This window comes from Nocardia elegans NBRC 108235 (assembly GCF_001612845.1).
In the GTDB taxonomy this organism is placed as follows: domain Bacteria; phylum Actinomycetota; class Actinomycetes; order Mycobacteriales; family Mycobacteriaceae; genus Nocardia; species Nocardia nova.
On the sequence record NZ_BDBF01000005.1, the window covers coordinates 57,672 to 109,492 of the forward strand.

At 66.0% G+C, this 51,821-nt stretch carries 53 protein-coding genes and 1 tRNA gene (1 of these 54 only partly in view); 28 read left to right on the plus strand and 26 right to left on the minus strand.

What is annotated here, in order from left to right:
* Positions 1-862, minus strand: the 5' portion of a protein-coding gene (locus NE2_RS04615) for a helix-turn-helix domain-containing protein (RefSeq protein WP_063024239.1). 29 nt of this gene lie to the left of the window's left edge; 862 of the gene's 891 nt are visible here — the first part of the coding sequence; its start codon is at positions 860-862; its stop codon lies off the left edge, out of view.
* A 351-nt stretch (positions 863-1,213) separates the two neighbouring features.
* Between NE2_RS04615 and NE2_RS04620 the strand changes: the two genes are divergently transcribed.
* The 3 genes from NE2_RS04620 to NE2_RS04630 all read left to right on the plus strand — a co-directional run bounded on the left by NE2_RS04620 (position 1,214) and on the right by NE2_RS04630 (position 2,672).
* Entirely contained in the window at positions 1,214-1,399 is a 186-nt protein-coding gene (locus NE2_RS04620) for a hypothetical protein (protein ID WP_063011028.1), read from the plus strand.
* 2 nt (positions 1,400-1,401) lie between these two features.
* Positions 1,402-1,683 (plus strand): hypothetical protein, encoded by a 282-nt coding sequence (locus tag NE2_RS04625; RefSeq protein ID WP_063024147.1) that lies wholly within the window; start codon positions 1,402-1,404, stop codon positions 1,681-1,683.
* Positions 1,684-2,105: 422 nt separating this feature from the next.
* Complete coding sequence (locus NE2_RS04630) at positions 2,106-2,672, plus strand: Uma2 family endonuclease (protein WP_063024149.1); 567 nt, start codon at positions 2,106-2,108, stop codon at positions 2,670-2,672.
* Positions 2,673-2,738: 66 nt separating this feature from the next.
* Here the strand turns inward: NE2_RS04630 and NE2_RS04635 are convergent, their stop codons facing one another.
* A complete protein-coding gene (locus tag NE2_RS04635) occupies positions 2,739-4,355 on the minus strand; it encodes a GMC family oxidoreductase (protein WP_063024151.1) in 1,617 nt (538 codons plus the stop codon).
* Positions 4,356-4,682: 327 nt separating this feature from the next.
* Here NE2_RS04635 and NE2_RS04645 point away from each other — a divergent pair, with 327 nt between their 5' ends.
* Positions 4,683-5,174 carry a glutathione peroxidase gene (locus NE2_RS04645; RefSeq protein WP_063024155.1) on the plus strand — a complete coding sequence of 164 codons (492 nt, stop codon included), beginning with the start codon at positions 4,683-4,685 and terminating at the stop codon, positions 5,172-5,174.
* A gap of 28 nt (positions 5,175-5,202) precedes the next feature.
* Here NE2_RS04645 and NE2_RS04650 read toward each other — a convergent pair whose 3' ends face one another.
* Positions 5,203-5,769, minus strand: a complete 567-nt coding sequence (locus NE2_RS04650; protein ID WP_030516462.1) for a TetR/AcrR family transcriptional regulator — start codon at positions 5,767-5,769, stop codon at positions 5,203-5,205.
* 169 nt (positions 5,770-5,938) lie between these two features.
* Between NE2_RS04650 and NE2_RS04655 the strand changes: the two genes are divergently transcribed.
* Positions 5,939-6,625, plus strand: coding sequence for a class I SAM-dependent methyltransferase (locus tag NE2_RS04655; RefSeq protein WP_063024157.1), 687 nt, complete (start codon positions 5,939-5,941; stop codon positions 6,623-6,625).
* A 36-nt stretch (positions 6,626-6,661) separates the two neighbouring features.
* Here NE2_RS04655 and NE2_RS04660 read toward each other — a convergent pair whose 3' ends face one another.
* Genes NE2_RS04660 through NE2_RS04690 form a run of 7 tightly spaced genes read right to left on the minus strand, consistent with a single transcriptional unit; the run spans position 6,662 to position 13,485 of the window.
* Positions 6,662-7,735, minus strand: coding sequence for a prenyltransferase (locus tag NE2_RS04660; RefSeq protein WP_063024159.1), 1,074 nt, complete (start codon positions 7,733-7,735; stop codon positions 6,662-6,664).
* Positions 7,722-8,453, minus strand: a complete 732-nt coding sequence (locus NE2_RS04665) for a class I SAM-dependent methyltransferase (protein WP_063024161.1) — start codon at positions 8,451-8,453, stop codon at positions 7,722-7,724. The genes NE2_RS04660 and NE2_RS04665 overlap by 14 nt, the downstream gene beginning before the upstream one ends.
* Entirely contained in the window at positions 8,447-9,706 is a 1,260-nt protein-coding gene (locus NE2_RS04670; protein ID WP_063024163.1) for a glycosyltransferase family 4 protein, read from the minus strand. Before NE2_RS04670 ends, NE2_RS04665 begins: the two co-directional genes overlap by 7 nt.
* A gap of 45 nt (positions 9,707-9,751) precedes the next feature.
* Positions 9,752-10,612, minus strand: coding sequence for an LLM class F420-dependent oxidoreductase (locus tag NE2_RS04675; protein ID WP_063024165.1), 861 nt, complete (start codon positions 10,610-10,612; stop codon positions 9,752-9,754).
* Positions 10,613-10,638: 26 nt separating this feature from the next.
* Complete coding sequence (locus tag NE2_RS04680; protein WP_063011044.1) at positions 10,639-12,123, minus strand: FAD-dependent oxidoreductase; 1,485 nt, start codon at positions 12,121-12,123, stop codon at positions 10,639-10,641.
* A gap of 14 nt (positions 12,124-12,137) precedes the next feature.
* Positions 12,138-12,566 carry a carboxymuconolactone decarboxylase family protein gene (locus NE2_RS04685; RefSeq protein ID WP_030516455.1) on the minus strand — a complete coding sequence of 143 codons (429 nt, stop codon included), beginning with the start codon at positions 12,564-12,566 and terminating at the stop codon, positions 12,138-12,140.
* Positions 12,556-13,485 (minus strand): NAD(P)-dependent oxidoreductase, encoded by a 930-nt coding sequence (locus NE2_RS04690; RefSeq protein WP_063024167.1) that lies wholly within the window; start codon positions 13,483-13,485, stop codon positions 12,556-12,558. The genes NE2_RS04685 and NE2_RS04690 overlap by 11 nt, the downstream gene beginning before the upstream one ends.
* A gap of 399 nt (positions 13,486-13,884) precedes the next feature.
* Between NE2_RS04690 and NE2_RS04695 the strand changes: the two genes are divergently transcribed.
* The 5 genes from NE2_RS04695 to NE2_RS04715 all read left to right on the plus strand — a co-directional run bounded on the left by NE2_RS04695 (position 13,885) and on the right by NE2_RS04715 (position 18,921).
* Positions 13,885-14,433 carry a nuclear transport factor 2-like protein gene (locus NE2_RS04695; protein ID WP_030516453.1) on the plus strand — a complete coding sequence of 183 codons (549 nt, stop codon included), beginning with the start codon at positions 13,885-13,887 and terminating at the stop codon, positions 14,431-14,433.
* A 5-nt stretch (positions 14,434-14,438) separates the two neighbouring features.
* Positions 14,439-15,680 carry a hypothetical protein gene (locus tag NE2_RS04700; RefSeq protein ID WP_106958356.1) on the plus strand — a complete coding sequence of 414 codons (1,242 nt, stop codon included), beginning with the start codon at positions 14,439-14,441 and terminating at the stop codon, positions 15,678-15,680.
* Between the two features lie 45 nt (positions 15,681-15,725).
* Positions 15,726-17,339 (plus strand): acyl-CoA synthetase, encoded by a 1,614-nt coding sequence (locus NE2_RS04705; protein WP_063024171.1) that lies wholly within the window; start codon positions 15,726-15,728, stop codon positions 17,337-17,339.
* Positions 17,340-17,470: 131 nt separating this feature from the next.
* Positions 17,471-18,157, plus strand: coding sequence for an acetoacetate decarboxylase family protein (locus tag NE2_RS04710; protein ID WP_063024173.1), 687 nt, complete (start codon positions 17,471-17,473; stop codon positions 18,155-18,157).
* Positions 18,154-18,921: an SDR family NAD(P)-dependent oxidoreductase gene (locus NE2_RS04715; RefSeq protein ID WP_063024175.1), complete on the plus strand. Its 768-nt coding sequence runs from the start codon at positions 18,154-18,156 to the stop codon at positions 18,919-18,921. The genes NE2_RS04710 and NE2_RS04715 overlap by 4 nt, the downstream gene beginning before the upstream one ends.
* Before the next feature lie 34 nt (positions 18,922-18,955).
* Here the strand turns inward: NE2_RS04715 and NE2_RS04720 are convergent, their stop codons facing one another.
* Complete coding sequence (locus NE2_RS04720; RefSeq protein ID WP_036525233.1) at positions 18,956-19,777, minus strand: crotonase/enoyl-CoA hydratase family protein; 822 nt, start codon at positions 19,775-19,777, stop codon at positions 18,956-18,958.
* A 136-nt stretch (positions 19,778-19,913) separates the two neighbouring features.
* Between NE2_RS04720 and NE2_RS04725 the strand changes: the two genes are divergently transcribed.
* Positions 19,914-21,536: a succinic semialdehyde dehydrogenase gene (locus NE2_RS04725; protein ID WP_063024241.1), complete on the plus strand. Its 1,623-nt coding sequence runs from the start codon at positions 19,914-19,916 to the stop codon at positions 21,534-21,536.
* A gap of 106 nt (positions 21,537-21,642) precedes the next feature.
* On the opposite strand, the gene NE2_RS04730 is transcribed toward NE2_RS04725, so the two are convergent.
* The gene (locus NE2_RS04730) at positions 21,643-23,043 is read right to left on the minus strand and encodes a lipase family protein (protein ID WP_373862220.1); all 1,401 of its coding nucleotides are present in this window, start codon (positions 23,041-23,043) and stop codon (positions 21,643-21,645) included.
* Positions 23,044-23,182: 139 nt separating this feature from the next.
* Positions 23,183-24,289, minus strand: a complete 1,107-nt coding sequence (gene nicT / locus NE2_RS04735; RefSeq protein ID WP_063024177.1) for a Nickel transporter NicT — start codon at positions 24,287-24,289, stop codon at positions 23,183-23,185.
* Positions 24,290-24,653: 364 nt separating this feature from the next.
* Between nicT and NE2_RS04740 the strand changes: the two genes are divergently transcribed.
* Entirely contained in the window at positions 24,654-24,956 is a 303-nt protein-coding gene (locus NE2_RS04740; protein ID WP_218018555.1) for a class I SAM-dependent methyltransferase, read from the plus strand.
* Here NE2_RS04740 and NE2_RS04745 read toward each other — a convergent pair.
* A complete protein-coding gene (locus NE2_RS04745) occupies positions 24,925-25,929 on the minus strand; it encodes an isopenicillin N synthase family dioxygenase (protein WP_063024181.1) in 1,005 nt (334 codons plus the stop codon). The two genes, NE2_RS04740 and NE2_RS04745, sit on opposite strands and share 32 nt — an antisense overlap.
* 242 nt (positions 25,930-26,171) lie before the next feature.
* Between NE2_RS04745 and NE2_RS04750 the strand changes: the two genes are divergently transcribed.
* Positions 26,172-27,215 (plus strand): ABC transporter substrate-binding protein, encoded by a 1,044-nt coding sequence (locus NE2_RS04750; protein ID WP_063024183.1) that lies wholly within the window; start codon positions 26,172-26,174, stop codon positions 27,213-27,215.
* Between the two features lie 75 nt (positions 27,216-27,290).
* Positions 27,291-28,559 (plus strand): low temperature requirement protein A, encoded by a 1,269-nt coding sequence (locus NE2_RS04755; RefSeq protein WP_063024185.1) that lies wholly within the window; start codon positions 27,291-27,293, stop codon positions 28,557-28,559.
* A 22-nt stretch (positions 28,560-28,581) separates the two neighbouring features.
* Here NE2_RS04755 and NE2_RS04760 read toward each other — a convergent pair whose 3' ends face one another.
* Together NE2_RS04760 and NE2_RS35460 are read right to left on the minus strand one after the other, a co-directional pair.
* Positions 28,582-28,872, minus strand: coding sequence for a hypothetical protein (locus NE2_RS04760; protein ID WP_063024187.1), 291 nt, complete (start codon positions 28,870-28,872; stop codon positions 28,582-28,584).
* Positions 28,873-29,417: 545 nt separating this feature from the next.
* Positions 29,418-30,713, minus strand: coding sequence for a hypothetical protein (locus NE2_RS35460; protein WP_146165140.1), 1,296 nt, complete (start codon positions 30,711-30,713; stop codon positions 29,418-29,420).
* A 118-nt stretch (positions 30,714-30,831) separates the two neighbouring features.
* Between NE2_RS35460 and NE2_RS04775 the strand changes: the two genes are divergently transcribed.
* Both NE2_RS04775 and NE2_RS04780 read left to right on the plus strand, forming a co-directional pair.
* The gene (locus NE2_RS04775; RefSeq protein WP_063024192.1) at positions 30,832-31,707 is read left to right on the plus strand and encodes a hypothetical protein; all 876 of its coding nucleotides are present in this window, start codon (positions 30,832-30,834) and stop codon (positions 31,705-31,707) included.
* 90 nt (positions 31,708-31,797) lie between these two features.
* A complete protein-coding gene (locus tag NE2_RS04780) occupies positions 31,798-32,931 on the plus strand; it encodes a hypothetical protein (RefSeq protein WP_063024193.1) in 1,134 nt (377 codons plus the stop codon).
* 450 nt (positions 32,932-33,381) lie between these two features.
* On the opposite strand, the gene NE2_RS04785 is transcribed toward NE2_RS04780, so the two are convergent.
* Both NE2_RS04785 and NE2_RS04790 read right to left on the minus strand, forming a co-directional pair.
* Positions 33,382-34,203, minus strand: coding sequence for a hypothetical protein (locus NE2_RS04785; protein WP_063024194.1), 822 nt, complete (start codon positions 34,201-34,203; stop codon positions 33,382-33,384).
* The gene (locus tag NE2_RS04790; protein ID WP_063909272.1) at positions 34,197-35,033 is read right to left on the minus strand and encodes a sigma-70 family RNA polymerase sigma factor; all 837 of its coding nucleotides are present in this window, start codon (positions 35,031-35,033) and stop codon (positions 34,197-34,199) included. The genes NE2_RS04785 and NE2_RS04790 overlap by 7 nt, the downstream gene beginning before the upstream one ends.
* Positions 35,034-35,259: 226 nt before the next feature.
* Here NE2_RS04790 and NE2_RS04795 point away from each other — a divergent pair, with 226 nt between their 5' ends.
* The 6 genes from NE2_RS04795 to NE2_RS04815 all read left to right on the plus strand — a co-directional run bounded on the left by NE2_RS04795 (position 35,260) and on the right by NE2_RS04815 (position 39,271).
* On the plus strand, positions 35,260-36,105 hold the full coding sequence (locus NE2_RS04795; protein WP_146165141.1) for a hypothetical protein: 846 nt from the start codon (positions 35,260-35,262) through the stop codon (positions 36,103-36,105).
* Positions 36,106-36,143: 38 nt separating this feature from the next.
* Positions 36,144-36,461, plus strand: coding sequence for a hypothetical protein (locus tag NE2_RS04800; RefSeq protein ID WP_063024206.1), 318 nt, complete (start codon positions 36,144-36,146; stop codon positions 36,459-36,461).
* On the plus strand, positions 36,461-36,769 hold the full coding sequence (locus NE2_RS04805) for a hypothetical protein (protein ID WP_106958345.1): 309 nt from the start codon (positions 36,461-36,463) through the stop codon (positions 36,767-36,769). Before NE2_RS04800 ends, NE2_RS04805 begins: the two co-directional genes overlap by 1 nt.
* Positions 36,750-37,571, plus strand: a complete 822-nt coding sequence (locus tag NE2_RS04810; protein ID WP_063024210.1) for a hypothetical protein — start codon at positions 36,750-36,752, stop codon at positions 37,569-37,571. The genes NE2_RS04805 and NE2_RS04810 overlap by 20 nt, the downstream gene beginning before the upstream one ends.
* Positions 37,572-37,805: 234 nt before the next feature.
* Entirely contained in the window at positions 37,806-38,006 is a 201-nt protein-coding gene (locus NE2_RS34720; RefSeq protein ID WP_084493799.1) for a helix-turn-helix transcriptional regulator, read from the plus strand.
* Entirely contained in the window at positions 38,006-39,271 is a 1,266-nt protein-coding gene (locus NE2_RS04815) for a tyrosine-type recombinase/integrase (RefSeq protein WP_063024212.1), read from the plus strand. The genes NE2_RS34720 and NE2_RS04815 overlap by 1 nt, the downstream gene beginning before the upstream one ends.
* Positions 39,272-39,338: 67 nt before the next feature.
* Here NE2_RS04815 and NE2_RS04820 read toward each other — a convergent pair.
* The 3 genes from NE2_RS04820 to NE2_RS04830 form a co-directional block, all read right to left on the minus strand.
* A tRNA-Pro gene (locus NE2_RS04820) sits at positions 39,339-39,412 on the minus strand.
* Between the two features lie 56 nt (positions 39,413-39,468).
* Positions 39,469-40,896 carry a DUF8017 domain-containing protein gene (locus tag NE2_RS37495; protein ID WP_146165142.1) on the minus strand — a complete coding sequence of 476 codons (1,428 nt, stop codon included), beginning with the start codon at positions 40,894-40,896 and terminating at the stop codon, positions 39,469-39,471.
* A gap of 39 nt (positions 40,897-40,935) precedes the next feature.
* Positions 40,936-41,922: a metallophosphoesterase gene (locus NE2_RS04830; RefSeq protein WP_063024216.1), complete on the minus strand. Its 987-nt coding sequence runs from the start codon at positions 41,920-41,922 to the stop codon at positions 40,936-40,938.
* A gap of 148 nt (positions 41,923-42,070) precedes the next feature.
* On the opposite strand from NE2_RS04830, the gene NE2_RS04835 reads away from it, so the two are divergent.
* The gene (locus NE2_RS04835) at positions 42,071-42,535 is read left to right on the plus strand and encodes a GatB/YqeY domain-containing protein (RefSeq protein WP_063019084.1); all 465 of its coding nucleotides are present in this window, start codon (positions 42,071-42,073) and stop codon (positions 42,533-42,535) included.
* A 63-nt stretch (positions 42,536-42,598) separates the two neighbouring features.
* On the opposite strand, the gene NE2_RS04840 is transcribed toward NE2_RS04835, so the two are convergent.
* Positions 42,599-44,962, minus strand: a complete 2,364-nt coding sequence (locus NE2_RS04840) for a penicillin-binding protein (protein WP_063024218.1) — start codon at positions 44,960-44,962, stop codon at positions 42,599-42,601.
* A 281-nt stretch (positions 44,963-45,243) separates the two neighbouring features.
* Between NE2_RS04840 and NE2_RS04845 the strand changes: the two genes are divergently transcribed.
* Positions 45,244-45,567, plus strand: a complete 324-nt coding sequence (locus NE2_RS04845; protein ID WP_030516437.1) for a WhiB family transcriptional regulator — start codon at positions 45,244-45,246, stop codon at positions 45,565-45,567.
* Between the two features lie 100 nt (positions 45,568-45,667).
* Here NE2_RS04845 and bagB read toward each other — a convergent pair whose 3' ends face one another.
* Both bagB and bagA read right to left on the minus strand, forming a co-directional pair.
* The gene (gene bagB, locus NE2_RS04850; protein ID WP_063024220.1) at positions 45,668-46,873 is read right to left on the minus strand and encodes an ATPase BagB; all 1,206 of its coding nucleotides are present in this window, start codon (positions 46,871-46,873) and stop codon (positions 45,668-45,670) included.
* On the minus strand, positions 46,873-47,910 hold the full coding sequence (bagA, locus tag NE2_RS04855) for an ATPase BagA (RefSeq protein ID WP_063024221.1): 1,038 nt from the start codon (positions 47,908-47,910) through the stop codon (positions 46,873-46,875). Before bagA ends, bagB begins: the two co-directional genes overlap by 1 nt.
* A 164-nt stretch (positions 47,911-48,074) precedes the next feature.
* Between bagA and sp36 the strand changes: the two genes are divergently transcribed.
* From sp36 to NE2_RS04865, 3 genes are read left to right on the plus strand one after another with little or no spacing between them, the layout of a single operon-like run.
* On the plus strand, positions 48,075-48,239 hold the full coding sequence (gene sp36, locus NE2_RS35465) for a Sp36 family protein (protein WP_085997207.1): 165 nt from the start codon (positions 48,075-48,077) through the stop codon (positions 48,237-48,239).
* The gene (locus NE2_RS04860; RefSeq protein ID WP_030516434.1) at positions 48,236-48,703 is read left to right on the plus strand and encodes a RidA family protein; all 468 of its coding nucleotides are present in this window, start codon (positions 48,236-48,238) and stop codon (positions 48,701-48,703) included. Before sp36 ends, NE2_RS04860 begins: the two co-directional genes overlap by 4 nt.
* Positions 48,704-48,712: 9 nt before the next feature.
* On the plus strand, positions 48,713-49,504 hold the full coding sequence (locus tag NE2_RS04865) for an MBL fold metallo-hydrolase (protein WP_030516433.1): 792 nt from the start codon (positions 48,713-48,715) through the stop codon (positions 49,502-49,504).
* A gap of 31 nt (positions 49,505-49,535) precedes the next feature.
* Here the strand turns inward: NE2_RS04865 and NE2_RS04870 are convergent, their stop codons facing one another.
* Together NE2_RS04870 and NE2_RS04875 are read right to left on the minus strand one after the other, a co-directional pair.
* Entirely contained in the window at positions 49,536-50,210 is a 675-nt protein-coding gene (locus NE2_RS04870; RefSeq protein ID WP_019044571.1) for a Crp/Fnr family transcriptional regulator, read from the minus strand.
* 269 nt (positions 50,211-50,479) lie between these two features.
* Positions 50,480-50,719 (minus strand): hypothetical protein, encoded by a 240-nt coding sequence (locus tag NE2_RS04875; RefSeq protein WP_030516432.1) that lies wholly within the window; start codon positions 50,717-50,719, stop codon positions 50,480-50,482.
* A gap of 262 nt (positions 50,720-50,981) precedes the next feature.
* Between NE2_RS04875 and nth the strand changes: the two genes are divergently transcribed.
* Positions 50,982-51,689: an endonuclease III gene (gene nth, locus NE2_RS04880; protein ID WP_063024245.1), complete on the plus strand. Its 708-nt coding sequence runs from the start codon at positions 50,982-50,984 to the stop codon at positions 51,687-51,689.
* The last annotated feature ends 132 nt before the right edge of the window (positions 51,690-51,821 follow it).

The following is a 51,821-nucleotide window of genomic DNA, read 5'->3' on the forward strand; positions in this document are numbered from 1 at the left end:
GCAGTCGGCGCTTGCTGTCTGCAACGTCGTGCGCCGCATCCCGAATGACGCTGTACGCCTGACGATACCTGGCGACGTCCTTTTCGCGCTCGAGATATAGATCGCCTGCAAAGGATTCGATGTACACGACTGTCGGAGACAGTTCGCGTCCCTTCGAGTCGGTGCCGAAGTCGAGGATGGCAAACGGACCTGTCGGGAGACCTGCGGGAAATCCCGTCTCGTAGGGCAGCACTCTCACCGTGACGTTAGCCGGAAGATTTGCTAGGTGATGGCATTGTGCCGCCATGATCTTTCCGCTGCCCACGACGGTGTGCAGTACCGATTCATGGATGACGAAATCGACCATGACCGGTTTGACCTTCCGAGTCAGCAACATCTGACGCTTGACGCGTAGCTGGATTCGCCGTTCCAGCTCCTGCTCGTTGATGTCGGAGTAGTAGCCCAGTTCAATTGCCCGAGCGTAGGCCGGTATTTGTAGGAGTCCTGCGACGATATGGGGTTGGAAGATCGACAGTTTCTCCGACGACGACTCCAATCCGACGTACAAATCGAAGTTTCCGGTGATCACATCATCGAATGCCTGCCACCAACTTTTCTCGGTGCTCTGCTTCGCCAGGCCGATGAGCCCCGCACACACCTCGGGATCGTCGATGTCGTAAATGCGGCACAGCGCCTCCACATCGAGCACGCGGATGCTGGGGGATTTCCCGGCCTCGAGCCGAGACAGTTTGCTCGCCGACCATTGCATCAGCGGCGCAACGTCTTCCAGCCGCAGGCCGACGCCGAGGCGGGCCTCCTTGAGATACCTCCCCAATTGCCGCCGGGGCAGAGTGGTCGAGCTGTCCTCACCGATGTTCGTCACGGATTCCTCGTTTGCATCGTGAGCGGTCGCCGTTTGCACGAGGAAAGAAATCGGCTACCCCCGTGCGAACCGCTCTGGGCCGTCGCAGAACCTTCGTTGCATATGCATGGCGCTATTGTCCCGCCGGCTCATTCGGTGGTCTTCTTGAGCCACCCCGATGGCCGGGAAACTCGAATCGGCAAGTCGCACAACCGTTGCCCCCGGATGCGACTACACCCGTGATGATACCGACGAGACATTACCGCGTAGCACCGACGCCGCAAGGTAATGGCCGAAAATGGCCCCGGCCATCGGGAGTACCACCAGTCGTATGTCCGCTGGTGCCCCGACGATGTCCGGAGGTGTTCTCCCGTGCACGGTTTGCGACCGATCATCCACAGCGCCCTGCCGACCATGACCACCACGCTCGCTCACCGCATCATGCAGGACCATCTCGACTGCCCGATCACGGTGTGCGCCAGGAAGTTACAGGCCAAACTCTGGCTCGTCGCGACGGGCGCCATGCACCCCGCCGACCGCCCGCACTTCGGGATCTGAGCATGACCAATCCGGTCTTCCACGGCCCGCTCGCCAACCCGATCTCCCCCGAACGGATGCATCGCGAGATCCACGCCGAACGCCACGCCGACTGCACCCCGCAGACCTGCGACATGCTCAGCAGCTGCCGCAACATCCTCACAACCCTCGGCCACGACCCCGAAGCCGCGACCACCGACCGATGCCCCGCCTGCCGCACCGGCGAAACGATGAAACCGTCCCGCTCGCAGGATGTTTCGACGCCACCATCCACACTCCCCACCGAGTGGCGCGAGCGGGCCTGAGGTGCCTGCTGGGTCCCCTCCCGACAAGGAGCGACGTATGACACCTTCTCTGCCGCAACGCATTCCACGAACACCCTCGGCACCGGCGATCCAAGGCGACCCACACTGGTACGCCGCAATCGCACAAGCCCTACGCGCCACCCCCGCCGCCCGCTTCCCCTGCCTGAACGACCTGATACCCCGCCGCCCGCCAACCCCTACCACAACCGACACCGCCAAGCTCTGGCCCTTCGCGCCGCGCTGACGCTGGCATGGTCGACGCAGTGACGAGCGATCGGCGGGGACGTTCTCTATCGCTGCAGCAACGCCTGCTACCTGCGCGTAGTAGCTTTCGGTATCCTGCAACTTGGCCTTGTGGTATCGGCATTTGTCTGCCGAATCCAGCGTGAACAGGCCCGGAGATGCCTGGGAGGAGCGGTGTCATGACTGTCGAGACCGTCACACCGGCGTGGATGCACCAGCAGATCACGGCAGCGGAATACGAATCCTGGTCCGAGGAGCAGTGTGCGGGCATCGAGATCGTGGACGGGATGGTCGTTGTGAGCCCCAGCGCGTCCAAGCGGCACAACCGGTTGGCACGGGTTCTGGCGAACGCGCTGGATGCCGCGTCGGGACCGGAATGGAACGCCGATACCGACTTCGATGTCCGTCTGCAGGATGTCCCGCTCACCAACCGCCGCCCGGATGTCGTGGTGTACCGAGCGGACACGATCGACGTCACCCCCACCCGCCCGGAACACGTGCTGCTGGTCGCGGAGGTCGTCTCGCCCGGATCCGAGACAACCGATCGGATCGTGAAGGTCGACCAATACGCCAAGGCGGGTATCGCCTTCTATTGGCGAGTCGAGCAGGCCGCGACCGGGGTCCCGCTGATCTACACCTACATCCTCGATCCCGCGACGAGGGCATATCGGACCGGCGAGATGTACACGGGCGTCATCAAGGCGGCGGTACCGTTCACCGTCGACATCGATCTCGGCGAAATCTGACGCCCCGCCGAGACGACGGCCTCGTCGCGATTTCGGATCGCGACGAGGCCGACAGAACGAGGCGAATTACGCCGAGGCGGTGATGAATTCGGCCGCCTTCTCACCGATCATGTAGCACGGCGCGTTGGTGTTGCCGCCGGTGATGCTCGGCATGATCGAGGCGTCGGCGACCCGCAGGCCCTCGATGCCGCGCACCCGCAGCTGCGGGTCGACGACCGCGCGCTCGTCCACGCCCATCCGGCAGGTGCCGACCGGGTGGTAGACCGAGTGGATCCGCATCGGCAGCTCTCGGCGCAGCGCGGTCTCGTCGGTGAACGCGGGGCCGGGGGAGAACTCCTCGGTGATGTCGCCGGCGATCGCCTTGTTCGCCGCGGCTTCGCGGATCATGCCGATGGCCTCGACCAGGAAGTCCATATCGGCCGGGTCCGAGAGGTAGCCCGGGTCGATCAGCGGCGAGGCCAGCGGGTCGGTGGAGGCCAGACGCAGTTCGCCGCGGCTCTTCGGGTAGATCAGGGTCGGGAAGATGGTCAGCGCCTCCCGCTTGTCCACCATGTGCAGCTTGTCCTCGTCCTGGTTGGGCGTCGGGTAGCTCCACGGCAGGGTGTGGATCTGCATATCCGGGATGTCCTTGGCGAACGAGGTCCGCACGAAGCCCACGGATTCGAAGACCGTGCGCCCGAACCAGGAGCTGCCGGGGCTGCGCAGTTCCTTGAGGAAACCGGCGGCGAAATGCGACGGAATGCCGCGGTGCAGCGCCTTCTTCGAGATGAAGGTCATCGGCACGAACAGGTGGTCGTGCAGGTTCTGGCCGACCGGCAGATCCGCGTTGACCTCGATGCCGAGGTCGCGCAGGTGCCCGGCGGGGCCGACGCCGGACAGCATCAGGATGTGCGCGGAACCCATCACGCCACCGGAGACCACGACCTCCTTCTCGGCGCGGATGATCCGGCGGCCCTTCTTCTCGATGACCTCGACGCCGGTGGCGCGGCCCTTCTCGATCACCACGCGCGCCACGTGCGCCTTGGTGACGACCTTCAGATTCGGGTTGGGGCGGTTGGTGATGAAGCCGCGAGAGGAGCTGTAGCGCAGGCCGTCTCGCACGCTCTGCTGGAAGATGCTGATGCCCTCTTGGGACTCACCGTTGTAGTCCTCGATGACCGGGACGCCGAAGGTTTCGGCCGCGGCCTCCATCCACTCCTGGGCGATCGGGGTCAGTTCCTTCTGCCGCGTCACCTCGATGGGACCGCCGGAACCGCGCAGCTCGCTGGCGCCGCCCTCCCAGTTCTCCAGGCGCTTGTAGGCAGGCAGCACGTCCTCGTAGCTCCAGCCCTCGCAGCCCTCGGCGGCCCAGGAGTCGAAGTTGGCCTTGTTGCCGCGCACGAAGAGCATGCCGTTGACCGAACTCGAACCGCCCAGCACCTTGCCGCGCGTCATCGGTACCCGGCGCTCGGCGGCATGCTTCTGCGGAATCGAGTACTGCGACCAGGTGACCTGGTGCTTGAGCTGCGGAACCGTGTGGACCGTCGTGATCATGCCCGGGACCGTGACCAACTTGGTGTTGTCCTTGCGGCCGGCCTCGAGCAGGATGACGCTGGCGCCCTGCTCGGCGAGCCGACTCGCGACAGTGGCACCGGAGCTGCCCGCGCCGATGACGATGTAATCGGCTGCGCTGGTGTCGGTCATGTTCGGTTACCTCATCTTCGAAGTGGTAGCGGCTGATCGCGGCTCCGCTCGGCGCGGGAGCGTGCCTCAGCTCACTGTAGAACAAGTTCTAATAATGGTGAAGACGCGCGTTGGGGAAAAAATGATCTCCGGGACGCGGTCCGGGAGCGACTTCCTGGCTATGACCAGGGATGTTGTTCACGTCACATCATAGAACAGGTTGCAGTTCTTCGTCGACGCGGAGAGGTGGCGACGAGGGTTTGCCAACTCCCGTCGGCCCGCCGGGGGACGGGTCCGGCGGCGGAAGTCGCCCTCGCGGCGGCCGAGATTCCACCTATCATTTCGACTGTGACCGATATTCGTGAAATTCCCGTACAGACGCTCGCCGGTGAACCCGCGACCCTCGCCGAACTCGCCGGTGACAAGGCGCTGCTAGTGGTCAACGTCGCCTCGAAATGTGGTCTGACACCGCAGTACACCGGACTGGTGGCGCTGCAGCAGGCCTACGGCTCACGCGGATTCAGCGTCGTCGGCGTGCCGTGCAACCAGTTCATGGGACAGGAACCGGGCACCGCCGAGGAGATCCAGCAGTTCTGCTCGACCACCTACGGGGTGGATTTCCCGCTGCTGGCCAAGGTCGACGTCAACGGTGACGACCGGCATCCGCTGTATCGCGAACTCGTACAGAACGCCGATGCCGAAGGCGATGCCGGCGATATTCAATGGAATTTCGAAAAGTTCCTGATCGATCGTGACGGTAAGGTCGTCGGTCGTTTCCGTCCACGCACCGAACCGCAGGATCCGAGTGTGGTCGCGGCGATCGAAGCGGTATTGCCGTAATTTCCGGACGCCGCCGGAAATCGCGTATTCAGTCCCGCAGCACCTGTAGGGCCGATTTTTCCAGCCGGTCCGCGATTTCGGCATACGAGGCGTAACCCACGCCGGCGCGAACCAGGGCGCCGGCATAAAGCAATTCGAGCGTCTCCACCACATCGGGATCGGCGTCCGGGCCCAGCGCGTCCAGCAGGCGCCGCCGGATCTCGGTCCCGATGCGCAGGCGCAGATGCGCGACGTCGGGATCGGTGCCCAGCAGCGCGCTGGTCACCGCGCCCGCCAGCGCGGGTTCGTCGGCGACCAGCATCGCGATCTGGCGCAGGACGGCGACGACCCGGGTGGTCCGGTCGGCGCCCGCCTCCGGCTCGGGCGGCGCATCGGCGGCCAGCCGCCGCCAGAAGACTTCGGCGACCAGGTGTTCCTTGGAAGAGAAATAGGTGTAGGCGGTGGCCGTACCCACTCCGGCGGCCGCGGCCACCATGCGCACGGTGAGACCGGCGAAGCCCTCGCGCGACAGAACTTCCAGCGCGGCCTTGGTCAGCCGGTCGACGGTATCGGCCTGCTTCTCGGTGAGGCGGCGGCGAGTTGCCTCCATATTCACCGGTGTAGGCTCGGTGGAAATGGGATCGGACACGTGTCTGGATGCTACTGTAGTGAAGCTTCGAAAGCAACTCGCATACCCGTTGCCGAAGCGGATACAGTCGCAAATCACAAAATATCGCATCCGCTCGCAAAGTATCGAGAGATGATTTCCGAAAGGTGTTGTTCTGATGACTCGTGCCGATTCGATAATTCCCGCGGAATCCGAAATTTCCGCGGATACTCGCCGATTGTTCGAGCTGGCCGAGCAGGCGATCGGCTTCATGCCGGTCGAGGAGGGACGCGCGCTCTACGAGGCCGCCCGGCGCTACGCGGGCGACGGGATAATCGTGGAAATCGGCACCTACTGCGGTAAGTCGGCGATCTATCTCGGTGCGGCGGCCCGCGAAACCGGCGCCACCGTCTACACCATCGACCATCATCACGGGTCCGAGGAACATCAGCCCGGCTGGGAATATCACGACACCTCGCTGGTCGATCCCGAAACCGGCCGCTTCGACACCGTCACCACATTCCGCCGCACCATGGTGCGCGCGGAATTGACCGATACCGTGGTCGGCGTCGTGGGCCCCTCGGCGACCGTGGCGAAGCACTGGCGCAGCCCGATCCGGCTGCTGTTCATCGACGGCGGGCATACCGAGGCCGCGGCCCAGCGCGATTACGACGGCTGGGCGCACTGGGTGGCGGCCGGTGGTGTGCTGGCCATCCACGACGTCTTCCCGGATCCGGCCGACGGCGGGCAGGCCCCGTACCACATCTACCGAAAGGCGTTGGACAGCGGCAATTTCCGCGAAGTCGCGGCCATCGGATCGCTGCGGTTGCTCGAGCGCGGCACGGGGTGCGGCGGCAAGGGCTGAAACGGCCGAAGCGGAAGCGATGAGGTCGCGGCCGGCTCAGCTGGGTGAACGCACGCAGTCGCAGGTGAGGCCGGTCGCGATATCCGCCCCGGGCACCAGGTCGCGGAAGATCCCGTTGCCGCCGGTGGTGCGGGTCAGCGCGTCGGCGGCCAGCACCGCCGCCGCACCGGTCCAGGTGGTGCGCTCCTCCGGCCAGCGCTTGCCGTCGGCGAAAACCAGTCCGGTCCAATAGGATCCGTCGTCCTCGCGCAGGTGCTGGATACTCGCCAGCAGGCGCAGCGCGCGATCGGAATCGCCGAGGGTGTCCAGCGCCAGTGCCAGTTCGCAGGTTTCGGCGCCGGTCACCCACGGCCGGTCGGAGACGCAGCGAATGCCGATCTCGCCGACGACGAAATCGCTCCAGCGCGAGGCGATCCGGGCATGTCCCGCCTCTCCGCGCAGCGCCCCGCCCAGCACCGGGTAGTACCAATCCATCGAATACCGGTCCTTCTCGGCGAAGGCTTCCGGATGATGCCGCAGTGCGTGGCCGAGGCGCAGGGCCGCGACCTCCCATTCCGGCTGGGCGAGGCCGAGCAGTTCCGCGATCGCCAGCCCACAGCCGATGCTGTGGAACATGCTCGAGCAGCCGGTCAGCAAAGCCTCGGGCAGGATGCCCTGTTCGGTCTGCAGCCAATAGATCTCGCCGTTGCGTCCTTGCTGCAACGAGATGACGTAGTCGATCGCCGCGCGCACGGTCGGCCACATCGCGTCCGCGAAGCGCCGATCACCGGTGCAGCGGTAGTAGTGCCAGACACCGGTGGCGATGTAGGCGCAGAAATTGGTGTCGGTATCGGCGGTCTCGACGACGTCGCCGCGAAATTGCGACGGCCAGGAGCCGTCCGTGCGCTGGGTGTCCGCCGACCAGGCGTAGGCGGCGCGCGCGGCGTCGTACAGACCCGCCACCGTCAGCGCCATCGCCGACTCGACATGGTCCCAGGGATCGGTGTGCCCACCCCGGAACCACGGGATGGCGCCGTCGCTGTGCTGTTGTGCGGCAATGGATTCCGCGGTGGCCAGGCACTGCCGGGCGGTGAGAACGCCGGGAATCGAGGGCAGCTCAGCGGCGCGCACCGGACACCGCCGGCTTGGTGAAGTACAAGGCGACGCTCTTGCCGATCACCGGGTCCAGGGCCGATTCGGCGACACGGGTCAGCCACGGCCGTTTCATCATGTCCCACACCAGCATCCGGTGATACAGCTGCACCGGCCGGGCATCGGGCTTGTCCACGCCGACCAGGCACTTCAGCCACCAGTACGGGGCATGCAGCGCGTGCGCGTGTTCGCTGTGGATGAAGCGCATGCCGCGTGCGGCGACCTTGCCGCGCAGTTCGTCGGCGCGGTAGATGCGCACGTGGCCGCCCTCGTTGGCGTGGTATTCGTCCGAGAGCAGCCAGCAGATCCGCTCGGGCAGCCAGCGCGGCACCGTGATAGCCAGGGCCCCACCGGGTTTCAGAATGCGCACCAGTTCCGCGATCGCGCCGTCGTCGGCCGGAATGTGCTCGAGGATCTCGGAGGCGATGACCACGTCGAATTCGCCGTCCTCGAAGGGCATGGCCAGCGCGTCGCCCTGGACCGTCTCGGCCTGCGCGTAGTCGGGGGCCTCGCCGGCCTCGGCCAGCGCGCCGAACATGACCTTCACATCGGCGAGATCGTCGGCGTTCTGATCGAAGGCGACGATATCGGCGCCGCGCCGATACGCCTCGAAGGAATGGCGACCCTGTCCGCATCCCACATCGATGACCCGCAGGCCCGGACCGATTCCCAAGCGGTCGAAATCGACGGTCAGCATACGTTCGCCTCCTGTGTATCGGCGGTCAGGTCGGTGCCCTGGCGGCGGGCGATGGCGCGTTCGTACACCGAAACGGTTTGGGCTGCCACGGCCTCCCAGCTGAAGACGGTGAGTGCGCGATGGCGCCCGGCGGCGCCGAGGTCGTCGATGCGACGCGGATTGTCGAGCAATTTCCCGAGGACGCCGGTCAGTTCGTCCACATTGCCGGGCTTCACCAGTTCGGCACAGTCGGCCGCCACCTCCGGCAGTGCGCCGGCCCGGCTGGCGACCAGGGCGGTGCCGCTGGCCAGCGCCTCCACGGCGGGCAGCGAGAAACCCTCGTACATGGACGGAATGCAGGAGATCTGCGCCGAGGCCAGCAGTTCGGCCAGTGCCTCGTCGGACAGTCCGCTCGACACCGTGACGATATCGGAGATGCCCAGTTCGGCGATCAGCTTCTCGGTGGGGCCGTTCGGTTCCAGCTTGGCCACCAGTTGCAATTCGACGTCGTGGGTGAGCCGCAGCCGCGCGAGCGCCTGCAGCAGGTGAGAGATGCCCTTGAGCGGTTTGTCGGCGCTGGCCACAGCCACGATCCGGCCCGGTACGCGACGCTCGCGCGGCCGGAACAGTTCGGTGTCGACGCCGAGCGGGACCACCCGCAACTGGGAGGCGTCGACGCCGAAGTCGTCGGCGATGTCGGCCGCTGAGGTCGAGGAGACGGTGATCAGATCCGGAATAAGCCGGGCGACGCGCTGCTGCATGCCGAGGAACCCGTACCAGCGGTGGACGAACGCCTTGCGCCGCCACGGCGCGGCCGCCAGATCGACGGCCCGGTCGCGGGTGATCGGATGGTGGATGGTGGCCACCAGCGGCACCCGGCGGGCGATGTCGAGCAGTCCGGAACCCAGGCACTGGTTGTCGTGCACGACATCGAAATCCGCTGCGCGCGAACGCAACAGCCGTGCCGCGCGCAGGCTGAACGTGCGCGGCTCGGGGAATCCGGCGGTCCACATCGTGCCCAGTTCCAGCAGGTCGATGCGGTCGCGGATCTCCCCGGGCCGCGGCGTGCGGAACGGATCGGAATCGCGGTAGAGATCCAGGCTCGGCACCTCGGTCAGCTTTACCCGGGGATCGAGCAGTTCCGGGTAGGGCTGTCCGGAGAACACCTCGACCTCATGGCCGAGTTCGGCCAGGCCGTGGCTCAACTTCCGGACATACACCCCCTGCCCGCCACAGTGGGTCTTGCTGCGGTAGGACAGCAGGGCGATACGCACGTCTTCGGCTCACTTCCTGTTCAGGCGCCAGGTCGCGGTGGTGGTTCAGGCGCTCGCGCGCAGGGGCGCGAGCTTGCCGGCCAGGCGGTCGAGATAGGCCAGCACCTCGGCTTCGGACTTGTCCGGCAGTCCGTACAGTACGTCGGTCACCCCGGCGGCGCTCCATTCGGCCAGCCGTTGCGTGTCGGGTTTGCCGTCGAGGGCGACCACTCGCGGGGTGTCCTCGCGGCCGGCCTCCTGCCACACCTTGGTCAGCAGTTGCAGGCGTTCCAGCAGCGTGTGGGTCTCGTACGGGGTGGTGATCCAGCCGTCGGCCGAGCGCGCGATCCAGCGGAAGCCCTGTTCGGTGCCCGCGGTGCCGATCAGCACCGGCACCTTCGCCTGCACCGGCTTCGGCCACGCCCAGCTGGGGCCGAACTTCACGAAATCGCCGTCGTAGCTCGCCTCTTCCTCGGTCCACAGCGCTCGCATGGCCTCGAGGTACTCGCGCAGCACCGTGCGGCGCTTGTTGCCGGGCACGCCGTGGTCGGCGAGTTCGTCGGTGTTCCAGCCGAATCCGGCGCCGACGCTGACCCGGCCGCCGGACAGATGGTCCAGGGTCGCGATGGTCTTGGCCAGCGTGATGGGATCGTGTTCGGTGGGAAGTGCCACCGCCGTGGACAATTCGATGCGTTCGGTGACCGCCGCCGCGGTGGCCAGCGCCACCCACGGGTCCAGGGTGCGCATGTACCGGTCGTCGGGCAGGCTCTCGTCGCCGGTCAGTGGATGCGCCGCCTCCCGTTTGATCGGGATGTGGGTGTGCTCGGGCACGAAGAACGACTCGAAGCCGCGCTCCTCGGCGGCCGCGGCCGCGACCGCCGGCCGGATGCCGCGGTCGCTGGTGAACAGGACGATGCCGAAACGCATGATGTTCCTTTCGGTTCGGTCGGGCATCAGCTCGAGGCCGGACCGTCGTTGGCGGCGGCGCGGCCCGCGCGGCGACCGTAGAAGCTGCCGTCGCCGAGGGAGGTGCCGCTGGCATAGCCGCCCGCGCAGACACCGGAGGTGCAGCGGCCCGCGGCGTACAGGCCGGGGATCGGCTCGCCCGTGACGTGGATGACCCGGGAATCCAGATCGGTGCGCAGACCGCCCAGGGTGAATCCGGCGGTGAAGTTGCGCATATCGAACCCGGCCACCGGTGTGCCGATCGGCTTCACCCACTCCGGCTTCTTGCCCAGCAGCGGATCGGAGCCGGATTCGGCGTGCCGGTTGTAGACCTCGACGGTGGCCTGCAGCGAGCCCGCGGGCAGGCCCATATCGCTTTCGAGTTCCTCGACCGTCTCCGCCGCCCAGGTGGGGGGCTGGCGGAAGAAGGGGCTGCTGGTCTCGGTCTTCAGCGCTTCCTCGAGCGCGGCCTCGTCGATGATCAGGTAGGCCTGGTTGTCCTGCTGGATCAGCGTGGCCTGGCCGATCCGGCCCGGATAGGTGTCCTCGGCGATGTAGCGCTGCCCCCGGCCGTTGACCAGAATGCCGCGGACCATCATCTGCGGATCGCCGAAGAAGGCGACCTCGGTGGCGTCCATATGCGCCAATTCGGCGCCGAGCGCCTGGGCGACCCGGATGCCGATGCCGTCGTGTTCCTCGATCGCGGCGGCGGGCCGGCCGATGAGTCGCGGGGCGTAGCCCTCGATCATCCGCTGCTCGTAGGCGAAGCTGCCGGTGGCCAGCACCACGCCGCGGCGAGCGCGGACGGTGATCTCCTTGCCGTAGCGCTTGGCCACCACGCCCACGACGCGATTGTCGGCCGCGACCACGAGCCGCTGAATCCGGATGTCGTATTCGGCTCGCACACCGAGGGATTCGGCGGTGTCGGTGAGCGGCTTCATCAGCATGTAGCCGCCGCCCTGCTCGCCGATGCGCTTGTTCTGCATCTGCGGCAGGTGGCCGCGCGGCGCCGGGGTGGCGATGTCCTTGAACGGCGCGGCGTTCTCACCGCCGGAGTACATCAGGCCCTCGTCGTGCGGGGGTTCCCAGCCCGGCTCGCCCCAGAATTCCTCTTTGAACGGAACACCTTGGGCGACAAGCCAGTTGAAGTGTTCGACGCTGCCCTGGCAGTAGTCGTGGATCTTGGCCTCGTCCACGCCGGGCCCGAGGGCGGCCAGCATGAACTTCTCCATGTTCTCCGGGGTGTCCTCGAAACCGAGCGCCTTCTGCAGCGGAGTGCCGCCACCCAGATAGATGAATCCGCCCGACAGGGAGGCCGCACCGCCCCAGCCGCCGGTGCGCTCGAGCACCAGCACGTCCGCGCCGGCCCGGGCGGCCTCGATCGCGGCGGCGACGCCGGCGATGCCGTATCCGGCGATCACCACATCGGCCTCGTAGTCCCAGTCGGTGATGTCGGCGGCGGGCTGGGGGCGTACACCCAGGGTGTCGGACATGGTGGGTTCGTTCCTCACTTCTCGGCGGATTCGGCGGCTCGGGCGGCGGCCTTTTTCTCGTTGGCCTTTTTCTCGGCGGCCACGACTTTGCCGACGACGCTGTCGAGTTTCGTCCCGGCGGCCCAGCCGGTGTAGTGGCACAGGAAGATCGCGATCTCGCGCAACTGCTCCTCGGTCAGTTCACCGTTGCGCAGGGCCGCGCTGACCTGGATCTCGGTGACGTCGAGGTGGCCCTGTGCGGTGAGCGCGCCGAGCAGCAGCAGGCGACGATCACGCACGGACAGTTCCGGGCGGCTCCAGATGTCGGCGAACAGATGGTCCGCCGTCACGGCGAAATGCGCGCCGGGTCCGTCGGACATCTCCCAGCCGTAGACCTCGCCCATCTTGGCCACCCCGCGCGCGCGACGCTGTTCGGGGGTGAGGCCGTCGGTTTCAGCGCTCATTGCTCTCCTCGGAAGTGTCGGTGGCTGTCCGCGCGGCCCGGGAGATATCGCCGGGGCCGACGCCGAGCCCGTCGCCGAGTCCGCTCAAAGCCATTCGGGCGAAGGGCAACTCGACGCCGAGTCGCTCGCCCAGGGCCAGTGCCAGCGACAGATCCTTCTCACCCAGATCGCGGGTATGCGTGAAGATCGAATGCCAGAAGTCGTCCACCGCGACCGGTGCGGTGGTATCGCGCAGCATGATCGCGCCCGCCCCGCCGGTGATGGCATCCGAATGCCGGACCACCTTGCCCAGGTCGACGATGTTCAGCCCGGCCGCCTCGGCCAGTCGCTGTGCCTCCGCGGTGGCCGTGAACGAGACGAAATGCAGCAGGTTGCGGGCCAGTTTCATCCGGGTGCCGGCGCCGACCTCGCCCGCGTGCACCACCAGTTCGGCCCAGTAGCCGAACGGTTCGCTCACCTTCTCGAAGGCGGCGTCGCTGCCGCCCACCATGACCGCGAGCGACCCCTTCTTGGCCCCCGCGCCGCCGCCGCTGACCGGGGCGTCGACGAAGTCCACCTCGTGTTCGGCGCAGATGCCGGCGAGTTCTACGGCGGTCCGGTCGCTGATGGTCGAATGCACGGCGATCACCGTGCCGGGGCGCGCGGTGCTCAGCAGGCCGTCCGGACCGGTGACCACGGATCGGACCTGCGCGTCGTTGAGGACGACCACCGAGATCACCCCGGCGCGCTCGGCGACCTCGGCCGCCGTCTTCGCCGGCTCGGCGCCGCCGTCGACGAACGGCTGCACGGCCTCGGCCCGGGTGTCGCAGACGACGAGGCCGCCGGGGCGCTTCAGCAGCCGCTCGGCCATCGGCGCACCCATGTTGCCGAGGCCGATGAAGCCCGCAGCGCTGGTGCTGTCGTTCGTGGACCCGCTCATGGGTACCTTTCGATGCTGTCTGGACACGTGTACGGAACTATAGGTTCGACTCTGATCTTGGCGCAAGAACTTGTTTCAATTCCGCGGTTGTGTCAAGGCGGCGGAACCAGCGCCGACCACGGCGTGGACGGTTGCCGGCACCCTGGTCGAGCGTCCGCCTCTTCGTAGCAAAAATGGTCGATCCATTGTCGGTCCCCGATTGCGGTGGTACCGTCCAGACACATGTCCAGCGATGTGTCTTTCGCGCCTGTCCGCGAGGGATATCCCGGCCTGAACTCGTTCTCGAAAACGGGCTGACGGACCACGACGTTCGCGGTCGCCGCAGCCCGGTGACCGCCCGGATCAGGCCGTGCCGGATATCGGCGCCGGCCTTCGACACAGAATGTGAAGGAAGCTGCGATGTCCGGTTTTTCCCGGGACGAACTCGACGAGATGGTCCGCCGCTGGGTGGTCGAGAACGAGCGCTGCGAGGCGGCGGGGGACTGGCGGCCGCTGGCCGACATGTACACCGAGGACGCCACCTACGGCTGGAACTACGGACCGACCCAGGAATTCATGGCGGTGGGCCGCGACGAGATTCGAGAACTGGCGCTGGGACAGGAGATGGACGGCCTCGAGGGCTGGACCTACCCATACCAGGAATTCGTCGTCGACGAGCGCAGCGGCAACGTGATCGGCTTGTGGAAGCAGGTCAACGAGAACACCCGCCCCGACGGCCGCCACTACAGCCCGGAGGGCATCGGCGGCAGCTGGTTCCGCTACGGCGGCAACTTCCAATGGTCCTGGCAGCGTGACTTTTTCGACTTCGGCAACGTCTCGGCGCTGTTCGTGGAGATGATCACCGCGAACGCGCTGTCGGAGGGGATGCAGAAGCGGATCGAGCGCTCGGGCGCGGGACCGCTGCCGGGCTGGTACAAGATCGGCGAGTCGCCGGTCCCGCTGTGGTGAGCGCGATGCCCGCGAGTCGCTTCGCCACACTCAGCCGGAAGCAACTGGCCGCGCTGGTGCCCGAACTGCTGCTGTGCGGGCATCTCATCGATCGCTCCGGGATGGCGCATTCGATCGGCGCCTTCGGGCGTGACGGGATGGCGGAGGTGGCGATCGAGGAATGGCAGCTGGCCAGCCCGATCTACACCCGCCGGATGCGCGCGGCCCTCGATATCCCCGGCGACGGCGTCGTCACGATATTCAAAGGGCTGCAACTGGATATCGGCGCGCCGCCGCAGTTCATGGACTTCCGGTTCCGGGTCGACGATGACCACAACGGCGAGTTCTGGCTCGACCACTGCGGTGCGCTCGCCGACGTCGAGCCGATGGGTGAGGACTACGTGGTGGCCATGTGCCACACCATCGAGGACCCCACCTTCGACGCGACCGCGCTGGCCACCAATCCGCATGCGCAGGTGCGCCCGATCCACCGGCCGCCCCGGCAGCCGGCCGATCGAGTGCCGGTGTGCGCGTGGACGGTTCGCATCGACCCGGCCAACGAACCGCCCGCGGTCCCGCGCAATGCGGCGCGCATGGCCGAATTCGCCGCTGTCGACCTCGAATTGGCGCCGATCGAAGCCGGGGGTCCGGGCCGGTCCGACTACCGCGGGCCACTGCTGAGCGATATCGACTTCGCGGACTTCTCGCATTCGGCGCTGGTCCGGATGGCCGACGAGGTGTGCCTGCAGCAGCATCTGCTGAACCTCGGATTCCTGATCGCGGTCGGCGAGCGCGCGGACGCGGAGACCACCGCCACGATCGCGCGCAAACAGTTCACCGGGATCGCCGGGCTCACCTCCGAACGCCTGCGCGCGGTACTGGGCCTCGGTACCGGCTTCGAGGATCTGGCCCAGGTGCTGCGGCTGCATCCGGCGTGGAATCCGCTGCCCTACGTCGACATGCGGATCGACGCCTATCACGATTCCGCGATCCTGCGCATCGCGCGCGACAGTCCCGGTGTGCGCGACGGCGGCTGGCCGGCCGCCGTCGACGCCGAACATCTGGAGCCGCTGGCGGCCATGGTGCGCGGGGTGAATCCGCTATTCGACGTGCACGCCCGCGAGGGCGACGAGCGCGAACTCGTGGTCGAGATCACCGCTGCCACAACGCCTTTCCGAGAATCGCCGGAGGTGGCGATCACTCGGTTCAGCACCGGGGCGGAGTTCCACTTCGCGCCCCGGCAGTCGCTGCCGCTGACGGTCGTCTGACCGCCCTCAGTCCCGAACCGCCGCTACCGACGAGAGATCTCAGATATGCCGAACAATTTCGCCGACCTGTTCGAGCACGCCGTGGACGCCATGCCGGATCGGGTGGCGCTGATTCAGGGCGAGCGCCAGGTCACCTATCAGGAGCTGGAACGTCGCGCCAACCAGCTCGCCCATCACTTCGCCGCGGTGGGCCTGGGGGAGGGCAGCCACATCGGCTTCCAGATGCACAACAGCATCGAGACGATGGAAATCCTGATCGCCGCCTTCAAGATCCGGGCGGTGCCGATCAATATCAACTACCGCTACGGCGCGGACGAACTGCGCTACGTCTACGACAACGCCGACCTCGAGGCGGTGGTACACCACCGGTGCTACGCGCAGGTCGTGGATCAGGTGCGTCCGCAGGTGACCACGCTGCGCCACGCCTTCGTCGTCGACGACGATCAGGGCGGCGACGGGCTGCCCAGCGAATCCACGCCGTACGCGGAGGCATTCGAAAGCAGCTCGGCCGCACGCGATTTCGGTGAGCGCAGCGCCGACGACCTGTTCATGATGTACACCGGCGGCACCACCGGCATGCCCAAGGGCGTGATGTGGCGCCAGGAGGACATGTGGCGGGTGCTCGGCGGCGGCATCGACTTCTACACCAACGTGCCGGTGGCCGACGAGTTCGAACAGTCCCGGGTCGGCTCGCAGAACGACCCGCTGCGCTGGCTGATCCTGCCGCCGCTGATCCACGCCGCGGCGCTGATGCCCACGTTCACCGCACTGTGGTCGGGCAACACCGTCGTCTACGAACCGCGCTTCGACGCCGACCGGGTTTGGCAGGTGGTGGCCGGGCAGCGGGCGAATATCGTCGTCATCACCGGCGATGCCATGGCACGGCCGCTGCTCGAGTCCTTTCGGCGGTCGCCGGTGGACGCCTCCTCGATGGTCGCCCTCGCCTCCGGTGCGGCGCTGCTGTCGCAACCGGTGAAGAACGAGATGCTGGAGTTGTTCCCGCATGCGGTGATCACCGATTCGATCGGCTCCTCCGAAACCGGATTCGGCGGCATCGGCGTGGCGCAGAAGGACGACGACCCGTCCCGCGGGCCGCGCGTGCAGACCGGGCGCGGTGCGGTCGTGGTGGACGAGGAGGGCCGGGAGGTGGCGCCGGGCGAAGAGGGCTGGATGGCCAAGAAGGGGTCGGTGCCACTCGGCTACTACAAGGATCAGGCCAAGTCCGACAAGCTGTTCAAGACCGTCGACGGCGTCCGCATGGTCATCACCGACGACCGCGCGCGGGTGGAGGCCGACGGCACCATCACCCTGATCGGCCGCGGCAACATGGTGATCAACACCGGCGGCGAGAAGGTGTTCGTCGAAGAGGTAGAGGCTGTCGTGAAGGCCCACGAGGGCGTCTACGACGTGGTGGTCATCGGAGTTCCGCACGAGCGCTGGGGCCATCAGGTCGCGGCGGTGGTGTCGGTGGCAAGCGCCGATCCGCTGGATTTCGCCGACCTCGAGGCACACGTCCGCAAGCATCTCGCCGGATACAAACTGCCGCGCAGCATTTGGGTGGTCGACGCGGTCGGACGCACCCCCAGTGGGAAACCGGACTACCGGTGGGCGAAAGCCCATGCCGAATCCCATCCGCCGGCCCACACCGTCGGCTCCTGAACCCCTCGGGTTCCGCGCCGGACGTCGCGCCCGCGGCGTTCGGCGCCGTCGTGTCCGGGCGATCTCGGTGAATGGGATTTCCCGGTCGAGAGGGCCTGCCGAATCAGACTGGAACGTGTTCTACTTGGAGGATGACAGCGGTGCATTCCGTACTCGGTGAAAAAGTCAGGATGCCGGTCGAGATCCGCGACGCCGACGCCTGTGCGGCGACATTTCTCGTCGACGCGGCGGCGGCCCGGGAGATCGTGGCGCCGACCGGACTCGAACCACTCACGGTCGCCGGACGCGGGGTGTGCTCGCTGGTCTTCGTGCGCTACGTGGACGGCGACCTCGGTCCCTATCACGAATTCGGCCTCACCCTCATGGTGCGCGGCCGGGACAAGGACCTCGGCGTCTACATTCCCTGGCTGCCGGTGAACCAGACCTTCACCTGCGCCGCCGGCCGCGAGATCTGGGGCTTTCCCAAGGAGATCGCCGATATCCGGATCACGCCGGTGCGTCGCGGCAAGCGCTGCGAGGTGCGCATCGACGACCGTCTGGTGGTGGCGATGGAGGTCGCCGGTGGCGTGCCGTCGCCGGGCGGAATGGGTGGTGCGTCGATCGCCGCCTACACCCATATGGACGGCGTCCTGCGCCGCACCCCGTGGGTGATGAATCCGTCGCAGGTGCGAATGGGTTTGGGCGGCACCAGGATCGAGCTGGGCGATCACCCCGTGGCGGACCGGATGCGAGCGCTGGGCCTGCCCAAGCGTGCCCTGTTCAGCAGCCGGATCGGACTGCTGCGCATGACTTTCGAAGACGCGGTGGAGGTTCGATGAGCAAGACAGCACTGGTGACCGGTGCCGCCAGCGGCATGGGACGCATGGCGGCCCAGCGACTGGCGGCGGGCGGCTATCGGGTGGCCGCACTCGATATCAACGAGACCGGCCTGGCCGAAACCGCGCGCCGATCCCCGAATATGAGCACCTACACCTGTGATGTCGCCGACGAGCAGGCGGTGCGCGCGGTGGTCGACAAGGTCCGCTCGGACCTCGGGCCGATCGAGCACGTGGTGCACGCGGCGGCGCTGTGCCGGGTGGGTTCGGCTCTGACCCACGATGTTTCGGAGATGCGCCGGGTGATGGACATCAACTACGGCGGGACGATCAATATCTGCCAGGCCATCGTGCCGGAGATGAAGCAAGCGGGCCGCGGCACGCTGGTGCTGTTCGCCTCGGTGGCGGGCTGGCTGCCCTCGCCGGGCCTGGCCGCCTACTCGGCCTCCAAATTCGCTGTCGTCTGCTACCACGAAGCACTGGCCCAGGAGTTGAACGGGACCGGGGTGCGGGTGATCTCGATCTGCCCGCCGATCGTGGAAACCCCGCTGCTGGACGGCATTCGGGCCGCCAACGAGGCAGTGGTAGCCGGTCAGAAGGGCATCACCCCGGACCGGGTGCTCGATGCCGCCGAGCGGGCGGTAGCCGACCCGAAGGCGCCACTGTTCATCTTCCCCGGTCCGGCCAAGCCGCTGTGGCTGGCACGGCGTTTCGCCCCGAACTTCCTGCGCAAGCAGGTCACTCGGATGGTGAAGCCGGAATTGTGACGGTGCACCCGGCGGACAGCCGGGTGCGGCGGCGTCAGCGGCCCTTGAACTCGGGCTTACGGCGTTCGGCGAAGGCGCGCGGGCCCTCCTTGGCGTCCTCACTGCGGAAGACGGTGAGGCCGAGCTGCGAGTCGATCTTGAAGGCCTCGTTCTCGTGCATGCCCTCGGTGTCGCGCATGGTCTTCAGGATCGCCTGCACCGCCAGCGGGCCGTTGGCGTTGATCTTCTCGGCGAGCTCGAGCGCCTTGTCCAGCGCGGTCCCGTCCGGCACCACGTGGCCGATCAGGCCGTACTCCTTGGCCTCGGCCGCGGTGATGTGGCGGCCGGTGAGCAGGATGTCGGCGGCGACGGTGTAGGGGATCTGCCGGGGCAGTCGCACGGCCGAGCCGCCCATCGGGAACAGGCTCCAACGCGCCTCGGACACACCGAATTTCGCGCTCTCGCCGGCGACGCGGATGTCGGTGCCCTGCAGAATCTCGGTTCCGCCGGCGATGGCCGCGCCCTCGACGGCGGCGATCAGCGGCTTGGTCAGGCGGCGGCCCTTGAGCAGACCCGGAATGTTGGTCGGGTCGAAGGCGCCGCCGGCGCTCATATTCTTGGCCGGATCCTGTTTGGTCATCGCCTTGAGGTCGGCGCCCGCGCAGAACGCGCCGCCCGCGCCGGTGAGGATGCAGGAGCGGATCTCCGGGTCGTTGTCGACGGTGTCCCACGCCTGCACCATCAGGTCGAGCATCTCGGCCGACAGCGCATTGCGGACGGCCGGCCGGTTCATGGTGACGATCAGGGTGGCGCCGCGTCGCTCCAGCAGCGCATGGGGTTCCGTGTTGCTACCTGTTTCAGTTGCTGCCGTCGTCATCGCCGACCCACTTTCCTCATGGTATTACTCGCGTTTTGCGGACGAAGTTACCCCGCAACGTTGTACAGAACAATAACGTGTTCTAGTTTGAATGATGGTGACCGCCGTCACGGGCGGCAAGTTATGGAGATCGCTGATGGAGACAACCACGCACAGCGGTGCGGACGCGACCTCGCGCGGCGGCGCGAGCACGTTGCCGCCGCGGATCACGAAGGCGCTGATCGACCGCCTCACCGGGCTGATCACCGCGGGCGCCGCGGGGGAGAAGCGCGAACCCTACGACATGATCGAGGTGTACACCGGCGCGGTCGTCGGTGAGCTGCCGCAGTCCTCGCCCGAGGACGTCGCCGCGGCGGCCGACAAGGCTCGGGCGGCGCAGCGAGAATGGGCGAACTGGCCGGTCAAGCGCCGGCTGCAGGTCTTCGAGAAGGCCCATGAGCTGATTCTCTCCGAACTCGACACCATCGCGGACCTGATTCAGATCGGTTGCGGCAAGACCCGCCGGATGGCCATCGAGGAATCGTGCGATCCGGTGATGGTGATCAGCCACTACCTCAAACATGCCGAGCGGATCCTGAAACCGATCCGGCGTGGCGGCGCGATGCCCATCATCTCCACCTCCACCGAACAGCATCGGCCCAAGGGCGTCGTCGCGGTGATCGCGCCGTGGAACTTCCCCTTCGCGATCTCGATCTCCGATTCGATTCCGGCCCTCATCGCCGGCAACGGCGTGGTGATCAAACCGGACAACAAGACCGCGCTGTGCACGCTCTACGGCGTCGAACTGCTGCGCAAGGCGGGGCTGCCGCGCGATCTGATCCAGGTCGTCTGCGGTACCGGACCCGACGTCGGCCCCACCTTGATCGACCACAGCGATTTCGTGATGTTCACCGGTTCCACCGCGACCGGTCGCACCATCGGCGAGCGCGCGGGCCGCAACCTCATCAGCTGCAGCCTCGAACTCGGCGGCAAGAATCCGATGATCGTGCTCGAGGACGCCGACCTCGACGAGGTCATTCCGGGTGCGATCTTCGCGGTGTACGGCAACTCCGGCCAGGCGTGTATGCATATCGAGCGCATCTACGTGCACGATCGCATCCACGACGAGTTCGTGCGCCGATTCGTCGCCGCGGCAGAGGAATTGGGGTCGAAGGCGGGTGCCTCCTACACCGCCGACCCGGAATTCGGCTCGCTGGTGTCGGTCGATCACATGCGGAGGGTGGCCTCGCACGTCGACGACGCCGTCGCGAAGGGCGCGACCGTACTGACCGGCGGCAAGGCCCGCCCGGACATCGGCCCGGCCTTCTACGAGCCGACCGTGCTGACCGGTGTGACCCCCGAGATGGAGCACGCGACCGTCGAGACCTTCGGCCCGGTCGTCACCATCTACCGCTACACCGACGAGAACGAGGCCGTCCGGCAGGCCAATGCCACCACCTACGGTCTCAACGCCAGCATCTGGAGTTCGGATCTCGCTCGTGCGGAGAAGCTCGCCGACCGGCTCGAGGCGGGCAACGTCAACGTCAACGACGGCTTCGTCGCGACCTATTCGGCGAAGATGACGCCCTCGGGCGGCGTCAAACAGTCCGGCGTGGGCACCCGGCACGGCGACGCGGGCCTGCTCAAGTACACCGATACGGTCAACGTCGGCGTGCAGAAGAAGCAGGTGCTCTCAGCCCGGGCGGGTATGCCGTTCGAAAAGCAGCTCAAGAGCACGCTCATCACGTTGCGTCTGAGCCGCCGGCTGCGCATCCGCTGACGGGTCGATGCCGTCGATCTCCACGGAAAGGGCCCGTTCGTCCCCCTGACGAACGGGCCCTTCCCATCACCCGGCACCACGCTGTGCCGGCAGCTCTGCGCGCGGCCTACTTCACGCCGATCGGCTTACCGAAGAACGAGGCGAAGGTTTCGCCGAAGGTCGAGGCCAGCATCTGGAAACCGTTGGGGTCCAGCAACAACCAGCCCGCATCTGCGGTGTGACAGCCCGGCTGCGCGGGTACGCCGTCGAGACGGTCGCGCAACCACAGCATCGCCGGGCCGCCGCCGGAGATCTCGGTGGCGACATGTTCGGCGAAGTGTTCACGGGTGTATTGCACTGTGGCGGAGGGGTTTCGGCAGTAGGTGTCGACGAGGTTGTTCACCTGGCCGACCGGGATGATCTCGTCCGGGTTGCCCTGCCAGATGTACATCGGCATATCCGGCACCGACTTGCCCATGCGGGTTTCGTCCAGTACGTCGGCGACCGCGGGCTGCTGGAGCGGATCGCCAGGAACCCGCAACATTCCTTCGAGATTCAGAAACGGCAGCAGCGAGCTGACGTACTGCACGCACAATTCGCTCTGAATCGTGGTCAGCCCCTTGCCCAATGGGTCCATATGCTCGTCGACGAAACGCGCGAATTCGGGGTATTCGCGGGTCAGACCCATCACTGCGGCCAGTACCAGCCCCGAGGTCGCCTGTCCGTTGGCCACCTTCAGCGTCATGCCGAGATCGGCCGGAACCCCGCCCTCGGCCGCGCCGACGATATTCAGCTCCGGTGCGTAGGTGCTCTTCAGTTCGGCCGCGTGACCGGTCGCGATCGCACCGCCGGAGTAGCCGTAGAGGCCGATCCTGGTCTGCGGGCTCAACCGCATCGGCTCGAAATCTCGGGCCGCGCGAACGCCGTCGAGGGTGATCCGGCCGGCGAGCGGGCCCGCGGCATAGGCGTTGTTCGGCCCCTCGTGATCGGGAATCACCACCGCCCAGCCCTGCTGCAAAGCGCCCTGGGCGATCACGAATTCGGCCGGGGCCACGATCTGGCCCAGGAACGGACCGGCCGAGAAATGCTGGATCGCGTAGGAGGGCGCGCAGTAGCCGGCGAGGGAATCCTCGGCGATCTGCATCGAGACCAGTTTGTCCGGTGCCGAACCGCGTGGTTTCAGAACCGTCGCAACCGCCGGGATCGGTTGGTCGCGACTGTCGTTCGATCGGTACGAGATCTGCCACGCGTCGACGTTGACCGGGATCAGCCCGAGGTTGGCCACCCGCACCTGCCGCGCGGCGATGATCTCGCCGGGCTGCTTCGCCGCGACGATCTCCGGGGCCGGGTGGTAGAAGCCCGGGTCCAGCTCGGGCGGTAGCGGAACCGGGGCCGCGGGTGCGACCGGCGCGGGTTCGGCGCCGGCGTGCGGCGGATGAGCCACCACTGCGGCCAGAGCGGTCAATGCCGCCGCAGCGGCGAGGGCACAGGTCGTCCGGCGGATGCGGCGCGTCCAGGATTCGGTCACACTCGGCTCCTTTGCTAATGCGAGACTGCTCCGTCTCACATATGCAGCGAACTATGGCACAGGTGTGATCGCCGTCGCAAGAATGTCGCACGCCGGCCGGCGATGCGCGGCTCGAGAGGTGCGGTCGAATGTGCTGTGGCTAGGCCGATTCTTCGGTCGGCGCGGTCGCCCAGCGCTCGTCCACCTTCGCCAGCCGCCAGTAGGCGATCGCGACTACCCAGGCGAGGACGAATAATCCGACGATCGCGAATCCCGCGTTGTTGAGGTCGATACCGGCGATCCACTCTCCGACCGGGCCGCCGAAGCCGGTGTCGTCGTGCAGCACCTTGATCAGCTCGATCGAGCCGATGAACAGGGCCACCGCGATCGACAGGCCGGTGATGGCCAGGTTGTAGAAGATCTTGCGCACCGGATCGGAGAACGCCCAGTCGTAGGCGACGTTCATGAACAGGCCGTCGATCGTGTCCATCACGCTCATCCCCGCCGCGAACAGCAACGGCAGCACCACGATCGCGTACCAGGGCAGTCCCGCCGCCGCGCCGGACCCGGCCAGCGCGAGCAGCGCCACCTCGGTCGCGGTGTCGAAACCCAGGCCGAACAGCACGCCGACCGGATAGACGTGCACCGGCCGCCCCACCATCCGCATCACCGGCGCCAGCAGGCGTGCCAGGAATCCGCGCGAATCGAGCGCCGCCTCCAGTTCCGCGCGATCGTATTCGCCGCTGTGGCGCAGACGGCGGAACACCCGCCAGATACCGATCAGCGCAACCACATTGAGCAAACCGATCAGATACAGGAACGATCCGGAGGCCACGGTCGAGATGGTGCCCAGCGTTTTGCGGGTCGACGAGTCCTCGTCGACCAGGGTGCCCACCACGTGCGCACCCGCCACCACCAGCGCGGCGAGGACGAACACGATCGTGGAATGCCCCATCGCGAACCAGAATCCGACCGATTTGGGGCGTTTGCCGTCGCTCATCAGCTTGCGCGTGGTGTTGTCGATGGCGGCGATGTGGTCGGCGTCGAAGGCGTGGCGCAGCCCGAAGGTGTAGGCCGTGATGCCCAGTCCGATGCCGAAGACCTCCGTGCCGATGCGATAACCGTGCGGGGCGATCGCGCCGAACAGCAGGCCGAATCCGATCAGATGCATCAACGCGACCACACCGAGCAGCACCGCCGCTTCCAGCCAGTCACGCCGGGACCAGTCCCGCAGCACATCGCGAAGCAGGCGACGACGAGTGGACATGTGCCACAACCCTTCTGGGGAACCCGCGTCCCCGTCCGTGCACAGCGACGAAAGGGGTCTGGCTGACAGCATGGGCTGAACACAGTGGCGCGACCGCACCGGATTGGCACCGGTTTCCCGTTCCCATCGCGAGAACTCTGCGGACTATACCAACGGACCGCATCCGTGCGGCCACGGTCTGCGCAGGTCGCAACGAGGGCGGCGACAGGGTTCCCGATCGATGAAATGTCGGGTATGCCCCCGTGCCCGGGAATTAGAGGAGGCTCGGCGTAACACAGTCTGTCGTGCGACGACTGTGTGTGGATACCAGTTCCGCAGGGTCAGCGTTTCAGCATGCCGTTTCAGCAATGTCAGGGGAGCCTTCATGTCGCAGTCTTCTGCCGCGTACCCGAGTATGGTGCCGGTAACGGCAAGGACAACTTCGAAGTCGTATATCGACGCACTGCCGTCCGGTTCGTATGTGGCGATCGCGCATTTCTACGATCCGGAGGAATCCGGTCCGAGCGAACTCGCCCGCAAGATGGTCGAACCGGGGCTCGTGCTGTGCGACGACTGGTGGCCGGACGGCCCGCGACTCACACCGCTGTCGGATGTGCGCCGCTGCATCGTGGGCGGAGTCGGCCGCAAGCGGTGGCTCAGTACGCCCGCGCCGGCGCGCTCGGGGTGATGCCGTGATGCCGTTCGGCCACGTCCGGATGGGCCCGGATGCGCGATTTCCAGGCGTTGCGGCCGTAGGTGTCGAAGATCGGATTGTCCGGGTCGGTGGTGACCCCGCGTGCGGCCGCGGCCAATTCCGGTGGCAGCGGCAGCAGCGGTATCCGGGCATCCAGCGCCGGATTCAGGAAGTACGGAATGGAGATGCGGTCGGTACCCGGCTCCGGGGCGAGCACGCGGTGGCGGGTGGCACGCAGATAGCCGCCACTGGCCACCTCGAGCAGCTCGCCGATATTCACGATGAAGGCGCCCGGCAGCGGCGGCGCGTCCACCCATTCGCCGGACGACAGCTCCACCTGCAGGCCGTGCGAATCCGGTTCCACCAGCAGCAGGGTGAGCACGCCGGAATCCTTGTGCGCGCCCACGCCCTGGGGATTGTCCGGGTTACCGGGGTAACGCACCACCTTGATCAGCGTGGCCGGCCGGTCCGCGAAGGCCGGATCGAAGAATGCCTCCGACGCGCCCAGGGCCGCGGCCCAGTGCCGTAGCAGGGCACGCCCGACTCGCGCGAGAGATTCGTCCCAATCACGCAGTGCGGGACGAAGTTCCGGAAGCGCCGTCGGCCAGAGGTTGGGCCCCTGCAGTCGCCAGTACCCCTCCGCCCCGGCGATCGCCTCGGCCTCCGGCCCGATATCGATCTGCTCGCGCCAGTCGACCAGGCCGTTGGTCAGCTCGCCGCCGAGCCGCGAATAGCCGCGGAACTGCGGACTGCGTAATTGGCTGATCTCCTGTTTGGCCGCCTCCGGCAGTGCGAAGAACCGCCGGGCCAAGGCGAGCAGTTCGGCGCCGCGCTCGGGCGCGACACCGTGACCGGTGAGGTAGAAGAACCCGAATTCGTGTGTGGCCGCGCGTAATTCGACACGAAACCGCTGCGGATCGGAATCCGCGCTCGCCAGATCGAGTACCGGGAGTACGCGCTCGGTCATCGCACATCCTTATCCTCGGGGTCATCGCCAGATCTACCGCATTCGCACCGGTGTCCGAAAGGGTTCGACTCGGACGGAATTCAATTGTTCCGCAGGGGTGTACTCGAGGTGATCGACGCGTATTTCCGGCAACCGAATCGTCGTGATTCAAAGGGGAGGCTCGGTAATTCACAACACCTAGGCTCGGCCGAGCCGACGCGCACCACCGTGCCGTCGTGCGCAGTGTCGAGAGGAATTACCTGATGTCCGGACGTATCCGCACCGCATTATCCGTCTTCGCAGCCGGTACGGCTGCCGCTGTGCTACTCACCGCCTGCGGCAGCGGAGGATCCGCCCACACCGAGAACGGGGTGACCTCGCTTCGGTATCTGGGCTGGACCGATCAGGTCACGCTTCCGGAGCTCGCGGAGAACCTCGGATTCTTCGACGGCAAGATCAAACTCGACTACGTCGGCAACACCATCAGCGGGCCGCAGGAAATCCAGACCGCCGCGACCGGGCAGGTCGACTTCGGCGGGGCCTTCGCCGGTGCGGTCGCCAAGCTGGCCGGCGCCGGGGCGCCCATCACCGCGGTGGTCAACTACTACGGATCGGACGAGAAGTCCTTCCAGGGCTATTACACGCTCGACAACAGCCCGATTCGTTCGGCCGCGGATCTGGTCGGCAAGAAGGTCGGCGTGAATACGCTCGGTGGCCAGAACGAGGCCGATATCCACGATGCGTTGAAGAAGGCCGGACTGAGCGTCGACCAGATCAAATCGGTGCAATTGGTGGCGCTGCCGCCGCCGAATATCGAACAGGCGCTGCGTCAGGGACAGATCGACGCCGCGGCATTGAACGGCCAGTTCCAGCAGCGCGCGGTGGCCAACGGCGGAGTGCGCCCGATTTTCACCGAACTCGACGAATACGGCGGCCCGATCAACGGCGGGCCTTACGTCTTCCGCAATGACTTCATCGCGAAGAACCCCGATGTGGTCCGCACCTTCACCACCGGCGTCGCGAAGGCGATCGAATGGGAGCGCAGCACGCCGCGGGACCAGGTGATCGCGAAATTCACCGATATCATCAACGCCCGCCACCGTGCGGGAGAGGACACGTCGACGCTGAAATACTGGCTGTCCGTGGGGGTTCCGGCGCGCTACGGCAAGGTGTCGGACGAGGACTTCACCCGCTGGCAGAGCTGGCTCGAGGACACCGGGGCCATCGATCACAAGCTGGACCCGAGCAAGTTCTACACGAACAAGTTCAACTCGCTGCTGCAGCCGTCGGACGCTTCCGGGAAGTAGCGCGCGCACGCGTCCTGCCACGGCGACGGGCCGGCAGCGGCGAGCCGACCCGTCGGTACGGCATCATCGGTGCCCATGAGCGACTCCGTATCCACCGGCGGCGCCCGCGGCCCGGCGCACCGCCTCATCCGGATGACCGGCCGCGACCCCGACGAACCGGGGCGCGTGTCCTCGCCCTTGGAGCTGCTGTTCGATCTGACCTTCGTGGTCGCGGTCGGCACCGCGGCGTCGTACTTCGCCGAGATGGTGGCCGACGGGCATGCGGGCAAGGCGGTGCTCGCCTTCGTGCTGGCGATGTTCGCGATCGTCAACGCCTGGATCAATTTCAGCTGGTTCGCCTCGGCGTTCGACACCGACGACTGGCTGTACCGCGTGCTCACCATGGTGGTGATGATCGGTGTGGTGGTCTTCGCCCTCGGCCTGCCCGCGATGTTCCATTCGGTCGATGTGGGCGACCACCTCGACGTGCGGGTGATGGTCGTCGGCTACATCGTGATGCGGATCGCGATGGTGTTGCAGTGGTGGCGCGCCGGACGGGAGTCGCCGTCCTTCCGGCACGTCGGCTACGGGAGCATCCGGTGGACGATCATCGCCCAAATCGGCTGGGTGATCATCGCATTCGTGCACATGCCGCTGCTCGTGGCCGGGGTGGGATGTGTACTGCTCGGCGTGCTGGAACTGCTCGTACCGGTGCTGACGCAGGGCCGCGCGAGTGGTACCCCGTGGCATCCGCATCACGTGGCCGAACGCTACAGCCTGTTCGCCATCATCGCGCTCGGTGAGGGCGTGGTCGGCACGGTCGCCTCCTCGGGCGGGCTGCTCGGCGGCAGCGACGGCGGGCAGTGGAGTGCCGATGCGATCGCGATCGTGGTCGCCGGCGTGGGCCTGACCTTCGGCATGTGGTGGGTGTACTTCACCACCCCGTTCGGCGAGATCCTCGTGCACCGCCGCAACCGCGGCTACCTGTTCGGTTACGGCCACATCCCGCTCTACATGGGTATCGCCGGCGCCGGCGCGGGCCTGCACGTCGCGGGCCTGTCGCTTGAGCACCACTCCCACATCGGCCCGGTCGCGGTGGTCCTGGCCCTGGCTCTCCCGGTGGGCGTGTACCTGCTGATGGTCTATCTGCTGCACACCCTGCTGCTGTCGACTCCGGACCCGTTCCACATCCTGCTGCTCACCCTCACGGTCGTGGTCCTGGCCGTCGCGGTGATCCTGGCCGCGCTGGGCGCCTCGATCGCCGTATGCCTACTGGTGGTGATGATCTCCCCGTTCATCACCGTGGTCGGCTACGAAACCGTCGGCTATCGGCATCAGCGCGAGATGCTGGCGAATCTGGAGTGACGCGAGCCAGCCCGTCACCGTGCTATCGAGGACCTGGCGACCAGTACGGCGTCCGATCCGGCGGCTGCTGCGCGGAATGCTGCTGCGGCGGGCTCCACAACGGGACATCCTGGTGCTGCGGCGGAGTCCACATCGGGACGTCCTGGTGCTGCGGGGGAGTCCACATCGGCAGGTCCTGGTGCTGCGACGCCTCCGGGGCGGAACCTCCCCGCCGCCGCCCCGGCGCTTTCGCCAGACTGACGATCAACAGAACCGCTCCCGCGATGAGAATGATGATCCCCAGGATCACCACCAAGCCGATGAGTGCCGCCACGAACAAAGTTGTAGCACAAGGTTTTCCGGTGGTCCCGGAAATGGGAAGGGAGCTCGCCCAGAGGATCGGCTGTGGACGGTGAAGTTACCCGAACCCGGCACCGCGATCCGCACCCGGCAAAGCAAGAGGCCCTGACCAGTGGATTGGTCAGGGCCTCTGCCGTGTCTCCACACACGAGTCGGGGTGACAGGATTTGAACCTGCGACCTCTTCGTCCCGAACGACAGGTCAGGCTGTTTTGTCTGATTCTGGCGAGTGCCGAAATCGTTGGATCCGCTGTTTGAACAGGCAGCAGTTTCGATGGTGGCGTTGGTAGCGATTGAGCCAATCCGATTCTGTTGCGGACGAACTGCGGACCGGAAGGCAGCCAACCACCACGGTCGCCTTAGCGAGAGACGGTCGGGAGGCCGAGCAGGTAAGGGTGCGAGTGAGTCTGGATTGTCGCCACCAGTGGCGTGCGCTGCCAGTGAAGACTAGCTGCCTCGCCCAGCGAGCCGTGTTCGTCGTTCCCTGATCGTTGGGGGCGAACCTATTCGAAGAGGTGTCCTAGCCGGGTTGATTGACTTCGGACCTGTGGGCAGCAACCACAGCGATGCGACCCGCAGTCACGCTTGAGTTGATGAAAGCCCGAATGTCCGCGAGTGAGACGCCACTACTTCCGACCCAACCTTCTTTGACCAACTCCGCGAACTGGGTATTGCCGAGCCAGCGTCGAAGATTGTCGTGTGTGATGGCTGCACCGCCTCGCGGCCCACGAAGAGCGTTGTCGTCGTACAGGCGCTTCAGCAACGCGGAAGGCACATACATGCCTGCAGTCAGATCGCTTGCTTTGCCCGGGGAGACAACCGGATACGCGAACTTTGTGAATGTTGCACTCGCTCCCAGCCTGAACGCAGCTGGACTGACCGTGCTTGAGCTCGTACTGCTCAACGCGTCGAGGCTAACCATTCGTATGAGTTGATCCGGGAGCCTCGCATCTACGCCTGAGACGCGCTTCCCTTCCCTTTTCTCCATCCGCTTGTACTGCACAAGCACAAAGCAATCGTAGTCGTGGTTGTAGTAGATCAGATCGACGCCCGTAGCGGCCTCTACGCCTGTGGCATTCACATTCATGACGTCGAGCGTGTGTCGGCGGTCAGTGAAGCGAACGATGTGTTCTCTCTGCGCCACACCTACCATCCCGGGAAAGTTGCGCAGGTCGTTGTCAATGAGGCTCGCCTCTGACGGGTCGACCAGGAGTTCAGCCAACGGGCTCTCGCCGAGAGGTGGTGCGGAGCGTAGTTCTTCAACGTCTATGCCGCTGAACATCAGCGCAGTGCCGACAGCGTTTGTGTGGTCTTGTCGGATCGTTCCAGTAACTCGCGAAGCCATCCACTCCGGAACCCCGCCGGACCCTGGCCACTCACCCTCTTGAATTCGGGACCGAATCACCGAACGAAGCTTGTTTGAATTAGCGGCGCTGAGCGAGCCGCCCCGATAACTGCGGGTTACCGCCTGCGAAACAGCGTTCCATGCGGAGCCGAGCTCAGATTCAATGTCCGAGAGCAAGATTGGGGAGGACAGCTCACGTACCGCACTCAGCTCCAACGTCCTGTCCATGTTTTGCCGTCGCCCGACAGACTTCACCCATCCGAGATGCGTGACGGCATATTCATGCTCACCATACGTAACGACAACAGCTACACGGCCGAGGCCTGGGCTCTCCGCATCAAGACTGTCCGCGAAAGTAAGCGAGTCACGACCGTGCTCCACCAACTGATACTCAAGCGCCTCTGCCGGGAATGTCACGATGTGCAGGCGATCCGAAGCGGTTGACTTCATACCGTAGTTTTCCACCTTCACCAGGCAGCCTGGACGGATGGGCCTTCAGGCATCCGGAGCGGGTCACAAACTCCACGCCCGGCGGGTTTCGTCAAGGACAAACGGCCACATGCCATCTCACCCAGGCTAGCCTATCCCGATGGCTTCCGACAGCGACCACTCTGCCCTGTACAGCTCGTGGAGCTGCCAGCTCCACGAGCTGTACACCGCGTGGACACTGACGAACGTGCAGTTTGCCGTGGGTGCTCGGCCCGGATCTCGCGCCGCACACGATGATGCCGAGCTCGCGGCACGCTTCCCCGATCTGACGAAGCCCGAAGGCACCGGTGCCGGCATCGACGCTGTCCAGATGATCGACGCCGCAGCACAGCACATGCGTGCCCTAAAGGCATTGGTGGACACCCGCACCGTAGCTTTGACGCCGTGGCCGATTGCTCGTGCGATCGCTGAGCACGTCGCCCACGCCGGGTGGCTTCTCGAACCCGACCTGGCGCCAGAGGCCCGCATGGCGCGTCGATGGATGGCCCGCCTAGCGGCGGCCCAACGGGCCCGCTGGCTGGCGGACGCACGAAAACTGCCGAACGCTCGAGTGAGAGAGTTCAAGAAGTTGCGTGACGCCATGCGTCAGCAGGTCCTGCAGCGGTTCCCCGGTATGGAACTCGAATGGAACGACCCAGCGACTATGCCTCCGTGGGTGATCGCGGGCGAGACCTTTCCGGGGTTGGGACAACAGGTTAGGGCGTTGTCTGTGCATGGTGCGGACAAGGTTGCCGGTTTGTATGACACGTTCAGCCTGTTTTCGCACCCCAATCCGATGGCGCTGTCGGCGCAGTCGGCAACTACGAACGTCGGTACCCACCTCGTCGTCGGATATCGCGCCGATGCTGAGGAATTGAGGTCACTCGTCACCGGGGCGAGCTCGCTCGTGTATCTCGCTGCACAGGCTGCTTGCAGGTATCTCGGCTGCGCGAACGACGAGCTTCTCACGAGTTGGTTCGAGACCTATCTAGCATGACGCTTCCACACCTGGTTACGGGGAACTTCCGGTGGACACTGACACCGGAAGGACGTCCAGGGCAGTTGTTGACGCTCGTACACTTCGCTGGTGGCTTCCAGCGTACTGGCTGAGCATCCTGCCAGCTTCGACTTCGATTACAGCTATTGGTTCGACTGCGAGTGTGGACAACGCGTCGAGGTGTCGGCCGCCGCGTATGAACAGCAATGCCAGGATGAAGAGCCCTACCCACTGTGTGACTGTGGCAGGACCATCGATATTTCCGAAGCGCATCCGGCACTTCGAGACCTGGAGGATATCGATGTTCAGAATGGTCGTGTCATCGAACACTTCTGGTATCACTCAAGCCCACAACAGAATTGGCCGTCTCCGACTTACCGCGAGGATCTGGCCGCGCAACTGAGACAGTGGGAGTATCCGGAAGATGAGCGCGAGAGCGTGATCGAGGCGAAGGCCTCACTGGCTCTTCATCTGGGAACATACGCCGCCGCAATCGAGAACATGCTGCGGCGCATCCACCGTCAGGATTCGTCAGCCTGCCCGTATTGGCTCCACCAAGTGCAGATACGCCTCAGGAATGCAGACCTCGCACAAGCTGTCCACAGCGAATTGGGTGACATCGTCGGAGATGTCCGAATGTCGGCGCTGGCTGATCTCGGCGCGCGAGCGGTCCGCTACGTCAACGCCCGCGAGGCGCCGGGGTCGATCTCGCTTGCCATCGACCCGCAGGTGATCCTGCAGGTGCGGACAATCCCGCTGTCGTCGACGACGGCGGGATTGCCCGCCACCGAAGCGGGCCGGCGGGCGGTTGCCCGCGCCAACGCTGATCTGGATGCCGCGCAGGTGCTTCGACCCGATACCAGCGGAATCCCGGAAGATCAGGTTTTCGAGTCAGATTTGGACATTTTCCGTGCCGAGGTGCGAGGTTGCGCTGTCAGCGACGAGGCTAGGCGGTTCACCGAGCAGTTCGCCCCGCAGTTCGCGATGTATCGCGATCGGGAACGCGAGATCTGGTCGAACTTCAAAGCTGCACTGACGGAGACTTATCTGCGTGGCATGACCCCACAGCTGCGTGATCGAGTGCGCAGCGTCTCGTCCGCCGAAGACCCGGAGCAGTATCACCAACGGTTGCGAGGATGGGCTGGTCTGATTCATCGGGCAGATGCGGTAGTCGAGCAGTTCAAGAGCGCTTCGTGGCGCACGCCATCGCATGTGGCGCGTTGAGTGCGAGACCCATGCTCGACCTCAAGTGCCGGGCGGACACCGCTCAAACCAGTGCGCGGATCGTACAGTCCACTCTGCCTCCATCGCCTGAACTCAAATGATCTTGGTGGACTGAGATCCGGCCGGACCGTGCGCCCCCAAAACCCTCCTCTACCAGTGGTTTTCGTGTGGTGTCGCTCTGCCTCTGCGGAAGGTCACTAAACACACCCTGCGGGCGCATTTAGTGACCTTCCGCAGAGGCAGAGCGACAGTTGGCATTCTGGCTGGTGGGGGACGGTTTTGGGGACGGATTGTGTACGACTGATGTGACTGGACGAAGGAAGACCGGCACGGGAGGGTGGATGGTTGCGATATCTGGACAGGCTGCGGTTGGGAGACCCGGCACAGGAACGACCGGCACCGGGAAGTTGGTTGGCTGTTCCGGTGAGATGCCCGTCTTCCGTTGATATGTCAATCCATGAATCGCGCGACGGCAATCGTCTTGTCGTCGTGACGCTTGGCGCGAGGCAGCTTCGCTCCGCTCGGATCGATCTCGGCTTCCCATCTCTGGCACCGGGCGAGGAGGTCTGCTAGCTCAGCAGAGCCGAGCGGCGCGATCTCGTGCCATGGAACGTCGAGGGCTGCTATCAAGTCGGCAGCGCCGTCGGTGGCGAGGATGACCCATGCAACCTCGGTGACTGCGAGAGACTTCGTTAGGGCTTGACGCGCGGCTGTCGGATCGGCCGAGGCGATCCAATATCCTCCCGGAACGTTTCGGTAATTCCGTTGTGCCTCTTGTAATTTCATCAGCAATGACCGGTGCGCTTCATCGTATCCGCCGCCAGCACGAAGGCGAGATCTGTACTGCTCAGACATTGAGAGTCCGAGCTGTTCGAGCCGATCGTCGCAGAGAATTTCAGCCGGCGAGCCGTCGGCACGTCCGATGACGATGAGGGAATCGCCCAGCGCGAGGGCATCGAGCCGTCCCAAATCCTCTCGCATCCTGAGCCACGCAACGGTGGACGATGGCCCAGACTCGTTCCACGCATCCATGCCCAAAGAGATTGCCGTGTCTCCGATTGCGTTTTCGAGGATCTCGACCGCGGAGGCTTCCGGTCGCTCGTTGGCGGTGATACTCGCGCCCAGCTGCTGGGCATAGCGACCGGCGGGCACGTCGCTTCCTGCGAAAGACGTGGCTCCGTCGAGCACGACCACGCTGTTCGAAGTGATGACGATGCGATCAGCGTCCGAACTGGCTGGCAGCTGAGCGAAGTGGACTTGCATGTTCACCATGGGTACGGCCCGGCAATGAGTTTGCTACCGGTGATCGTGTAGTCATCGTCGAAGTCGCACGCCACGGCGCCGCTGATTGACGTGTTTTCGAAGTCTCTGAACAGGTTCGACAGGTTCGCTTGCAGCCAGTGCACCACGCCCAGTGAGCCGACGCTTGTGATTCCTGCGATGTGGACGACGACGCGCGTGTCGGTGAGATGTCGAGCGAAGTAGCCGACGTCGGAATTCGACGGAACGGGGCGCCGGTATGGAGAGTCGAACTTCGTCGCCGAACGCTGGTCGGTGATCCACCAATGTCCGTCGGCCTGTTCGAAGTCCAGCACGGGATCAGCGTCCAGCAGTGTGCGCGCCACCGGCGCAGACTTCGGGCCGCAAATAATTACGGAGTCGCCAGCAGGGACATCGGCGCGGTCAGGCTCGATAGCGAGTGGAGAGGATGCCAAGGAGAGCTTCTCCATCAGGTTCTGAATCGCGGTCTGGCTGGTGAGATCGACCGCATCAAAGAACGCTCGCTCTCGCCCTTCTTCGAGGCCGTACCTGCGAGGGATACCGACAGACACTGGCCCGACACCGAAGAACGCTCGCTCAGCTTCGGGCGCGGTGCTCCGAATCTGGGTGATGCGACCTTTCGAGATGCCAAGCCGATCAGCGATGTCCTTGTAGTTCAGCCCGAGGGTTCTGTGGGCTTCATCGATCGAGACTCGGCGCAGGCGCGCCAGCTCAGCAGCTCGCTGCTGGTAGAGCGTGATGAGTTCGGTCGCCCGCCGGCCCCGACGGAGCGGGTCGGGGTCGCGGCGCACTGCGTCGAACTCGTCATCACCTTGAGTCACATTTCCAGTTTAGGGGGTATTGACCGTCACAGACGGCAGCGCTAGCATTGGGTTTATACCGCTAAATCCATCGCGACCAACGCGATCGCGATGGTTTAGAGGTATAAACCAAGACGGCTCGCATATTAAAACTCCCCGGCAGCGCCAACTACCGGGGAGTCGAGTCCAAAGCAGTGTCCAGCTGCTTCAGCAATTTCCCACTTCCAGGACGAAAGGTCCCTGAAGCATGTCCAGTGTAGATGATTCGTTGCCTGCTGAGCAGGCTCGCGCGTCGGGGGATCGGCGCGCTCAGGCCCTTGACCGGGTCGATCGTGAGTTCAAACAGAACGTGATGGTGCGGGCGCACGAGTCCAGCGGCCTGCCGCCGCGCGAGTTCGTGCACAAGCTGTACGAGGTGATGGGCGCCGAGCCGTTCGTCGAGGCCGGACAGGAATCACGCGCCCTGCACCAGTGGGAACAGGGACAGACGGTGGTGCCCGACGACGTCATCACCGCCGCAGCGGTGTTGCTCCCGACCCAGGAAGGCCAGAACCAACGCTGGCGCTCGCACCCGGAGCGGGACCGGGCCGGACGCGCCGATCTGCCTGTCGGCCCGGTGTCGATCGACGAGCAGGCCGAGGCGATCGACCGCGCCGATCGTGAGTTCAAACGCAACGTGATGGTGCGGGCGCGGGAGGCCAGCGGGCTCAAGCGGCAGCCGTTCGCGCGCCAGCTGTACGAGGCGATGGACGCCGGACCGGCCAACGGCAAGGAATGGCGTGATGTCCAGCAGTGGGAAAGCGGCTGGCTGGAGCCATCCAACGAGGCTGTTGCCGCCGCGTCCGGACTGATCCCGACTCGCCCGGATGGCCGAGGCCGAGACTGGGGCCCGGCACCGACTCGCCCCGGGATCGTGGACCTGGACGCGATGCAGGACGCCACCGAGCGCACTGGCGTCACGAAGCTGCCGCGACCGCAGATGGTTTCGACCCGCCCGACGCAGACACCGCACGTCGTGCGCGAGATGGCTCGCCCGGTGTTCCCGGCTGCGGCCGGGATAGAGCGGCCCGCAGGGTGGGAACTGGCCCGATGAGCCCGTCGAGAGACTTCGGAGATTCCACACCCGATCAGATGACTGGCATCGGCGGCCAGCCGCTTACACGGACCCGCGCCGAGGCCGCGAGTCTGATCGTGGAGGACCTTGTCCGGCAGGGAATTCCGGAACAGGAGCTACGGCGAGCACTCGACAACCGCGCGCAACTGCGGCGTCTTGGCGCCGCGGAGACGTCCGGGCAGCGGCCCGGCCAGGTGGTGCAGATCGCGCCCGAGTATCGACCCGGAGCGCCGATCACCCGACCACGGTGGGAGAACGATCGGCCGGCACCGACTCGCGCGCTGATGAGCTGGGTCGAGGTGGAACCGGCATCGGGGTGGGAGGTGAGTCTGTGATGCGTAGTCCAGCGGAGATCGCGGCCGGAATGCATGAGCCGCAACCATTTTCGAACCCGCTGAAGTTCGACATCTGGGCCGGGAACTGGTGTTGGCGGTGCGAGCACGAGGACTGGGCGTTCAACACCCGGTTCTGCCCAATCCTGTCCCACATGATCGCTCACGCCAAAACTCCGTCCGAATGGGTGCCCGGCCAAGCCGTCGACAGTAGCGAGGAGTTCGTGTGCGTCGAGTTCTCTCACGACATCCGTTTCGACGAAGACGACGACGAGGAGGAGGACGGTCCGTATGACTCAGCGTCGCAATAAGCTTCGCGAATGGACTGACCGCGACGACCAGATGATGCGCTTTCTCGCGCAGCAGTGGTGCGCAGACCTCACCGCCGTCCGGCTGGCACTCGGGATCGGTCGGGCTCGCGCCTACGAATTGCTCATCGAGTGGCGGGACGACTTCCAGATGATCAATTGCGAAAACATCCGCCCTGGTGGGCAGCCAGGTGAGTCGTACACGGTGATGTGGTTGCGCCCGTCGAAAGTTGAACGGTTCCTCGGGCGGAAGCCGCATCGCCCGTGGACAGCTACCCGGAGCAACATTGCGCACAAGGTGCAGGTTGCTCGCACGCGTGCCGCTTTGTGCGGACTTGATGCCGAGAATTGGGTACCAGAGCGGCAGCTGTGGCGCGGCGCCTGGCAGACCGCAGGCATGAGTATCGGCGGCGCGGGCCTGCGCACCGGCCGTGTTGCCCTGCGCACCGATGGTGCGCACTTGCCCGCGAGCGCACACAGCCGGGGCGGCAGGTCGCTCCCGCACGTGCACGACGGCCGATACCGCCAGGGTGACCGTTGGTGGTCGGTTGAGGTCGAGTTGACCTTGAAAAAGAACTCGGCGCGTCTGGCATCTACGGTGCTCGCTGCGGTGAGGGCTCTGCCCGCCGGCGACTCGCTGTTGTATCTGTACGCAAACGATCGCGTCGGCAACGCACTGGATCGAACGATTACGCACCTCATCGAGACAGGCCAGGTTATGCCGCGCCGCACACCAATTCGAACGCTGGATCTCGACACAGTGATCAGTAACCGCAACATCGACCTGCCGGGGCTGGCGTCGTGAACGGTGTGCAGCGCACCGATCGGTGCGGGCCGGTGCGCACGGCGGTGCGCAGTTGTCGCGAGCGCACCGCGACCAGGTGCGTTGGTCGCCGAGTGCTGCGCACAGTCGATGCGCAGCGCGGTGCACACCGCAAGCCGTCGACGGAACGGATCAAGACCGAAACTTCGCCGGTGCCGGTCCAATCGGCCCCGCTCGCAAACCAGAGATTGCCGCTAGAGGAAGGAGCACCGCGCTATGGAGATTGATCGGTTCTTGCAGGCGAAGGACTGTGAGCTGATGACGGGGATCGCAGCGTCTACGTGGCGATGGTGGGCCTACAACGGACAGGGGCCGAAGAGTTTCAAACTCGGTGGCCGTCGCGTGTGGCGCGAATCTGTTGTCATGGAATGGATTGCGACACAGGAGGCCACCACCAGCACTGGAGGAGAGGACTGATGGTGATCCGGCGCAACCGCCGGGCCGGGGTCGAGGACCGGTGGTACAAGACAATCACAGTCGAGAACGCCGACGGGGAGAAGTCGCGCCAGCGTGTGCGATCGGCCAACTACGGTTGCCGGAAAAGGTGGCGCGCCCGGTACGTGGACGACGAGGGCCAGGAGCATTCGCAGAGCTTCGAGCGTAAGCCCGACGCACAGGCGTGGTTGGACGGCGTCGTCAGCTCGTTGGTCACCGGCACTCACATCGCGCCGTCGGCCGGGCGGGAGACAATCGGCGCGGCAGGCAGGCGTTGGCTCGACACCCAGGGGCATCTAAAGGCCACCACCGACGCCACACGGCGCGACACCTGGCGCCCGCATGTCGAACCGCGGTGGGGCAACATCGAGATCCGCAACGTGCGAACCAGCGATGTGCGCGCGTGGGTCGCCCAGATGGTTGCCGACGGCGCGGGCGTGCCGACCATCGAAAACGCGGTCGGCATCCTCCGCATGATTCTTGAGACCGCCGTCGAGGACCGGCAGATACTCCGGAACCCGTGTACCGGGGTGAAACTACCGAGGCGACAGCACAAACAGCGCGGCTACCTCACTCACGTGCAGGTCGAACTGCTTGCTCGAAACATCACCGAGAAGCCCACAGTCATAAGATTTTTGGCCTACACGGGACTCCGGTGGGGCGAGATGGCCGCGCTGAAGGTTTCCAATTTCGACATGCTCCGGCGTCGCGTCAATGTCATCGAGGCTGTCGCCGAGGTGAAGGGCAAGCTGGTGTGGTCGACGGCGAAAACCTACGAGCGTCGATCGGTACCGTTCCCGAAATTTCTCGCCGAGGAACTCGCCGGCCTCATGCGGGGTAAGGGGCGAGACGACCTGGTGTTCACTTCGGTCGAGGGCCAGGTGCTCCGGGTATCCACATATCGCAAGCGCGTCTTCAATCCGGCTGTGAAGCGGATCCAAGAGGCCGAACGGAAGCGGACAGCAGGAGCCCGGAACCTGCCACCGGGTGCGAGTTTCCCGAAGGTGACGCCTCGCGACCTTCGGCATACTGCTGCCTCGCTGGCGATCAGCGCAGGCGCCAATCCGAAGGCTGTGCAGTTGATGCTCGGACACAAGTCCGCAGCCATGACCCTCGATACCTACGCCGATCTGTTCCCGGATGACCTTGAGGTTGTCGCCGAGCGTTTGGACGAAGCAGCACGGTCCGCAGTCGAAGCAGCTGCGGACGAACTGCGGACGGGGACCGACGGACAGCAAATCGAATAGTTCGGAATGAGCAAGGCCCCTGACCAGCCGTACTGGTCAGGGGCCTCTACGTGTCTCCACACACGAGTCGGGGTGACAGGATTTGAACCTGCGACCTCTTCGTCCCGAACGAAGCGCGCTACCAAGCTGCGCCACACCCCGTGAGTTGAGCCTGTCGTAGCTTACAGCAGGGGGGAGCGGATCATTAAATCCGCTGGTCAGCGGGCAGGGAGGGGGCGGATGGTGGAGAGGATGCGCTTGGCGGTTTCCTTGTCCACGGACTTGTCGACGCCGGTGTCGGCGGCGACGGTCATGACGAAGTTTCCGTTTTCGCTGGGGAAGGCGAACGTGTAGACCGCGAAGGTCGTGGCGCAGCCGGGGGCCGGCGGGGGCGCGCTGCCGGTGGTCTCCACGAAGGCGCCGTGCAGCTGCCCGTCCAGCGAGACCATCGGCTCGGCGGGGGCCGGGGCGGCGACGGTGGCGTTCGACCAGCCGAACTTGGCCATCCGGGCCCCGATATCGGCGGCGGCCGCGGCCGGGTCCGTCTGGGGAGACATGGTGAGGAAGGCGTTGGTCCGGGTGTAGTTCGGGCAGTAGTTCTTGCCGTCCTGTGCCAGGCCGGCGATTTCCAGCGGATTCGATCCCGAACCCCAGGCGGCGGTGCCGACCGGATCGACCTTCCACTCCGGAGGCGCGTCGTAGGCCGCACCGCGATCGAGGATCTGGACGACCTGGTAACCGGGAACCATCGGCGGCGGCGCGGCGCCGGGCTGCGGCTTCGGCGCCGTCTGCTGCGGTCGCGAAGGTGGTGGGGGAGGCTCGTTTTCGCTACTGAGCGCACTGACCATGGACGGCTTGCCGGAACCCGTGGCGGCCGGCGAGTCGGAATGCCGGCTAGCGACCACCGCCACGGTCGCACCGATCGCCACGACGACCAGCACCCCGATTCCACTGAGCAGCAGAGCTTTCCGCCGCCGAGGCGGCTGCTCGGCCGGTACCTGCAGCAGCGCGGTGTGCGGATGCTGCCCCGTCGGCGGTCCCCAGGACGCCTGCTGCGGTGCGGGATGTGATCCGACTCCCAATTGCCAATCCGGCTCGGGGCGACCGTTGCCGTGCGGTGCCGAGAACTGTTGCTGGGAGGGAGTATTCGTGCCCGGCATCGAGCTGCCCGGCCACTGCGGCATGCCGGGTTGCACGCCGAAGGCGGTGGTGGCCGCGTCGGGTCCGCTCGGGTTGCCGAAACCGTGCGGCGACGGAGCGAAGCCGGACGGCGCGTGCGGACCAGGGACCGCATTCGAACCACGGGAGGTGTCTGCGCTCGCGCCGCCCTGCGGCGACCAGGGATGGGCCGCAGCGGATTGCCCTCCGGCAGCGTCGTTCCCGCCGAACAGCGATCCGGGCGACCGGTCCGCGTCCGGCGCCGCGGGCTTCGCGGGTTCGGCCGGAGAACCGGAGCGTCCGGGATCGCCGGCGCCGCCCGGAACGGTGGGAATCGACTGCGGCCTAGCCCACGGGGACCCTTGCGACACAGGGAAATTCGCACCCGGCACCCGCCGGATCGCCAGTGTCGGCGGGGTCTCGTTCGAGTCGGGAGTGGGTTCTCGTCGCGCGGTCGGGTCGTCGTTCCGCTCGAACCCACTGTTCACCGTGTACCCCTGCCTGATGTCGTGCCTCGGCACGCCACCCTAGCGCGCCACGGCCTCCGATTCCGAGACGCCATGGCCACTGTCGGCGATGGGGCCTTTCGGCGGTGCGGCCACCAGCGTGAGCAAGGTCGCCTCGGGGCGGCAGCAGAAGCGGTACGGCGCCCACGGCGAGGTACCCAGGCCCGCGGACACGTGCAGTCGCGTGTGCGCACCCCAGCGTGACGGGCCTTTCACCCGGGACCGATCGATGCCGCAGTTGGTGACCAGTGCGCCGAATCCCGGCAGGCACAGCTGTCCGCCGTGGGTGTGGCCGGCCAGCACCAGGTCGTACCCGTCACCGGCGAACCGGTCGAGCACCCGGGGCTCGGGCGAATGGGTGAGTCCGATGCTCAGATCGGCCAGGGGGTTCGGCGAGCCGGCGACGGTGTCGTACCGGTCACGGGACAGGTGCGGATCGTCGACGCCGGCCGTGGAGATCTTGATTCCGGCGACCTCGAGATCGCGCCGCACATGGGTCAGATCCAGCCAGCCGCGTTCGGTGAACGCCGCGCGCAGATCCTGCCAGGGCAGCGGATCCCCGTGCACTCGCTTGTGATTCTTGTCGAAGTACTTGAGCGGATTCTTCGGAACGGGCGCGAAATAGTCGTTACTGCCGAAGACGAAGATGCCCGGACGGGAGAGCAACGCCGTCAGCGACTGCACCACCGCGGGCACCGCCTTCGGGTGCGCGAGGTTGTCGCCGGTGTTGACGACCAGGTCCGGTTCCAAGGCGGCCAGTTCGCGAACCCAGGCCTGTTTGAGCTTCTGACCGGGCGTCATGTGCAGGTCGCTGATGTGCAGCACACGCAGGCTGGACGAGCCCGGCTGCAGCACCGGCATCGTGGCCTCACGAAGGACGAAGGCATTGCGTTCGATCAGCGAGGCATAGCCGATTCCGGCCACTGCGGTACCGGCGGCCGCGGCGGCGACCTTAGCTCCGGAGCCCAGCGCTGCTCGTCGAAGTGCGGGGGACGAGAATACGGGCATCAGCCCAGAATAGGCGACCACTGTGACGAATACCGAGTGTGATTCCGCACAGGCATCCGGTTTGGCGGGCGCTGTCGTACCCGTCCACCCGGCTCGACACGCGGAAATGCGGTGGGAGGGTCCGCGGACAACGGCTAGCGTGTGGCGCATGTCGGAACTCAAATCGAAGTTGCGCGCCGATCTGACCGCGGCGATGAAGGCCAAGGACACGTTGCGCCTCAGCACGCTGCGCATGCTGCTGGCAGCCGTGCAGAACGCCGAGGTCGCCGGTGCCGAGGCGAAGGAGCTCTCCGATGCCGAGGTGATCGCGGTCCTCGGCAAGGAGGCCAAGAAGCGCAACGAGGCGGCCGTCGTCTACGAACAGAACGGCCGCGGCGAACTGGCCGCCAACGAGCGCGCCGAGCAGGAGATCATCGACGAATATCTGCCGACCCCGCTCACCGAGGCCGAGGTCGCCGATATCGCCGATACCGCCATCGCCGATGTGGCCGAGCAGTTGGGTGAGCGCCCGGGCATGAAGCAGATGGGCCAGGTCATGAAGGTCGCGACGGCGCTGGCCGCGGGCCGGGCGGACGGTTCGCGGATCTCGGCCGCGGTCAAGGCCCGGCTGTAGGCTCGCCGGACAACGCAGGAGGCCGGCGAATGTGTCGCACATTCGCCGGCCTCTCGCGTATCGCTACCGGGGGATCGGAATCGGAATCGGTGGCAGCCGCGGTATCTGCGGCAGACCCGGGAGCACCGGCGGCGCCGGCGGCGGTCCGGGCTTCGGGATCTCCCGCTGCGTGCCGTCGCTGACGAGCACCGTGATCACCGATCCGGGAATGGCCGAGCCGTTCGGCGTCGTAGCGGTGACCGTCCCCTTCGCGGCCGATCCGGGCGTGGTGACCGTCGACACCTGGAAACCCGCGCCGATGAGCACCGAGCGCGCCTCGGACTCCGACATGCCGTTCACATCCGGGATCTGCGCGTTGTTCGAGCCGCGTACATATTTGTCGTCCAGCGGCGGCAGTGCGGGCGGCGGGAATTTGTCGAGTATCGGTTTGATACCGCCGAACCAGCTGCGAGCCGGTTCGTTACCGCCGTAGAGGTTACCGTCGCCGCAGGTGCGCAGCGGGAACGAGCAGATCTCGCCGGGCGTCGGGGAGTCGCCGTAGATGTAGGCGGCGCCGGCCATCGAATTGGTGAAGCCGAGGAAGGCCGAGGACCGGTGGGTTTCGGTGGTTCCCGTCTTGGCCGATACGGGGGCGTTCCAGCCCACCGTACGGGCTGAACCGGCCGCGGTACCGCCCACGGCGTCCTGGCTCAGCGCATTGGCCAGCGTATTCGCCAACCCGGGCTCGACGACCTGTTCACAGGCCTGCTGGGTGAGCGGAACCTGCTTACCGTCGCGGTCGATCACCTCCGCGATCGGCGAGGGCGGGCACCACTTTCCGCCGGAGGCCAGCGTCGCGGCGACATTGGACAATTCCAGCGGATTGATCGCGACCGGGCCCAGGGTGAACGAGCCGAGATTCTGCTGTTTGATCATGTCCGCCAGGCTCTGATTACCGTGGCCGGAGGTGCCCGCCTCGGCGTAGGAGCGCATCCCGAGCCGGACCGCCATATCGACCGTGGGCGTCACGCCGACATCCTGGATGAGCTTGACGAACGCGGTGTTCGGCGACTGCGCCAACGCCTCGGTCACCGACTCCGGCGATTTGTAATTACCGGCGTTCTTCACGCAATAGGTGGCGGGCGGACAGCCCGCGGCGCCACCGTTACCCATACCCTTCGCGGCGAAGAACGAGGGCACATCCAACTGAGCGCTGGTGCCCAGGCCCTTCTCCATCGCGGCGGCCGTGGTGAAGATCTTGAAAATCGATCCGGCACCGTCACCGACCATCGAATACGGCTGGGGTTGGACGGTTTGATGCGCACCCTGATCCAGACCGTAGGTGCGGCTCGAGGTCATCGCCAGGATGTGGTGGGAGTCCTGGCCGGGAGCGATGATGCTCATGACCTCGGCGATATTCTCCAGATTCGGATCGGTGTTCGCCGTGACGGCGGCCTTGACCGAATTCTGCACCGCCGGATCCAAGGTGGTGCGAATCAGATATCCGCCCTTGTCCATCTGATCCTTGCTGATTCCCGCATTGGCGAGATATTGCAGCGCGTAATCGCAGAAATAACCACGGTCACCTGCGGCGATGCATCCGCGCGGCAGCCCCTTGGGCTCCGGCAGCACGCCCAGCGGCTGTTCCTTGGCGGCACGGAATTCGTCGGCCCGGCTCGGAATGTTCTGAATCAGCGTGTCCAACACGGTATTACGCCGCTCCAGCACGCCCCTGGGGTTGGTGTACGGGTTGAGTTTGGAGCTGGACTGGACCATACCGGCGAGCATGGCGGCCTGCGCGACCTTCAAATCCTTGGCGTCGACGCCGAAATAGGTCTGCGCGGCGTCCTGAATGCCGTAGGAACCGTTGCCGAACGGCACCAGATTCAGATAGCGGGTCAGGATCTCGTCCTTGGTGAGTTCTTTCTCCAAGGTCAGAGCCATTCGGATTTCGCGCAGTTTACGGGCCGGCGTGGTCTCGATGGCGGCACGGCGTTCGGCATCGGTTTTCGCGACCACCAGCAGCTGGAAGTTCTTCACGTACTGCTGGTCGATGGTCGAGGCGCCCTGCTGTACCTCGCCGCTCGAGGTGTTGGTCAGGAATGCGCGCAGCGTGCCCTGCCAGTCGACGCCGCCGTGTTCGGCGAAGCGTTTGTCCTCGATGGAGACGATCGCCAACTTCATATCGTTGGCGATCTTGTCGCTGGGGACCTCGAAACGTCTCTGTTCGTACAGCCACGCGATGGGGGCTCCGGTCGCATCGACCATCGTCGACACCGCCGGCGCGGTGCCCGCCACCAATTCCGCGGAAACGTTGTCCACGGCATCGGCTGCGCGGTTCGACATGTACCCGAAGCCGCCGGCGAGCGGGAACAGCAATCCGGCGACGAGTACGGCCGCTAGGACGCAGGCGCCGGCGAGCCTCGCGAGCGTTTGTGAGATCGGCACGCGCCCCAGCCTAATTGGCCCGCCGTCACATGCGCGGTGCGCGGTCGGCGGCGCGCCATGACAGCTGGTCGCGAGGCCTCCGCAGGGACGGGCGTACCAGAAAATACGGGCACGGTCTTGCGCTCGCCCCATACCTTTACCTAGATTGAGAACCCAGTGTGATAGAGCTAACACTCAAAGTGGAATGTGGTGCGGAGCGCAGCGGGGTTGGGTTGCTGTGGGCTGCACGCGATTCCGGAGCGCCGTTGACCCGGTGTTCGGACTGCAAAGGGGCACACCAAATGCACATGACTACCCCCATCGCTCGATTGGACGTGGAGCAGGCCGAAGCGAGAATCGCCTGGGTGTCCCAGGCCCGATGCAAGGAAGTGGATCCCGACCAGTTGTTCGTGCGTGGTGCCGCCCAGCGCAAGGCGGCCACCATCTGTCGGCATTGCCCGGTGCTCATGGAGTGCGGTGCCGACGCCCTCGACAATCGAGTGGAATTCGGTGTGTGGGGTGGGATGACCGAGCGGCAGCGGCGTGCGCTGCTCAAGCAGCATCCCGAGGTGACCTCGTGGGCGGACTTCTTCCGTGCCCAGCGTCAGCAGAAGGTCGCGATGTAGTCGAGTACCGGTACGGTCCGAGTCCGCGCGTGCGGGCTCGGACCGTTTTTCGGCCGCTGACGTGCGGAATCGGGGCCGCACGTCAGCGCCACCGGAGAATTCAGGCCGCGTCGGGTCCGGCGAGTTGGTCGCCGACCGCGCGCAACGCGTCCAGATCGGACACTTCGAACGGCAGGGCGGTCACCGTCACGATCGGCACCCGCGGATGGGCGCCGGTGAAGCGGTGCAGCAGATGCTGTTCGCGCTTGGCGGTGACCGCGCGGTGGGCGTGGATGCGCAGGATGTCGGCGGTCAGCGTCGCGGGATCGATGGCGGCGTCGGCGGCCACGGTCTCCTTCGCGGTGCCGTCGGCATCGCTGCCGGCGCCGGGGCTCAGCCGGTCCGCGGCGGCGGTCGCCTGAGCCGACGAGAGGGTGCACAGCACCGGATGGGTGCGGTTGAGCACCAGCCCGGCCAGCGGCATTCCGTCGGTGGAGAGCCGATCCACGAAGAACGACGCCTCGCGCAGCGCGTCCGGTTCGGCTGCGGCGACCACCACGAAATGGGTGCCGGGTCGCGAGAGCATGGCGTAGGTGCGCTCGGCGCGGTCCTGGAAGCCGCCGAACATCGACTCCAGCGACTGCATGAACAGCGAGGCGTCCTTGAGCATCTGCCCGCCCACGACCGTGGACACCCCGCGCACGGCGAGGCTCATCGCGCCGGTGACGAAGCGGCCCACGCCGCGGCCGGGCGCCATGATGACGCGGATCATCCGGCCGTTGAGGAAGTTGCCGAGCCGCTTGGGCGCGTCGAGGAAGTCCAGGGCGTTGCGTGAGGGCGGCGTGTCGACGACGACCAGATCCCACTCGCGCTTGGCGACCAGCTGGCCCAGCTTCTCCATCGCCATGTACTCCTGCGTTCCGCCGAAGGAGGAGGCGACGGTTTGATAGAAGGGGTTGGCGAAGATCTGCTCGGCCTTGTCCGGGCTGGTGTGCTCGAGCACCATGTCGTCGAAGGTGCGGCGCATGTTGAGCATCATCGCGTACAGCTCGCCCTTGGCCGTCTCGGGCAGTTGCACGCGCTGGGGTGCGTTGCCGAGGTCTGTGACGCCCAGCGACTGGGCCAGCCGCCGCGCCGGGTCGATGGTCAGCACCACGACCTTGCGGCCCTGTTCGGCCGCGCGCAGGGCGATCGCCGCGGCGGTGGTGGTCTTGCCGACCCCGCCGGAGCCGCAGCACACCACCACCCGGGCGGTCGGGTCGGCGATGATGGCCTCGACATCCAGCAGCGGAGTCGCCGGCGGGATCAGCGGGCTCGGGTGGCTCATCAGCGGACTCCCTGCGCGCTCAGATGTTCGGCCAGTTCGTACAGTCCGCCCAGGTCCATACCGTCGAGCAACGCCGGCAGATACAGGCGGCTGATATCCACCTTCGCCAGTTCGGCGGAGCTGTCGTCCTGGGCCTGCAGGGTTGCCGAATGTTCCACGGCTTCCCGGATCAGCCCCTGGAAGTCGTTGTCGTCCACCGTGATTCCGGCCTCGGCCAGTCCGGCCCGGACGGCGTCCAGATCGACGTCACCGGTCGCGACGCGGGCGCGCACCGGCGCGGGGAGAAAGCCCTCGGTGGCGCGATTGACGATGACCGTGCCGATCCGGAAATCCGATTCGGTCAGCTCGGCGATCGCGTCCGAGGTCTCCTGCACCGGCAGGGCCTCGAGCAGGGTCACCAGGTGGACGACGGTCTGCTCGGAATGCAGCAGCGCCGCCACGCCCTCGGCCTGCCCGGCGATCGGCCCGCCCTTGGCGACCTCCGCCATGGCCTTGGTGACATCGAGGAATCCGGCGATGCGACCGGTCGGCGGGGCGTCTACGACGATCTCGTCGTAGACGCGCCGACCGGATTTGTCCGTGCGGACCGCGCATTCCTTGATCTTGCCGGTCAGTATCACATCGCGCAGACCCGGTGCGATCGTCGTGACGAATTCGATGGCGCCCATCCGGCGCATCGCCCGGCCCGCGAAGCCGAGGTTGTAGAACATGTCGAGATATTCGAGGAAGGCGTGTTCGATATCGAGGGCCAGGGCCATCACCTCACCGCCACCGTCGGCGGTGGCGATCTTCGTTTCGGTGGGCGGCAGTGGCGGCAGATCGAACAATTGGGCAATCGATTGGCGGCCCTCCACCTCGACCAGCAGTACCCGGCGCCCGCCTGCGGCCAATGCGAGCGCCAAAGCGCCTGCGACCGTGGATTTTCCGGTCCCGCCCTTGCCGGACACGTAATGCAGCCGCGCTTTGTCGGCTCGGTCCGGCCACCCTAATTTCAGTCCCGGCTCTTGCGAAACGGGTACTGCTGTCGGTACTCCCACGTTCGCGAGCCTATAACCCGTTACGAAACAGCGACCAGAGGATCGCCCTACTGTCTCGTAGGCCACAGCGCACTTCCGTACGAGCCGGAAATGTGCTGATCGGTCCCCGACGAGTCTTTCGGCCGCACCGTTCACCGTCGGTTCACCCAGTACGCTTCTGCGACATGAGCGATGTGACGGTCTGGGAATACGCGACGGTGCCGCTGTTGACGCATGCGACCAAACAGATTCTGGATCAGTGGGGCGCCGACGGCTGGGAGCTGGTCACGGTGCTGCCGGGGCCGACCGGTGAACAGCACGTGGCCTATCTGAAGCGGCCCAAGCAGTGACGGCCGGCACGGACTGGCGCGCCAACCTCGAGCGACTGGGTCTCGCGCTGCCGCCGGTCGCGGCTCCGGCGGGCGCCTACATTCCGGCGGTGCGCAGCGGTTCGCTGGTCTACACCGCCGGCCAGCTGCCGTTCGTCGACGGCGCGCTGTCGGCGACGGGCAAGGTCGGCGCCGACGTGAGCGTCGAGGACGCCGCGCGGGCCGCGGGCCTGTGCGCGTTGAACGCGCTGGCGGCGGTTGACGATCTGGTCGGTCTGGACGCGGTCGTGCGGATCGTGAAGGTGGTGGGATTCGTCGCCTCGGCACCGGGTTTCACCGATCAGCCGCTGGTGATCAACGGCGCATCCGAGCTGCTGGGCGAGGTGTTCGGCGCGGCGGGAGTGCACGCCCGCTCCGCGGTCGGGGTGTTCGAGTTGCCCAAGAACACTCCGGTCGAGGTGGAGCTGATCGCCGAAGTGCGGTAGGCAAGGTAGATGACCCTCACTCATCCCGCGTACGGACAACTGCGGCCGGTCACCGGTACCGCTTCGGTGTTGTTGGCCGACAATCCGAACCAGATGACGCTCGAGGGGACGAACACCTGGATTCTGCGGGCACCGGATCGATCCGACTGTGTGGTGATCGATCCGGGGCCCAAGGACAAGGCGCACAGCGAGGCGATCGCCCGCGCCACCGACGGAAATATCGCGCTGACGTTGATCACGCATCACCATCACGACCACACCGGCGGCATCGACCGGCTGGTGAAACTGACCGGAACGCCGGTACGCGCGATGGATCCGAAATATCTGTCCGGCTCCTCGGCGCCGCTCACCGACGGTGAGGTCGTCGAGGCGGCCGGGCTGCGCCTGACGGTGCTGGGCACCCCGGGACATACCCAAGATTCGGTCAGTCTGCTACTCGACGACGCGCTGATCACCGGCGATACCGTGCTCGGCAGCGGGACGACGGTGCTGGAATCGCGCGACGACGCGCTCGGCGACTATCTCGACTCCCTCGAACTGCTCGCCCGGCACGCCCCCGGCCGTGCGCTGCTCCCGGCGCACGGCCCCGATCATCCGCAGGCCGAACCGGTGATCGGCTACTACATCGAACATCGGCATCAGCGCCTGAACCAGGTGCGGGCGGCGTTACGCGAACTCGGTGAGAACGCGACACCGCTGCAGGTCGTGGCGAAGGTGTACGCCGATGTGGACAAACGGCTGTGGCCGGCCGCGCGCAGCTCGGTCAAGGCCCAGCTCGCCTATCTGCGCGGCCGGAACTGATCCGGATGCGCCGGAGCGCGGTGGGAGATCCCTACCGCGCCCGGCGAGCCAGCCGCTCCGAATCGGAGATCAGCACGCTCTTGCCCTCGAGCCGCAGCCACCCGCGGTGGGCGAAATCGGCCAGGGCCTTGTTCACCGTCTCGCGCGAGGCGCCGACCAGCTGAGCGATCTCTTCCTGAGTGAGGTCGTGGGTGACCCGCAGGGCGCCGGCCTCCTGGGTGCCGAACCGCTGCGCGAGCTGCAACAGCGCCTTGGCGACTCGACCCGGGACATCGGTGAAGATCAGGTCGGCCAGGTTGTTGTTGGTACGCCGGAGGCGGCGGGCGAGCACCCGCAGCAACTGTTCGGCGATCTCCGGTCGCTGGTCGATCCAGGCCTTGAGCGCATCGCGATCCATGGTCACCGCACGCACCTCGGTCACGGTGGTGGCCGTGGAGGTACGCGGGCCCGGGTCGAAGATCGACAGCTCGCCGAACATATCCGACGGGCCCATGATGGTCAGCAGATTCTCGCGCCCGTCCGGGGAACGGCGGCCGATCTTCACCTTGCCCGACGTGATGATGTACAGCCGATCGCCGGGCTCGCCCTCATTGAAAATGACATGGCCACGTGGAAAATCCACCGGCTGAAGCTGTTTGGCGAGAGCAGCCACCGCGGTGGGCTCGACGCCTTGGAAGATGCCTGCTCTGGCGAGGGCCTCGTCCACGAATGTGCTCCTTATGGGAATTGACGGTGCTTACTGCGGCGTCAGCGGGTCCCTACGTGGTACGCAGGCTGCCGCCTGGCTCGGCGTCGCTCGCCACAGTGCTGGACCGAAGCGTTCGGCCGACAGTGCAGTCTACTTGCCATCCACGCAGCGTAGTGACAGACACCACGTAACGTGCGGTTTGTGAACGGGCGCGGCGTCGCGGAAAGTTCCCGGGCTCGAGTATTCGCGGGTCGGGCGCGGCGGTATCGCCGGACGGCGGAATCGGTCTAACTGGCTTGGGCGACGTCCAATTCGTCGCGATTACGGCGGCGGCCGCCGGAGCCGGCGTGTGCGGGCACGCCCAACTTGGCCAGCTCGTTGACCTCGGCATTGCTGGCCCTGTCCAGATATTGCTGGACCTCTTCACCCGGTTCGAGCAGCTTGCGCAGGCGGTTTTCGACACGTTCCATGAACAGTGCGAAAAGCATCAACACCACCGGGAAGAGCACCACAGCGAGTCCTTGCATACGGGTGAGTAAACACGGAGAAGGTCTCAGATGGAACACGGGAGGAGTTCGCGATCGCGCTCGCGTCGGTGCGGTTCCGTATGGTGGACGAGTGCGTGAACCCAGATCCACCGCCGTGAACGGGCACGAGACGGCCGCGACGGCCACCGATGCGGCGTCGGTCACAACGACCGAATCGAGTTCTCCGGCTCGAAAAAAACTTCCGCAGAAATCCGCGCGCGCGAACTCGAAACCAGCCGCCCGATTCGCCGACGAAACCCGGCTGGGTCTGGTACGTCGCGCCCGGCGGATGAATCGCACGCTGGCGTTGGCATTTCCCGACGCGCACTGCGAACTGGATTTCACCACCCCGCTCGAATTGGCCGTGGCCACAATCCTTTCCGCGCAATGCACCGACGTCCGGGTGAATCAGACGACTCCGGCATTGTTCGCCCGGTATCGCGACGCCAAGGCCTATGCCGAGGCCGATCGCACGGAACTCGAGGAATATATCCGGCCCACCGGCTTCTATCGCAACAAGACGAGTTCGCTGATCGGGCTGGGACAGGCGCTGCTGGAACACCATGACGGCGTCCTGCCGCACACGCTGGCCGAATTGGTGAAGCTGCCGGGCATCGGGCGCAAGACCGCCAACGTCATCCTCGGCAACGCCTTCGATGTGCCGGGAATCACTGTCGACACCCATTTCTCGCGGCTGGTGCAGCGGTGGAAATGGACCACCGAGGACGACCCGGTCAAGATCGAACACGCCGTCGGCGAACTGATCGAGCGCAAGGAATGGACGATGCTCTCGCATCGGGTGATCTTCCACGGCCGCCGCGTCTGCCATTCCCGTAAACCGGCGTGCGGCGCCTGCCTGCTGGCCAAGGATTGCCCCTCCTTCGGAATCGGCCCGACCGACCCCGCGACGGCCGCCGCACTGGTGAAGGGACCCGAGGCCGAGCATCTGCTCGAATTGGTGGGCCGGTGAAGTCGGTTCCTGCGGCGTGGCGATGGGCGTTCGTCGTTCTGATAGCTGTGGTGGCGCTCGCCGTCGCGGTCTGGCCGCGCGGTGACCACGACGGTCCGTCCGTGACCGCCACCGCGGTGCAGGGCGGGCCGG

What these genes read in the sequence shown, in the direction of transcription:
- NE2_RS04625 (WP_063024147.1), top strand. Translation starts at nt 1,402, where the DNA reads ATGACCAATCCGGTCTTCCACGGCCCGCTCGCCAACCCGATCTCCCCC.
- NE2_RS04630 (WP_063024149.1), top strand. Translation starts at nt 2,106, where the DNA reads ATGACTGTCGAGACCGTCACACCGGCGTGGATGCACCAGCAGATCACG.
- NE2_RS04635 (WP_063024151.1), bottom strand. Translation starts at nt 4,355, where the DNA reads ATGACCGACACCAGCGCAGCCGATTACATCGTCATCGGCGCGGGCAGC.
- NE2_RS04655 (WP_063024157.1), top strand. Translation starts at nt 5,939, where the DNA reads ATGACTCGTGCCGATTCGATAATTCCCGCGGAATCCGAAATTTCCGCG.
- NE2_RS04665 (WP_063024161.1), bottom strand. Translation starts at nt 8,453, where the DNA reads ATGCTGACCGTCGATTTCGACCGCTTGGGAATCGGTCCGGGCCTGCGG.
- NE2_RS04675 (WP_063024165.1), bottom strand. Translation starts at nt 10,612, where the DNA reads ATGCGTTTCGGCATCGTCCTGTTCACCAGCGACCGCGGCATCCGGCCG.
- NE2_RS04680 (WP_063011044.1), bottom strand. Translation starts at nt 12,123, where the DNA reads ATGTCCGACACCCTGGGTGTACGCCCCCAGCCCGCCGCCGACATCACC.
- NE2_RS04685 (WP_030516455.1), bottom strand. Translation starts at nt 12,566, where the DNA reads ATGAGCGCTGAAACCGACGGCCTCACCCCCGAACAGCGTCGCGCGCGC.
- NE2_RS04690 (WP_063024167.1), bottom strand. Translation starts at nt 13,485, where the DNA reads ATGAGCGGGTCCACGAACGACAGCACCAGCGCTGCGGGCTTCATCGGC.
- NE2_RS04695 (WP_030516453.1), top strand. Translation starts at nt 13,885, where the DNA reads ATGTCCGGTTTTTCCCGGGACGAACTCGACGAGATGGTCCGCCGCTGG.
- NE2_RS04700 (WP_106958356.1), top strand. Translation starts at nt 14,439, where the DNA reads ATGCCCGCGAGTCGCTTCGCCACACTCAGCCGGAAGCAACTGGCCGCG.
- NE2_RS04705 (WP_063024171.1), top strand. Translation starts at nt 15,726, where the DNA reads ATGCCGAACAATTTCGCCGACCTGTTCGAGCACGCCGTGGACGCCATG.
- NE2_RS04710 (WP_063024173.1), top strand. Translation starts at nt 17,471, where the DNA reads ATGACAGCGGTGCATTCCGTACTCGGTGAAAAAGTCAGGATGCCGGTC.
- NE2_RS04715 (WP_063024175.1), top strand. Translation starts at nt 18,154, where the DNA reads ATGAGCAAGACAGCACTGGTGACCGGTGCCGCCAGCGGCATGGGACGC.
- NE2_RS04720 (WP_036525233.1), bottom strand. Translation starts at nt 19,777, where the DNA reads ATGACGACGGCAGCAACTGAAACAGGTAGCAACACGGAACCCCATGCG.
- NE2_RS04725 (WP_063024241.1), top strand. Translation starts at nt 19,914, where the DNA reads ATGGAGACAACCACGCACAGCGGTGCGGACGCGACCTCGCGCGGCGGC.
- nicT (WP_063024177.1), bottom strand. Translation starts at nt 24,289, where the DNA reads ATGTCCACTCGTCGTCGCCTGCTTCGCGATGTGCTGCGGGACTGGTCC.
- NE2_RS04740 (WP_218018555.1), top strand. Translation starts at nt 24,654, where the DNA reads ATGTCGCAGTCTTCTGCCGCGTACCCGAGTATGGTGCCGGTAACGGCA.
- NE2_RS04745 (WP_063024181.1), bottom strand. Translation starts at nt 25,929, where the DNA reads ATGACCGAGCGCGTACTCCCGGTACTCGATCTGGCGAGCGCGGATTCC.
- NE2_RS04750 (WP_063024183.1), top strand. Translation starts at nt 26,172, where the DNA reads ATGTCCGGACGTATCCGCACCGCATTATCCGTCTTCGCAGCCGGTACG.
- NE2_RS04755 (WP_063024185.1), top strand. Translation starts at nt 27,291, where the DNA reads ATGAGCGACTCCGTATCCACCGGCGGCGCCCGCGGCCCGGCGCACCGC.
- NE2_RS04775 (WP_063024192.1), top strand. Translation starts at nt 30,832, where the DNA reads ATGGCTTCCGACAGCGACCACTCTGCCCTGTACAGCTCGTGGAGCTGC.
- NE2_RS04785 (WP_063024194.1), bottom strand. Translation starts at nt 34,203, where the DNA reads ATGGTGAACATGCAAGTCCACTTCGCTCAGCTGCCAGCCAGTTCGGAC.
- NE2_RS04795 (WP_146165141.1), top strand. Translation starts at nt 35,260, where the DNA reads ATGTCCAGTGTAGATGATTCGTTGCCTGCTGAGCAGGCTCGCGCGTCG.
- NE2_RS04800 (WP_063024206.1), top strand. Translation starts at nt 36,144, where the DNA reads ATGACTGGCATCGGCGGCCAGCCGCTTACACGGACCCGCGCCGAGGCC.
- NE2_RS04805 (WP_106958345.1), top strand. Translation starts at nt 36,461, where the DNA reads ATGCGTAGTCCAGCGGAGATCGCGGCCGGAATGCATGAGCCGCAACCA.
- NE2_RS04810 (WP_063024210.1), top strand. Translation starts at nt 36,750, where the DNA reads ATGACTCAGCGTCGCAATAAGCTTCGCGAATGGACTGACCGCGACGAC.
- NE2_RS34720 (WP_084493799.1), top strand. Translation starts at nt 37,806, where the DNA reads ATGGAGATTGATCGGTTCTTGCAGGCGAAGGACTGTGAGCTGATGACG.
- NE2_RS04815 (WP_063024212.1), top strand. Translation starts at nt 38,006, where the DNA reads ATGGTGATCCGGCGCAACCGCCGGGCCGGGGTCGAGGACCGGTGGTAC.
- NE2_RS04830 (WP_063024216.1), bottom strand. Translation starts at nt 41,922, where the DNA reads ATGCCCGTATTCTCGTCCCCCGCACTTCGACGAGCAGCGCTGGGCTCC.
- NE2_RS04835 (WP_063019084.1), top strand. Translation starts at nt 42,071, where the DNA reads ATGTCGGAACTCAAATCGAAGTTGCGCGCCGATCTGACCGCGGCGATG.
- NE2_RS04845 (WP_030516437.1), top strand. Translation starts at nt 45,244, where the DNA reads ATGCACATGACTACCCCCATCGCTCGATTGGACGTGGAGCAGGCCGAA.
- bagB (WP_063024220.1), bottom strand. Translation starts at nt 46,873, where the DNA reads ATGAGCCACCCGAGCCCGCTGATCCCGCCGGCGACTCCGCTGCTGGAT.
- sp36 (WP_085997207.1), top strand. Translation starts at nt 48,075, where the DNA reads ATGAGCGATGTGACGGTCTGGGAATACGCGACGGTGCCGCTGTTGACG.
- NE2_RS04865 (WP_030516433.1), top strand. Translation starts at nt 48,713, where the DNA reads ATGACCCTCACTCATCCCGCGTACGGACAACTGCGGCCGGTCACCGGT.
- NE2_RS04875 (WP_030516432.1), bottom strand. Translation starts at nt 50,719, where the DNA reads ATGCAAGGACTCGCTGTGGTGCTCTTCCCGGTGGTGTTGATGCTTTTC.